This window comes from Nonomuraea sp. NPDC050394 (genome assembly GCF_044459065.1).
In the GTDB taxonomy this organism is placed as follows: Bacteria; Actinomycetota; Actinomycetes; order Streptosporangiales; family Streptosporangiaceae; genus Nonomuraea.
Genome location: NZ_JBITIO010000021.1, coordinates 1 through 56600 on the forward strand (window position 1 = coordinate 1; position 56600 = coordinate 56600).

The following is a 56600-nucleotide window of genomic DNA, read 5'->3' on the forward strand; positions in this document are numbered from 1 at the left end:
GGGGCGGCGGGGGCGGGGGCCCCCCCCCCCCCCCGGGGGGGGGGGCGCGCCCCCCCCCGGGGGGGGGGGGGCCCCGGCCCCCCGGGGGGGGGGGGCCCCCCCGGGCGCCCCCCCCCCCCCACGCCGGCGGCCAGTTGGGCCATCGCCTCGGTGAACTCGCTCAAGCTCAGCCGAACCCGTTGGCCGACAGCCACTCCTTGGCCACGGTGGCCGGCTCGTCCTTGTTGACGGAGATCTTCGTCATCATCTCGATCAGCGACTGCGTGCTGAGCTTGGCCGAGACCGCGTCGAGCGTGGTCTTGATGGTGTCGTTCGTGCCCGCCTTGTAGACCAGCGGGGTGACGTTCTGGGCGGGGAAGATGTTCTTCGGGTCCGCGAGCGGGACCAGCTTGTTGGCGATGATCTTGGGGTCGGTGGTGAAGACGTTGCCGACCTGGATCGTGCCGTCCTTGATGGCGTCGGCGGTGGTGGGGCCGGTGGGCTTCCACTCCTTGAACTCCAGGCCGTAGACCTCCTTGAAGCGGGCCTCCCAGCGCTTCTTGAACTCCGGCGGGCCGCCGACGACCATGGTCTTCGACACCTTGGCCAGGTCCTCGATCGACTTCAGGGAGTCCTTGGCCGCCGACGCCTCGGAGACCGACAGGCTGTCCTTGTCCTCGGCGGGCGAGGAGGTGAGGATCTCCAGCGTGTCGGGCAGCTTCTCCTTCAGCGCCGTGTCCACGTCGGCGGTGGTGCCGGCCGTGGTCTTGGGGTCGATGAAGGCCAGCAGGTTGCCGTTGTACTCGGGCACGATGGTCAGGCCGCCGGCCTTGACCTGGTCGTACACGACCTCACGGCTGCCGATGCGCGGCTTCTCCTCGACCTGGACGCCCTTGGCCTCAAGCGCCTGGGCGTAGATGGAGCCGAGCAGGACGCTCTCGTCGAAGTCGAACGAGCCGATGATGGCCTTGCCGCCGCCGGCGGGCGCGCTGCTGGCGGCACCGCTGGGCTGGGCGCTGGTGGTGTCGAGCGGGTTGCCTCCCGAGCCGGAGGATCCGCAGGCGGCCAGCGCGAGTCCGGCCGACAGCAGCATCGCAGCGGTGCTGAAGATGCGTTTCATCAATATTTCCCTTCTTAGCGGGGGGTTGAGTAGGAGACTAGCGAACTCTCTGACTAACCCCCGGAGAGACGCTCACCCGCTGGACGAGGGTGAACGCCAGCTGCACCACCAGAGCAAACAGCACAATCAGTACAGAACCACCGACCACGCTCGCATACTCCTTGGTGGCGAATCCGTCGATGACGAAGCGCCCGAGCCCGCCCAGGCCCACGTACGCGGCGACGGTCGTGGTGGCCACCACCTGGATGGCCGACAGCCGCAGGCCCAGCAGGATCAGCGGCAGCGCCACCGGGACCAGCACCCGTCCGAGCACCTGCCCGCCGCGCAGACCCATCCCGTACGCGGCGTCGCGCAACTCAGGATCCACACCCCGGATGCCTTCGAACGTGTTGACCAGGATCGGCGGGATCGACAGCAGCACCAGCGGAATGATCACCGGCAGGATCGAGGCGGTGCCCAGCAGCAGCACGAACAGCACGAGCATGCCCAGCGTCGGCAGCGCCCTGGCCAGGTTGGCGGAGATCACGACGATCACCCCGCCCTTGCCCGTGTGCCCGATCAGCAGGCCGAGCGGGATCGCGATCAGCACCGCGAGCACGAGGGCCAGCACCGAGTACTCCAGGTGCTCCAGCAGCCGCATGGGGATGCCGCCGGGCCCCGTCCAGTTCTCGGGGTTGCCGAAGAAGTCCGTCAGCCAGTTCACGACGCCCTCCTCGCCCGCACCCACGGCGTCAGCAGCCGCTGCGCCAGCACCAGCAGCCCGTCGGCGACCAGCGCCAGCAGCACGATGCCCACGATGCCGACGATGACCGGCGGCAGGAACGGGTTCTGGTAGGCCCGGGTGAACAGCATCCCGAGCCCGCCCTGGCCGATCAGCGCGCCGACACTGACCAGCGAGATGCTGGAGACCGCGACGACCCGCAGGCCCGCCAGCACGACCGGGGTGGCGATCGGCAGCTCGACCTGGACCAGCCGGCGTACCGGCGTGAAGCCCATGGCCACGGCCGACTGACGGACGTGGTCGGGCACCGCGCCCAGCCCGTCGACCACCGACGGGATCAGCACGGCCATGGCGTAGAACGTCAGCGGGATGATCACCGTGGTCTGCGACAGCCCGGTCACCGAGATCAGCAGCATGAAGATCGGCAGCGACGGCAGCGCGTAGAGGATGTTCATCAGCCCGGACGTGGGCTGGTACAGCCAGCGGAAGCGCACGCACGCCAGCCCGAGCGGCAGCGACAGCACGAGCGCCGCCACGATCGGCACCAGCGACATCACCAGGTGGTCGCTGAGCAGGTTGCTGATGCTGCCGACCCGCCCGGTGTCCCAGTTGCGGGCGAACCACTCCCAGAGTGTTGGCGGACCGTCAGACATCGGCCGCCTCCGCGAGCGCCTCGTCGAGGGCCTCGCGGGTGGCCACGCCGACCACCTTCCCGTCCTCGTCCACAGCCACCGCGCAGCCCGAAGGCGACAGCAGCGCCGCGTCGAGAGCCGACCGCATGTTGTCCTTGCCGTGCAGGAACGTCCCGTACGGCTCCCGCTCCTCCGGCCGCCGGGGCGTGACCCAGGCCACGGGCCGGCCGTCCGGGGTGACGATGAGCAGCCAGGGCTCCTCGGAGTCCGCGGGGAACTCGTCCTCGGGGACGGTCAGGTCGGTGCGCAGCCGTAGCCCCGCCGCCGAGATGAACTGCAGGCGCCGGATCCCCCGGTCGTGCCCCAGGAACTCGCGCACGAACTCGTCGGCGGGCTCCGACAGCAGCGTCTTGGGATCGGCCAGTTGCGCCAGCCGCCCGCCCACGCGCAGCACGGCCACGCGGTCGCCGAGCTTGATGGCCTCGTCGATGTCGTGGGTGACGAAGACGATGGTCTTGTTCAGCTCGGACTGCAGCTTGAGCAGCTCGTCCTGCAGGCTCGTACGCACGATCGGGTCGACCGCGCTGAACGGCTCGTCCATGAGCAGCACCGGCGGGTCGGCGGCCAGCGCCCTGGCCACCCCGACGCGCTGTTGCTGGCCTCCGGACAGCTGGAACGGGTAGCGCTGGGCCATCGCCGGGTCGAGCCCGACGACCTCCAGCAGCTCCATGGCCCGGTCGCGGGCCTTCTTCTTGTCCCAGCCGAGCAGGAACGGCACCGTGGCGACGTTGTCGACGATCTTCCGGTGCGGGAAGAGCCCGGCCTGCTGGATGACGTAGCCGATCCCCCGGCGCAGTGTCGGCGGGTCGATCGTCTGTACGGCGGTGCCGTCCAGCAGGATCTGCCCGTCCGACGCGTCGATCATGCGGTTGATCATCCGCAGTGAGGTGGTCTTGCCGCACCCCGACGGCCCGACGAACACGGTGATCTGGCCCGTGGGAGCCTCAAGGCTGAGGTTGTCCACGGCGACCGTTCCGTCTGGATAGCGTTTGGTGACAGAGTCGAACGTGATCACGCGTGACCTTCCGTTCGTGGCGAGACCGTAGCCCCCCTGCCACGTCCGCCGCATGATCTCTTGCGCCCCTCAGACTACGGCGATGAAGGTGCTTCTGTCCCATCGGCCTGTGCTTAAACGCTTCACCGACCTGGGAGGATTCATATCAAATGACGTTCTCATAGTGCGCAACACCTGTAGGAGTTGGCATGATTGCCAGCACAAACTCCGACGCCGCACCCCTCACCCCCAGCGTCCGTTTTCCATCAGAGGATCCGGCCCAGTGACTCAACCGCTCACCGATCAGCGCTCCCGCAACGACCTGATCGCCGAGCTCTACGACCGTCACGCCACCGGGCTGTTCGCGTACTGCGCGGACCAGCTCGGCGACCCAGCCTCCGCCGGGTACGCGCTGGTCGCCGTGCTCTCCAGCGTGCCCGCCCAAGCGCCGCCGCGCGCCGCCCTCTACGCCCTCGCCCGCCGCGAGATCCACCGGCGTGACATCGTCTACGCGCCCCCCGTCGTCGACCCGCTGGTCGACCCCGCCTCCGCCCTGGTCGAACGGACCCTGCGCGAGCTCCGCCCCCACCAGCGCGAGGTCCTCCTCCTGTGCGAGGTCTGCGGCCTGACCACGACCGAACTCGCCTGGGTACTCGACGTCGCCCCCGACACGGCGGAAGAGCTGGCCATCAGCGCCGCGCACCGCTTCCGCCAGACGCTCTCCACCGCACTGGCCTCCACGGGCGCGCGCGTCCCCGCCTCCGTCGCCGACGTCTACGGCGCCCTGTCGGTCGCGCCGCTGCGCGACATCCTCTGCCGCCTGCCGTGGCCCGCCCCGGCCGCCGTCCTGCGCGTGCACGTCGCAGGATCCCGTACGGCCGGCGCCGCCCCCCTCTTCGTCAAGCCCCTGTGGCCCGCGCCGCCCCGCTGGCCGCAGCCGCTCGCCGAAACAGACCCCAGGACGGCGACGGGCATCTTCCCCACGGAACTCCTCACTCCCCCGGCGGGCCGCGCCGACCACGAGGCCACCACGGCTCCCATGCCCCGCCTCCGCGACCCCCTGACCGGCCCCCCGCCGTTGCTGGGCACCACTTCCCCCCGCGACCGGCCGACCGGCTCCCCCACCCTCGGCAGGTGGGACTCCTCTCCCGCCGGCGACAGGTGGGGCCCTTCTCCCACCGGCGATGTGCTGGACGGACCTTCCCCCCGCGATCAGCCGGGCGTGTCCTCGGCCCGCGACCTACCGGGCGCGTCCTTCGCCCGTGACCTGCCGGGCGTGTTCCCTGCCCGTGACCTGCCGGGCGCGTCCGCTGCCCGCGACCTGCCTGGCGCGTCCTTCGCCCGTGACCTGCCGGGCGTGTCCCCCGCTCGTGATCTGCCGGGCGGCTCGCCCGCTCCAAACCCGCAGGCCGGATCGCCCGCCCGGCCCTTCACCGCGTATCCGGTCAGCGACCCGCCGGCGGGGACGCCGCTGGCCAGGAGCCCCAGGCAGGACCCGCGGGGCGAAACCCCCGTGCGCGGCCCGTTCACCGCGGCGCCCACCCGCGACCCCTCGGCCGGGGCGCCTCCGTCCGACGCGTTCACCTCCGAGCGGGACCCCTTCGCCCCCTTCACCGGCGCCTCCGCCCAAGAGGAGCCGTCCGGCGCCGATGGGGAGGAGCCGGGCTGGCGTGCGGGTCTGCCGCCCAGGCCCAGGGTCCGGGACGGGCTGCCGCCGAGGACCGGGTTCCTGCTGTCGGCTCCGGTACCCGCGGACATACTGGACGACCCGCCCACCGACATCATGCCGCCGCTGGACCTGCCCTCCCCCGGAGACGTACTGGTCCACAGCTCCCGAACAGACACCCCGCCTCCCGGCCGGCCACCAGCTCCCGACGTCCCGGAGACCAGCCGAAGGCCGGACGCCGGGATCCGAAAGCCGGATGCCGGGACTCGAAGGCCGGACGCCGGGACCACGGACGACCCCCAGGGGCCGGACAAGGGCAGGGGCGCGGGAGAGGCGTTCTCCGCATTCCAGCCATTCACCCGGGCCCGCCGCCCGGCCAACGAGCCCGTCTACCGGCTCCCCATGCCCTCAGACATCCTGGCCGCCAGCGACCCCGCCCGGCTGGACCAGCCCGACGAAGGCTCCGGCGTCCCGAGTGCCCCTTGGGTCTCCGACCCGGCCACCTCTCCTGAGCCGACGCCCGAGTTCTCCTGGGCACCGGGCGACCGCCCGACACGGACCGACCGCCCGACACGGGCCGACCGCGACCCGCTGGACGGCCGCGACCCGCTGGACGGCCGGAAGGCGCCAGGAGGCGACGGCCGCGTACAGGGCAGGCCCCGGCTCGCGGCCTCCCGGCAGAACATGGGCGCCAAGCAGCCCACCGGCCAGCGAAAGCCGTCGCGCACCGGCCCGGCGGCCAAGAAGCAGGCGAGGAAGCGCAAGCAGCGTAAGCACCGCGACTGGGCGTGGGAGGTGGCGGGCTTCCTGATCTGCGTGCTGATCGCCATGCTGGTGTTCTTCGCAGTCCCGGTAATCGGCTCCCCATAACCACGCCCCGCCCCCACCTGACCGAGCACCCTGTGCCCGCCTCCACCTGACCGAGCACCCTGTGCCCGCCTCTGCCTGGCCAAGTACCCGTGTCAGCCTCTCTGGTCGGACCTCCGGCCCGCCTCTCCCTGGCCGCACCGGTGCGTGGCTCCCGGACGCGGCCGGGCTCCGATGCTCGGTGTCCGGCTCGCTCCGCCCGCGCACTGATGCTCGGCTTTCGACGGGGCCCGACCGGACGGCGGCACCTCGATCGGCCTGTCCGGATCCGGCCCCGGGACTCCCATGGCATCGCCGAGCCGGCCCCTCCCCCGTCCGGTCGACCGGGCCCGGCGGGAGCTGGGCCGGCCGCGCGTCGGCGGGGGTGGGGGTCAGGGGGAGGAGAGGATGAGGCCGCTGGTCGGGACGCCGGTGCCGGCTGTGACCAGGACGTTCGACACGTCCCTGACCTGGTTGACCGAGGTGCCCCTTACCTGGCGGACGGCTTCGGCGATGCCGTTCATGCCATGAATGTACGCCTCACCCAACTGCCCTCCGTGCGGGTTGACCGGCAGGCGGCCGTCCAGTTCGATGCCGCCGTCCGCGACGTACCCGGCCGCCTCGCCACGACCGCAGAAGCCCAGCTCCTCAAGCTGTGTCAGCACGAACGGCGTGAAGTGGTCGTAGAGGATCGCGGTCTGCATGTCAGCGGGCCCCATGCCGGAAATTTCCCAGAGTTTGCGGCCGACGACGGACATCTCGGGAAGGCCGGTCATGTCGTCGCGGTAGTAGCTGGTCATCATCATCTGCCCGGCGCCCGCCCCCTGAGCGGCGGCCGTGATCACCGCGGGGGAACGGCGCAGGTCCCTGGCCCGGTCCTCCGAGGTGACGACCAGCGCCACCGCGCCGTCGCTCTCCTGGCAGCAGTCGAGCAGGTGCAACGGCTCCACGATCCACTTCGACGCCTGATGGTCGGCCAGCGTGATCGGCCGCCCGTGGAACCACGCCGCCGGGTTGGTGGCCGCGTGCCGCCGCATCGCGACGGCGACGCGGCCGAAGTCCTCCGACGTCACGCCGTAGACGTGCATGTACCGCCGCGCGAACATGGCCACCCAGGCCGCGGGCGTCATCAGCCCGTACGGCACGTGCCAGCTCATCTCCAGCCCCTGCGACGAAGGCTCCCCGCCGAGCCGGGCATCGGGCTGGCCGAAGCGGCGGCCGGATCGTTCGTTGAAGGCCCGGTAGCAGACGACGGTACGGGCCATGCCGGTCCGCACGGCCATCGCGGCGTGCATCACCGTGCCACAAGCGGCGCCACCGCCGTAGTGAACACGCGAGAAGAAGGTCAGGTCACCGATCCCGACCTCGCGTGCGACGGCGATCTCCTGGTTGGTGTCCTGGGTGTAGGTCACCAGGCCGTCGACGTCCCCGGGCAAGAGCCCGGCGTCGTCGAGCGCGGCGAAAACGGCCTCGGCGGCCAGTTGCAGCTCCGAACGCCCGGAATCCTTGCTGAACTCGGTGGCACCGATCCCGGCGATGGCGGCTTTCATACGGAAACCCTTCAGGTATTCACAACATCCCGGCCAGCGGGTCGACAGCGGACGGACAGATCTGGCCAGAAACCACGGAGCGGCCAGCGGGGAAACGGCCGAGTGGAAGGTGGCCAGAGGACCTTGCGGAGGGAGCCTGACAAGCAGGCGGCCGGCTGTGGCTGTGGCTGTGGCCGTTGGATAGGGGGGCGGTCGTCAGCTAGGGATGTGGCCGTGGGTCAGGGGTGCGGTCGTGGGTCAGAAGTGCGGTCGTGGGTCAGGAGTGTGGCCGTTGGTCAGGGGTGCGGCCGGTCGTCGGGGGTGTGGCCGGTCGTCGATGGGCCGCGGTTGTGGGTAAAGGGGGCCGTTGCGGTGGGGACCACGTCCGACGTGAGAAGCGATCCCCCCGACCTGGGCCCGCCCACGTCGGCGGGTGGCGTGGGGGTGGCTGTGCCGTAACTCCAAAAGCCCGTGACCTTGAAGGGCGGAACGTGGGGACAAGAGGGTCACGACGGGAGCGAGAGGACCACCGAACCGGTCGCGTGGCTGCCGAGGGAGACCTTGCCGCGGACCTCGACGGTGAACTCCTCGCCCTTACGCGCGATCACCGCCCCCGTGAACGCCAGCAGGTCCCCCGCGTAGGCAGGCACTCCGAGCTTCACGTTGATCCGGCGGATCACCGCCTCGGGGCCCGCCCAGTCGGTGACATACCGTTCGACCAGCCCCATCGTGGTCAGGATGTTGAGGAAGATGTCCTGCGAGCCCTGCGCGCGGGCGATCTCGACGTCGTGGTGGACCGGGGTGAAGTCCATGGTGGCGATCGCGGTCGAGACCACGAGGGTGGGCGTGATGCTGATGGACAGTTCTGGCAGAACCATGCCGATTTCGATCTGCTCTCCGGTCAACGTCCGCATCATGACTCCTGTGGCGTCCACATCGGAAGGATCAGTTCGTCATCCATTGCGCGAAACGTTGCCCGCACCGTCATACCGATACCCACCGCGTCCACGGGACAGTCCACTATGTTCCCCACAATCCTTACGCCTTCCGGAAGTTCCACCACCGCCACCACAAACGGGGTTTCGCGTCCGGGCACGGGCGGGTTGTGGTGGACGACGTAGCTGTAGACGGTTCCCTCGCCGCGCGCGACGACGTGGCCGCGGTTCGCCGAGCGGCAGGCGGGGCAGATCGGGCCTGGTGGATGGCGTAGTTCGCCGCAGTCGGCGCAGCTTTGGACGCGCAGTTCGCCGAGTTTCACGCCGTCCCAGAAGAACTGGGTGTCCCGGTTGACGGCAGGTTTCAGCGGGTACGGCTGACGCCTTTCCTTAACCCGCGGGCGAAATTTCAGGACCCGGAAGAGCATCTCCGCCACCGGCTCGTCGAACTGGTCGTACCAGGTGACATTCCAGGTGGCGAAATATCCTTCTCCGAGGGCGGTCGTCTTAGGCCCGGTAAGTCCGGAAAAGCGGGTGGCCGGAGTCAGCACGTCGCCCAGCCGGGCGTACCGGTGGTAGGTCTGCTCGCAGTTGGTCGCCACCACCCCCGTGTACCCCTGGGCGTTCAGCTCGGCCAGCATGTCGTCCACCGGCGAGCGGTCCCGTACGTCGCGCCGCACCCCGCCCATGGTCCACACCTGCGCCATGGCAGGAGGCGCCACCCCTTTGTCGAGATAAAGCGGGTTCTGGTCGCCCATGGCGTCGAGCCAGTGCCGGATCATCGGTTCGTTGACCGGATCGGCCGCGGGCAGGCCGCGCAGCTCGCCCATGGCCACCTGCCTGCGCGCCATCTCGTGCAGATCGGTCATCGCGGCGGCCTCGGCAGGCTCAGGCCGAGCATGGCGATCAGCTCCCGCTGCACCTCGTTCACCCCGCCGCCGAACGTCAGCACCACGGCACCCTTCACGCCGTGGTCCAGCCGGTCGAGCAGTTCGGCCGTCTCCGGGTCGGCCGGGTCGCCGAACCGCGCCAGGATGTCGCCCACGATCCGGCCGATCTCCTGCATGCGCTCAGAACCGTAGATCTTGGTGGCCGACGCGTCGGGCGCGCCCAGCCAGCCGAGGTCCATGTTGGCCGCGACCTGCCAGTTCAGCAGCTCGTTGGTGCGGAAGTAGGCGTAGACGCGACCCAGCGCGCGGCGTACGTCGGGATGCCCGTCGTTGCCCGTCCTGCGGGCCCAGGCCAGGAACCTGTCGTAGGTCTGGCCGAGGTTGCCCGCCGGGCCGAGCGTGACCCGCTCATGGTTGAGCTGGTTGACGATGAGGTCCCAGCCTTTGTCCACTTCGCCCACGACCATGTCCACCGGTACGCGGACGTCCTGGTAGTAGGTGGCGTTCGTGTGGTGGCGGCCGTCCATGGTGACGATCGGTGTCCAGGAGAAGCCGGGGTCGTCCGTCCCGGCGATCATCATGGTGATGCCCTTGTGCTTCTTGGCCCCGGGGTTCGTCCGCGCCGCCAGCCAGATGTACTGCGCGTAGTGGGCGCCGGAGGTGAACACCTTCTGCCCGTTCACGACATAGTGGTCGCCGTCGAGCACCGCGGTCGTCCGCAGCGAAGCGAGGTCCGTGCCCGCCTCCGGCTCGCTGTAGCCGATCGCGAAGTGACACTCCCCCGCCAGGATGCGCGGCAGGAAGAACTCCTTCTGCTCGGGCGTGCCGTACTGCATCAGCGTCGGCCCGACCGTCTGCACCGTGATGATCGGGTACGGCACCGCGGCCCGCGCGATCTCGTTGGCGAAGATCTGCTGTTCGAGTGGCCCGAAGCCGGCGCCGCCGTACTCCTTGGGCCAGCCGAGCCCCAGCTTGCCGTCGCGCCCGAGGCGGCGGCAATGCTCCATGTACGCCTCGCCGAACGGGTCCTCGGCGATCTTCTTGCGGTCGTCGCCGGTGAGGCAGGCGCGGAAGTACTCGCGCAGCTCCTCCCGCAGCCGCTTCTGCTCGGTGGTGAGGTCGATCAGCATCAGGCGAGCGCTCCGATCAGGTCGAGCTGGGCGTCGGCGCCACCGAGCAGGTGGGACAGGTGCTTGGCGTGCGCGAAGCTCTTGTGCAGGGGGTAGGTCACGTCCAGGCCGAGGCCGCCGTGCAGGTGCTGGCAGGTGAACAGCGCGCGGAAGGCCTCGCTCACGTGGTACGCGGCCACCGCGACGTCCCTGGCCTCCAACCCCCAGACGGCCGACCACATCGCCACGTCCAGCGCCCGCGAGGCCACGTAGACGTCGGCGATCTGCATCGTCACCGCCTGGAACTCCGCCAGCGCGCGGCCGAACTGCTTCCTGGTCTTGATGTACTCGGTGGTCAGCTCAAGCGCGCCCGCCAGGACGCCGCTCGCCTGCGCGGCGACCGCGGCCGTGTAGATCAGGCGGACGCCGTCGGCGTCGTCGGCGACCTTCTCCGCCGGGGTCCGGTCGAAGACCAGCGTGGCCAGCGGCTCACCGGTCGAGGCGAACTCCGGCACCACCTGGCCGGGACGGGCCAGGAACAGCCCCTCCGCCGCCGAGACCAGCGCCACGTCCGCCACCGCCCCGTACGGCACCGCGCACTTGCGGCCGGTCAGCGTCCAGCCGCCGGAGTAGTGGGCCCGCGTCTGCGGCGGGTCGGCCAGCGCCCTGCCCGCCTCCTTCAGCGCGACCGTGCTCACCCTGGCCTGGCCGAGGCGGGCCTGCTGCTCGCGCGAGCCGTACCGGCTGATCGCCAGTGAGCTGACCAGGACGGGCAGGGCCGGCAGCTCGCGCGCGCCCACCTCGCGCAGCACGACGGCCATCTCGACGCCGCCGAGGCCCGCGCCGCCCACGTCCTCCGGCAGGCAGACGCCGAGCAGGCCGGCCTCCCTGAGCTGGTCCTCGCCGGCCTGCTTGGCGAGCAGGTCCGCGGCAAGTTCGCGCAGCTCCCGCTGCGTTTCGTCCAATGCGAAGTCCACTAGCTCTCCAATAAGTGCTGCCGCCCGAAGCGGGCGAACTCGGTCTCGATCTCCACGACGTCGTCGCCGGTCAGCGGCCGGTAGCCGGTCGCCGTCCGGAGGTACACGGGGTCGGTGGCGCCGTGCCAGGCCTGCCGGGCGAGGACGCGCTTGAGTACCTTGTGGGAGGGGGTCTGCGGCAGTTCCCGACAGATCCGGATATATCGCGGTACGGCCTTCGCCCCGAGGTCGGCACGCGCGCCCAGAAACTCCGCGAAGGCCGCCACCTCGAACCGCCCGTCCGGCACCAGGGCCAGCATCACCTGGTCACCGGCGGCCGCGTCGGGAACCGGGTAGACGGCCGCCTCCACGATCCCCGGCGCCTCGCGGACCACCGCCTCGATGGGGGCGACGGCGAGGTTCTCCCCGTCCACGCGCAGGCGTTCCGTGCCCCGGCCGGCGAAGAAGACGTACCCCTCCTTGTCGGCATAGGCCAGGTCACCCGACCAGAAGGCGCCTTCCCTGATCCGCTCGGCGTCGGCCTCCGGGTCGTTGTAGTAGCCGTCGAACAGCCCGAGCCCCCGGACGTTGACCAGTTCCCCGACGGCTTCCTCGGCGTTCAGCAGACGGCCGCCCTCGACGACTGCGGGCGGACAGCGCTCGCCGGTCGCCGGGTCGCGGATCTCGACGCCGTCGGGCAGGCGGCCCAGGCATCCGGGCGGCCCCGACGGATCCGGCGTGATAGAGACCGCGGTCTCGGTGGACCCGAACGCGTCGATGACGAAGCACCCGAACCGCTCCCCGAAGCGGCGGGTCGCGGTGGCGCTGCCCTCGTTCCCGAAGGCGAGCTTGAGCGGGTTGTCGGCGTCGTCGGAGCGCTCCGGGGTGGCCAGGACATAGGAGAGGGCCTTGCCGACGTAGTGCAGATACGTGCAGCCATATTTCCGGACATCGGGAAGGACGCCGGAGGCCGAGAAGCGCTTCCTGAGCACCAGCGCGGCCCCCGAGGCGACGGCCGGAGCATACGCAGCCATGATCGCGCCGGAGTGGAAGAGGGGCATCGAGCAGTAGACGACGTCGTCGCGGGTGAGCATGCGGGCCAGTGACAGGCCGGGGACGGCGAGTTTGCGCTGGGTGATCCGCACCGCTCTTGGGCGGCCCGACGAGGTGCCGGAGGTGAAGACGAGCATGACCAGGTCGCCGGGGGGCGCGGGCTCACGGTCGTGGGTCGCCTGGAGTTCGTCCAGGGAGATCCGCCGGATGCCCAGGTCCCCGGAGATCGCTCGCGCCGCCTCGGCGTGGACGCCGTCGTACACGATGAGCTCGACGTCGGCGGCCCGCGCGTCGCGAACCAGCTCGACCGGCGACCGCGTGGGGTTGAGCGCGACCACCACCGGCCCGCCCAGCGCCGCCGCGCCGACCAGAAAGACCATTTCCGGCACGTTGTCCAGCAACACGCCCACATGACCGGCCCCGCGCAACCACCCCGCATAGGTACGGCAGAGCGCGACCTGCTCCCGCCACGACCAGACCCGGTCGGCATAGTGGAGCGACGGCCGGTCGTCGTCGGCGCGGGCCGCGAGCAGGGCGGCGAACGTGTCCGCGGTCATCCGGCCTCCACCAAGCGCTCGGTCACCAACTGTCCGCAAAACTAGAACAGATTCTAATATCTGTCCAGCAACCGCCTCCGTCCACGAAACACGACTTTTCCTCATAACCGGATGGACATGCGGCTATGCCCCTTCTTTGTGACTCGCGAGTAACAAGCCGAGTTACGGAGAAATCAGATAACGTGTTCTTATGCGCACCCCGCCTGCGACAGTCGCAGCGCCACCTCCCGACCCCGAGGCCCCCCTTCCGAGCGCCGGTGGGTCCGGCGTGCGCACCCGCAGCCAGCACCAGCGCCGCAAGCGCATCGTCCAGGCCGCCGCCGCCCTCGCCTCCCGAGGCGGCGTCGAGGCCATGCAGATGCGCACCGTCGCGGAACGCGCCGGTGTGGCCCTGGGGACGCTGTACCGATACTTCCCCTCGAAGATGGACCTCGTCGTGGCGGTCGTGGGCGAAGAGATCGACCTGCTGGAAAACAGCATCGAACGCCGCCCGCCCAGCGCCGGCACCCCCGCCGGCCGCGCGGTCGACGTCCTGATGCGCGCCACCCGCGGCCTCATGCGCGAGCCCGAACTGGCCGACGCGCTGATCCGATCGCTGATCATGGCCGAGGTGGAGACGCCGTTCGGCGACCGCATGACCGGCCTGATCCTGAGGGTGTCGGCGGGCGGGCTGACGCGCGACGAGGCGAGCGAGGAGCAACTGGCGCTGGCGGGGTCGCTGTCGAGCGTGTGGGTCCACGAACTCCTCGAAATGCTGCGCGGCCGCCGCACCTACGACCAGATCCAACGCCGCATCGAAATAGCCGCCGCCCGCCTGGTGTCCGACCTCTGACGCCCTCGCCGCCCGGTCGCTGCGGGCCGCCCCTGACGTCCTCGCCGCCCGGTCGCTACAGGCCACCCCCCTGACGTCCTCGCCGCTCGGTCGCTACAGGCCCCCTGACGTCCTCGCCGCTCGGTCGTTGCGGGCCGCTTTTCCGTTACGGCAAGCCGCCCCACCACCACCCGCCGTCGTGGGCGCGCGCCGATCGTGGGGATCGCTTCTCACGTCGCACGTGGTCCCCACCGCAACGGCCCCCCTTGACCAGCCACAGCGCGCAGAACCCCTCCGCCGGGCATGCGACACAGCAGTTGCCAGGAGGGGCCCCGGAAGCCCGGCGGGATGTCCTCGCGGACAGGAGGCTACCGACCGGGCGGTAGGGTGGGTTGGTGATCCAGAGTGACACCAAGGGACGGATCCTGGCGGCAGCCCTGGAGCTGTTCACCGCACGCGGCTACCGGACCACCTCCATGCGCGAGATCGCCGAACAGGTTGGGCTGACCAAACCCACCCTCTACCACTATTTCCGCTCCAAGTCGGAGATCATCCAGCAGCTCCTGGATCCCTTCCTCGACAACCTCGACGCCGCCCTCGAACACCCGGAGACCTTCCTGGAACGATGCGTCGACACGATGGTCGGCCATCGGCGCGTGCTCACGCTGCTCCTGCGCGACACCACCGTCTACTCCGAGGAAGAACACCTGGCGACCCGCGTCGTCACCTGGATGGACCGGGCCAACGGCCTCCTGGCGGGCCCCGCGCCGACCCGCCGCCGCAGCATCCGCGCCGCCCAGGCCCTCGCCGCCGTGGCCGACCCGATGGTCCTGTCCATGCCGATCCCCGACGCCGAACTCCGCTCCGAACTCCTCCGCGGCGCCCAGCTCCTCCTGGCCGACAGCGACTGACCACACATGGCGGGCCACCGGCCCCGCAAGGCCATCTGTCCCCGCAAGGCCATCTGTCCCCGCAAGGCCACCGGCCACCGTAAGGCCGCCGGTCCCCGCGAGGCCGCCGACGCACGACCGGCCGACGACGGGTGATTCGTACCTGCGAGACTGGCGGAATGATGATGCGGGCGGTCACGCAGGATGTACTCGGTGGTCCGGACGTCCTCAGGGTGACCGAGGTCGCCAGGCCGGAGCCGGGGCCGACCGAGGTGCTGGTGCGGGTGCGGGCGGCAGGTGTGAACCCCACCGACTGGAAGCACCGCGCCAACGGCGGGCTGATCGGCGCCCCGCCCTTCACCCTGGGCTGGGACGTCTCCGGCGTGGTCGAGGCGGTGGGGCCGGGGACCACGCTGTACCAGCCGGGCGACGAAGTGTTCGGCATGCTCCGGTACCCGCAGGCACACGGCGCCTATGCCGAGTATGTGACCGCGCCAGCCCGTACCTTTGCCCGCAAACCCTCAGAGATCGACCACATTCAGGCAGGCGCGCTGCCCCTCGCGGCGCTCACGGCGTGGCAGGCGCTGGTGGACACCGCGGGCGTCCGGGGCGGCCAGCGGGTGCTCGTGCACGCCGCGGCGGGCGGGGTGGGTCACCTCGCCGTGCAGATCGCCAAGGCGCGCGGCGCCTTCGTCATCGGTACGGCCAGCGCCGCCAAGCACGACTTCCTCCGCCGCCTGGGTGCCGACGAACTCGTCGACTACCGGAACACCGACTTCGCCAACGTGGTCCGGGACGTGGACATGGTCCTCGACACCATGGGCGGCGACTACGGCTCCCGCTCCCTGCGCACCCTGCGCGAGGGCGGCACGATCGTCTCCTTGGTCCTGTCCAAGCTCGACCCCGCCCTCGCCGAGGAGGCGTCGGCACGCGGCATCCGAACGGCCGCGATGCTGGTGGAACCGGACCTCGCCGCCATGAAGGCCATCGCCGCCCTGGCGACGGCGGGCCGCCTGCGCGCCGAGATCGCCGCGGTCCTCCCACTGGAAGAGGCCGCCAAGGCCCACGAACTCGGTGAAACCGGCCACACCACCGGCAAAATCATCCTCACCCCCTAGCCCCACCACCTGGGGCTCTGGCCCGCGCAGGAAGGGCCCCACGGCGGCTGTCGAGCGCGTGCGCGTGGGGCGGGTTAGGGCGCGTGCAGGGCAGGGCCCCTCGTTCCTGCCGCTGCACGCGCCAGAAGGACGAGCCCGAGCCCGGACCCGCCCGTCCTGCGGCCGCCGATCGAAAGCCTTGAAAGGCTCACCATCCGGTGCGGCCACAGGTGTAGACCTCGGGCAGGTTCACAGCTCATCGCCATGCCGACAGCTTTTTGTCACACGCATCCGCTAAACAGGGAACATGACAGTCAGCGATGACTTCGCTCAGCTGGCCGACCCATTGCGGCGGGAGCTGCTCGCACACTGCTATCGCATGCTCGGCTCGGTTCACGATGCCGAGGACACCGTCCAGGAGACCTACGTTCGGGCCTGGCGGGCCTACGACAAGTTCGAGGGCCGCTCCTCCGTACGCACCTGGCTCTACAAGATCGCCACCACGCGCTGCCTGACCGCGCTCGACAAGCAGGGCAGGCGGCCGATGCCCACCGGGCTCGGGGCGCCGAGTGCCCGGGGTGAGGGGCCGCTGGGCGAGACGATGGAGCTGGAGTGGCTGGAGCCCGTTCCCGACGAGGCCGTCGGGGCGGACGGGCGGGATCCGGCGACCGTGGTCACCTCGCGGGAGAGCATACGGCTGGCCCTCGTGGCGGCTCTGCAGTACTTGCCGGCTCGGCAGCGGGCGGTGCTCATCCTGCGTGACGTGCTTCAGTGGCGGGCGGCCGAGGTGGCCGACCTGCTCGACACGTCCACCGCCGCGGTCAACAGCAGCCTGCAGCGCGCGCGGGCACAGTTGGCCGAGGTCTCACCGGCCGAGGACCAGATGGGCGAGCCTGACGAGCGGGAGCAACGCGAGCTGCTCGACCGCTACATGCAGGCCTTCGAGAGCTACGACGTGGACGCGATCGTCAAGCTGTTCACCGAGGACGCGGTCTTCGAGATGCCGCCGTTCCCCGGGTGGTACCAGGGCGCGGAGAACATCGGGCGGCTCATCGCCACCCACTGCCCGGCCAAGCGGCCCGGCGACCTCAAGCTGGTGCCCTGCCAGGCCAACGGGCAGCCGGCGTTCGGCATGTACCTGCTGGGCGAGGACGGCCTCTACCACGCCTTCGGCCTCCCGGTGCTCACTCTGTCGACGGCCGGGGTCACCCACGTGTGCCAGTTCTTCGACCTCAAGCTCTTCGGCATCTTCGGCCTTCCCACCACCCTGCCCGCCTGACCCCACGTCAGCAGCCCCGAGGCCCCCAGGGCACGGGGCAGCCGGGTGCGCGCTGCGACACGACCTGTCGGGGGCGTCGGCCGGACCGACCGTCCGCGACCGAAGGGCAGGTAGGTGGTGCCCCGCCGGTCAAAGGGTGGTGGACACGCGCCGGCGACTGGGTGATCGCAGGGCCGGGTGCATTGCGGGTCGAAACTAGAACGCGTTACATTCGCCTCCAGAGCATCGTTCTGGAGGCGCTGTGGGCACACCTGTGATCGTAGAAGCCGTAAGGACTCCCATCGGCAAGCGCAACGGCTGGCTGGCCGAGCTCAAGCCGCAACAAGTTCTAGCCGCAGCGCTGACCGGCCTCGTCGAACGGTCGGGCATCGACCCGGCCACCGTCGAGCAGGTCTTCGCCGGGTGCGTCACCCAGGCGGGCGAGCAGGGCGGGCACGTGGGCCGCTACTCCTGGCTCTACGCGGGGCTGCCGCACCAGACCGGCGTGACCACGATCGACGCGCAGTGCGGGTCTTCGCAGCAGGCGGTTCACCTGGTGGCGGCGTTGATCCAGGCGGGCGTCATCGAGGTGGGCGTGGCGTGCGGGGTCGAGGTGATGAGCAGGGCGCCGCTGGGCAGCAACGTCCAGCCCGCGCGCCCGCGTCCCGACGACTGGTTGATCGATCTGCCCGATCAGTTCACCGCGGCCGAGCGGATCGCCACCCGGCGGAGCCTGACCCGGGAACGGCTCGACTGGTTCGGCGCCCGGTCTCAGCAGCTCGCGGCCAAGGCGTGGGCAGACGGCCGGTTCGACAGGGAGATCGTGCCCGTCCACGGCGTCACCAAGGACCAGGGCTTACGCGAGACCACCGCAGACGGCCTGGCCAAGCTGAAGCCGGTCGTGCCCGGAGCGCTACACACCGCGGGCACGTCGTCGCAGATCTCCGACGGCGCCGCCGCCGTCCTGCTGATGAGCGAGAAGGCAGCTCAGAGGTACGGCATGCGTCCCCGCGCCAGAATCCTGGCCCAGACGCTGGTCGGGGCGGAGCCGTACTATCACCTGGATGGGCCGGTGGACGCCACGGCGAGGGTGCTGGCCAGGACGGGGATGGCGATGAGCGACATCGAGAGGTTCGAGGTGAACGAGGCGTTCGCCGCGGTCGTCCTGTCCTGGGCGAGCGTGCACGAGCCCGACTTCGACCGGGTCAACGTCAACGGCGGCGCCATCGCGCTGGGCCATCCGGTGGGCGCGACCGGCGCCCGGCTGATCACCACGGCCCTGCACGAGCTCGAACGCTCCGACTCGGCCACCGCCCTGGTCAGTATGTGCGCCGGCGGCGCCCTGGCCACGGCCACCGTTCTCGAGCGCCTCACGTGACAACCCGACCCGACGGCCGGCCTCCGGTAACCGCACCACCCGACGACGAGCCGAGCGAGAGCTCGCAACGCGAGAAGCAGCTTCCGGCAGCCATGCGGCCCGACGACCTGCCGAGCGGAAACACGACACGCGGCGACGACCCACCGGGCGGAAACACGACACGCCGCGACGACTTGCCGGGCGGGAACACGCGACGTGCGGAACAGCCCTCGGTGGCGGCGCGGCGCGATGAGCCGCCTCGTGTCATGACGCGACGCGATGGCCGGCCGAGCGGGCGGACACCGCGGGCACCGCAGACACCGCAGGCGCCGAAGGCAGAGCGGGCGCGGGGGAGGACGCGGCGGCAGCCGTACAGCAGTCAGAAGCCGCAGGATCTGGGTGGCGGGGTGTGGAGTGTGCCGGTGCCGATTCCCGGCAATCCGCTCGGCTACACGCTGGTCTACGCGATCGAGTCGCCGCGTGGGCCGGTGCTCATAGACGCGGGGTGGAATCATCCGGACGCCTGGGAGGCGCTGAGCGGCGGGTTCGCGGCGCTGGGGATCGACGTGGCCGACGTGTACGGGGTCGTGGTCACGCACTTCCATCCCGATCACGCGGGGCTGGCGGGGCAGGTGCGGGAGGTGTCCGGGGCGTGGATCGCGATGCACGAGGCGGACGCGGCCATCGTCACGCTCATGCGGGGCCTGGCCGACGACGAGCACCGGGACTTCCAGACCGAGATGCTCCGGCGGGCCGGCGCCGAGGGACTGGATGTGAGCGTGCCGGTGGCCGAGCGGCCGGTGCCGCCCGCGCAGCCGGACCGGACGCTTCGTGACGGGGACATCGTGGACGTGCCGGGCCGTGAGCTGCGGGCGATTCACACCCCGGGTCACACACCTGGACATCTGTGCCTGCGGCTGGAGGACCGGCTGTTCACGGGCGACCACGTGCTGCCGGACATCACCCCGCACGTCGGCATCTATCCCTACGACCGCGTCGACGTGGACCCGCTCGGCGATTTCCTGAAGTCTCTGGAGAAGGTGGCCGAGCAGGGCCCCCTCACCGCCCTACCCGCCCATGAGTGGATATTTCCGGATGTGGCGGCACGCGCCGCCCAGATCCGCCACCATCACGAGGAGAGACTCCACACGCTCGCCACACTGCTGACCAGCATGGGCGAGCCGCTGACCATCTGGGAGATCGCCGCGATGATGACGTGGAACCGAGCATGGGATGACCTGTCCCCTATGCTCCGAGGACTGGCGGCCGGAGAAGCCGCCGCCCACCTTCGCACCCTGGAGGCACGCGGCGAGATCCGCCGCGTGTCCGGGGTCGATCCCGTACGCTTCCAGGCCCTAGACTCGTAGACATCCGATGTCTAGGGAGAGAAGCGTGGCGGTCACCGACGCTGCGATCGACAAGATCAAGCAGATGATCCTCTCGGGCGAGCTCGCCCCCGGCGACCGGCTCCCCAAAGAGGCCGATCTCGCCGAACGGCTGGGCCTGTCCCGCAACTCGCTGCGCGAGGCCGTACGCGCGCTGGCGCTCATCAACGTCCTGGACGTACGGCAGGGCGACGGCACCTACGTCACCAGCCTGGAGCCCCGGCTCCTGCTGGACACCATGTCGTTCGTGCTCGACCTGCACCGCGACGACACCGTCATCCAGTTCTTCGAGGTACGCCGCATCCTGGAACCCGCCGCCACAGCCATGGCCGCGGTCCAGATGAGCGACGCCGACGTCGAGGAACTGGGCGAGGTACTCCGCTCGCTGCCCAAGGACCCCACGATCGAGGAACTGGTCGACAACGACCTGACCTTCCACCAGCGCATCGCCCGGGGTTCCGGCAACAACGTGCTGTGCTCGTTCATCGAGAGCCTGGCCGGCCCGACCCACCGCGCGCGCATCTGGCGCGGCCTCACCCAGGAGGGGGCGCTGGAGAAGACGATGGAGCAGCACACCGCCATCTACGACGCCATCGCCGCCCGCCAGCCGGATGTGGCACGTTCCTGGGCCACGGTCCACGTGGCCGGCGTCGAGGCGTGGCTGCGCAAGGCACTCGACTGAAGAATCGGGGGACGAGCGCCGGGTAGGTACGGTGCGTGGCCGACAAACTCGCGAAATATCGGAGTAAGCGGGACGCCAGCCGTACCCCCGAGCCCGTCCCCCGGCGACAACCCGAGCCGGGAGACGACCGCGCGTTCGTGATCCAGGAGCACCACGCGCGGTCACTGCACTGGGACCTGCGCCTGGAGCGCGACGGCGTGCTCGTCTCCTGGGCGGTCCCGAAGGGGCTGCCCGCCGACCCGCGGGTCAACCACCTGGCCGTGCACACCGAGGACCACCCGATGGAGTACCTCGGCTTCCACGGCGAGATCCCCACCGGCGAGTACGGCGCGGGCAGCATGACGATCTGGGACACCGGCACCTACGACACGGAGAAATGGTCGGAGCGCGAGGTCAAGGTGGTGCTGCACGGCGAGCGCGCCCAGGGCCGGTACGTGCTGTTCAGGACCGGCGGCAAGAACTGGATGATCCACCGCATGGACCCGCCGGCCGTGGACCCGCTGCCGCCGCTGGAGCCTATGCTGCCGGTCAGACGCGCCAAACTCCCCCGCGACCAGGACGCCTACGCCTTCGAGTTCGCCTGGGGCGGCCGCCGCGTGCTGGTCCACGTGGACGGCGGGCGCACCGACCTGGCCCGCGAGTTCCCCTGGCTGCGCCCGATGGCCGAGGCGTTCGGCAGCAGGAGCGCGGTCCTCGACGGCGAGATCGTCCGGCTGGGCGGCACGGAGATCCTGGTCTGCACCGATCTGCTCTACGACGACGGCCACTCCCTGGTGGCCGGGCCGTTCACCGAGCGCCGCGCGGCCCTGGACGCTCTGGACATCTCGGGCGCGCGCTGGCAGACCGCCCCATCCTGGCCCGCCCCGGCCCAGCCGATACGGCAGGCCGCCCGCGAACAGAGCCTGCCCGGAGTCGTCGGCAAGCGCCTGGACTCCCCCTACGAGCCGGGTCCCTCAAAATGGTGGGCGTTCATCCCCACATGACAGACATAATCGGCACGTGCACCTCACCAGCATCACGCCCGACCAGCGGCTCCTCGACCTCCAGCACGCCGCCTACGCCATCGAGGCCGAGATCATCGGCGACGACCGCATCCCGCCGCTCCACGAGGACCTCGCGGGCCTCCAGGGCGAGCCGCTCAGCTGGCTGGGCGCCTTCGACGACGAGGGAACGCTGACCGGAGCGGTCGCCTGGGAGGAGAGCGCCGGCCTGGTCGACATCAACCGGCTGGTCGTGGACCCCGGCGCGCTGCGGCAGGGCATCGGCCGCACGCTGGTCAAGGAGGTGCTGGCCCGAGCCGGCGGCCGCAAGGTGATCGTCTCCACCGGCCGGGACAACACGCCCGCGCGCACCCTGTACGAGCGCCTCGGGTTCACGAACACCGGTGACGCCGAGGTGATCCCGGGCCTGTGGATCACCTCATACGAGCTCTAGCTCCGCCCACAGTTCCTCCGGCACCGGCTCGGCCCACAGAGCGGCGTTGCGGCGTACCTCATCGGCCGAGCGGGCGCCGAGCACGACGGTCGCGACGGCCGGGTGCCGCGCCGGGAAGGCCATCGCGGCCTGGGGCAGCGTGACGCCGTGCCGCGCGCAGACAGCGGCCAGCCGTCGGGCCCGCTCCAGGAGCGGCGCGGCGGCCGGCCGGTAGTCGAAGGTGCCGCCGGGCTCGTCGGTGGCCAGCATGCCGCTGTTGAAGACGCCCGCGGCCAGCACCTTGACGCCCTTGGCCGCGCAGGCCTCCAGCAGCGGCAGGCCGGAGCGGTCGAGCAGGGTGTAGCGGCCGGCCAGCATGACCACGTCGATGTCGGTGTCGCGGACGAACCTGGCGGGCACCTGCCACTGGTTCATGCCGAGGCCGATGGCCTTGACCACGCCCTGGGCGCGCAGTTCCTCCAGCGCCGGGTACGCCTCGGCCAGCGCCTGGCCGGTGTGGGCGTCGGGGTCGTGGATCAGGGCCACGTCCACGTGGTCGAGGCCGAGCCGTACCAAGGACTCGTCGAGGGAACGGCGCACGCCGTCGCGCGAGAAGTCCCACACGCGGCGCTCGGCGGCGACGACGTCGAAGCCCTCGTCGTCCCTGGCCGGGTCGGCGGGCACCAGGCGGCGGCCGACCTTGGTGGACAGCACGTACCCGTCGCGTCCGGCCAGGGCGGCGCCCAGGCGGCGCTCGGACAGGCCCAGGCCGTAGTGGGGCGCGGTGTCGAACAGCCGCACGCCCGCCTCCCACGCGGCGTCGACCGTGGCGCGGGCCTGCTCGTCCGTGACGGCGGTGAACAGGTTGCCGAGCGGCGCGCCGCCAAGCCCGAAGTCAGGAAGTTTCATGTCATCTCCCAGACCAGGCGCAGGCCGCCGGAGTCCTTGTCGAAGTCGCCGTCGAGCAGCCTGTTCATCTTCGCCTGCCAGGCCCGGTCGGCGGGATGGTCCTTCATCGCCGCCTGGAACGCGGCGTAGTCCTCGACCTCGACCAGGTGGAACAGGTCAAGTCCCTCGCGCCAGATGCGCCAGGACCGCACGCCGTGCTCGCGCATCGCCGCCTCCAGCTCGGCCGGGATGGCCGCGTGCTCGCGGTCGTAAAGCTCCTCGGCGCCGGGTTTGAGCCGGGAGCGCAGCGCGAGCCGTTCCATCAGTCCTGAGCCTTTCCGCCGGCGATGCGGCTGATCATGAGTGCGATGAGGATGATCGCGCCGTAGACGACCGGCTGCCAGAAGCCGGAGACGCCCTTGAGCGTGAGGATGTTCTGCACCAGGCCGATCACCAGCACGCCGGTGAGCGCGCCGAGGATCGTGCCCTTGCCGCCGTCCATGCTGACGCCGCCGATGACGGCGGCGGCGAAGACCATGAAGATCCAGCCGACGCCCATGTTGCTGCCGATGGCGCCCAGCCGGCCCGTCTCCAGGATGCCCGCCAGCGCCGCCAGCATGCCGCCGGCGACGAAGACGCCGAACAGGACCCTGTGCACCCGGATGCCCGCGGCGCGGGCGGCGTCGGCGTTGCCGCCGATCGCGTACAGCGAACGGCCGACGCGGGTGTAGCCCAGGACGAAGATGCCCGCGGCGAACAGCACCCCGGCGATCCAGATCGCCGCCGGGAACCCCAGCCACGTGACGCTGCCCAGGTAGAGGATGGAGTCGGGCAGCTGGAAGAGCGTCTTGCCCTCGGTCGGGCCGAGCAGCAGGCCGTGCACGATGATCAGCATGGCCAGCGTGACGATGAACGCCGACAACTGGAACCTGATGATCAGGAATCCGTTGAAGGCCCCGATGGCCGCGCCCACGAGCAACGCCAGCGGGATCACCAGCGCGCCCGGCACCCCGAGCCCGAATCCGCCCGCCGCCGCGGGGATGACCAGCATCACCGCGATCGCCGGCGCGGTGCCGACCGTCGACTCCAGCGACAGGTCGAACTTCCCGGCGATCAGGATCATCGCCTCGGCCAGCACCAGCAGCGAGATCGAGGCCTGCTGCTGCAGGATGTTGCTGATGTTGCCGCCGGTCAGGAAGACCGGGTCGGTGAACGCGCCCACGACGAGCAGGAGCACGATCACCGGCACGAGGGTCAGGTCGCGGAAGCGGGCCAGCCGCGGCTTCGGCGCCCGAGCGGTCACAACGGTCACTCTTCGATGCCTTCCATGACGGCCACGAGCTCGTGGTCGGTCCAGCCGCGCGCCACGTCCTTGACGATCCTGCCGTGGAACATCACCAGCACCCGGTCGCAGATCCGCAGGTCGTCGAGCTCGTCGGAGACCAGCACCGCCCCCGCGCCCCGCTCGACCGCGTCCTCGACCGCGCCCAGCAGTGCCTGCCTGGACTTCACGTCGACCCCCGCGGTGGGGTTCATGACGACCAGCGCGGTGGGGTCGTCCACGAGTGCGCGGGCGAAGACGACCTTCTGCGCGTTCCCGCCCGACAGCTCGGCGACGGGTTGCTCGGGCCCGCCGGTCTTGATGTCGAGATCCCTGATCATCTGCTTCGCCCGGGTACGGCGCCGCCCTGGCGAGACCATGCCGAACCTGCCCAGCCTGCGCATGACCGGCATCGTGCTGTTCTCGCCCACCGACAGCTGGGGGACGAACCCTTCGTGGTGCCGGTCCTCCGGCACGCATCCGAGCCCGGCGGCCAGGAACGCGGGGACGTCGCCGGGCTTGGGCCGCCTGCCGTTGACCGTGATCCGGCCGGTGTCGGGCCTGCGCAGCCCGGCCAGCGTCTCGGCCAGGCCGATCTTGCCGCTGCTCGCCGAGCCGGCCAGGCCGACCACCTCTCCCGCGCGCACGCTCAGGCCGACGCCTTCGTAGCGTCCGCGCAGGGACAGGCCCGTCGCCTCCAGGACCACCAGGTCGCCGGGCGCACGCCGCCCGGTCCGGTGGGCGACGGCCGCGGCATCGCCGGTCATCGCCGAGACCAGTTCGTCGTGCGGCAGGTCGGCGACCGGCCTGGTCATGACGTGCCGGGCGTCGCGGAAGACGGTGACGCTCTGGCAGATCTCGTAGACCTCGTCGAGGTGGTGGGAGATGTACATCATCGTCACGCCCTGCTCGCGCAGCGTCCGCATGCGGGTGAACAGCCGCTCGATGGCCGGGCCGTCCAGGCGGGCGGTGGGTTCGTCGAGGATGATGAACGTGGCCCCGAACGACAGCGCGCGGGCGATCTCCACGAGCTGGCGCTGCTCGACGCCGAGGTCGCCGGCCAGCGCCTCGGCGTCGACGTCCACCTCGTAGGTGGCCAGCAGGTCGCGGGCCTTGGAGCGCAGTTCGCGCCACTTGACGTAGCGGCCCTGGCGGTTGAGGAAGAGGTTCTCCGCGACGGTCAAGGCAGGGATGATCGTGGACTTCTGGTAGACGCAGGCCACCCGCCGCCGCCAGGCGTCCCGGTCGGCGAGCGCGGGGGCGGCCTCGCCGGCGAACAGCACCTCGCCCTGGTCGGGGCGCTGGAGCCCGGTCAGGATCGACACGAGCGTGGACTTGCCCGCGCCGTTCCTGCCGACGAGCGCGTGGGTCTGGCCCGGGGCGATCTCGATGCCCGCGTTGTTCAGCGCGGTCGTGGGTCCGAAACGCTTCGTGATATTTCGGGCTTCAGCGTGAAATTTCATTACTTGACCTGGTTACCCCAAAGCTTCTGATCATCCACGTTCTCCTTGGTGACAAGCGGGGCGGGAAGCTGGTCCTCCAGGCCGTTCGGCAGCTCGATGATCGTGCTGTCGTGGTCGGTCGGTCCAGGCTTGAACGTCTTGCCCTCGGTCGCCGCCTTGGCGTAGAACAGCGCGTACTTGGCGTAGAGGTCGGCCGGCTGTGAGACCGTCGCGTCGATGTCGCCCTTGCGGATCGCCTCGAACTCCTGCGGGATGCCGTCGTTGGAGACGACGAAGACGTGCTTGGGGTCGTCCGGCGGGACGAGCAGGCCCTTGGTCTTCAGCACCTGCAGCGTCGGGGCCAGGTGGACGCCGCCCGCGTGCATGTAGATGCCCTTGACATCCGGATTCTGCTCCAGGCGGGTCTGCAGCATGGACGCGGCCTTGCTGCCCTCCCACTCCGTCGGCTCGCTGAATACCGTGATGCCGGGGAACTTGCTCTTCATGCACTCCGCGAACGCCTCGGAGCGGTCGCGGCCGTTGATCGAGCCGAGGGCGCCCTGGAGCTGGACGACCTTGCCCTTGCCGCCCAGCTTCCCGCCCAGGAACTCGCAGGCCTTGGTGCCGTACGCGCGGTTGTCTGCGCGTACCACCATGAAGACCTTGCCCTTGTCGGGGCGGGTGTCCACGGAGACGACCGGGATCTTCTTGTTCTCCAGTTGCTGGAGCGTGGTGGCGATGGCGCCGGTGTCCTGGGGGGCCATCACGATCGCCTTGGCGCCCTGGCCGGTCAGCGCCTGGACGTTGCTTACCAGCTTGGAGACGTCGTTCTGGGAGTTGGTCGGGTTCAGCTTGTCGACCTTGAGCTCGGTGGCCATCTGGTCGACGTACTTCATGTAGGAGTTCCAGAAGTCGGAGTCGGCCCGCGGGTGGTCGATGCCGACCTTGCCGCCGGCTCCGCCCGCGGCCGGGGCGCCGGTCGAGCCGCAGGCCGTAACGATCGTGAGAAGAGCCGCCGAGGCGACCACGGATCCGATCTTCATGTGCCAGAGATCCTGTTCGTTGGGGGGTGTTCCTTGGCTAGGTGGCCGGGCGCAACCTCAATCCGTGCATGCCGCCGTCGACCGCGAGCACCGTGCCCGTAGTCGCGGCGGCCTCGGGACCGGCCAGGTAGGCGATGGCCGCGGCGACCTCCTCGGCGCTGACCAGGCGGCCCATCGGCTGCCTGGCGTTGAGCGCGCGGCGCTCGGCCTCGGGGTCGTCGGCGGCGTCGAGCAGCCTGGCCACCCAGGGGGTGTCCGCGGTGCCCGGGTTGACGCAGTTGACGCGGATGCCCTCGCGGACGTGGTCGGCGGCCATCGCCAGCGTCAGCGACATGACCGCGCCCTTGGTGGCGCTGTAGAGCGCGCGGTTGGGCAGGCCAGCGGTGGCCGCGATCGAGCACGTGTTGACGATCGCGGCGTTCTCGCTCCTCCTGAGGTACGGCAGCGCCGCCCTGGCCACCCTGACCATGCCGAGGACGTTGACGTCGAAGACCTTCCGCCACTCCTCGTCAGGGTTGTCCTCGATGGTGCCCTGGGCCCCGATTCCGGCGTTGTTGATCAGGACGTCGATGCCGCCGAGCCAGTCGGCCGCTTCGGCGATGGCCGCGCGTACCTGGGCATCATCCGTCACATCCGCCTTTATCCCGATAAAGGGCTCGCCGGGCGGATTGATGTCCAGGCAGGCGACGGTCATCCCCTTCGCGGCCAGCGCGGTCGCCGCGGCCAGGCCGATGCCGGAGCCGCCGCCGGTGACGATGGCCTTGAGGCTCACTGGTCCCTCCATACTTCGCCGCCCGGATAGACGTGGGCGGCGATCGACTCGGGGTGCATCTCCGCGCTGAATCCCGGCATGGACGGCGCCACGTAGTTGCCGTTCTCGATCACGACGGGGTCGGCGAAGTGCTCGTGAAGGTGGTCCACGTACTCGATGACCCGGCCGTCCAGCGAGCCGCTCACCGCGACGTAGTCGAACATCGCCAGGTGCTGCACCAGCTCGCACAGCCCCACCCCGCCCGCGTGCGGGCAGACCGGCACCCCGAACTTGGCCGCGAGCAGCAGGATCGCGATGTTCTCGTTCACCCCGCCCACCCTGGCCGAGTCGAGCTGCAGGTAGGAGATGGCGCCGGCCTGAAGGAGTTGCTTGAAGACGATGCGGTTCTGCACGTGCTCGCCGGTGGCGACCGGGATCGGGCGGATGCCCTGGGCGATCGCCGCGTGGCCGAGCACGTCGTCGGGGCTGGTGGGCTCCTCGACCCAGTGGGGCGTGAACTCGCGCAGCTCGTTCACCCACGCGATGGCCGAGGCGACGTCCCAGCGCTGGTTGGCGTCGATGGCGATGGGGAAGTCGGGGCCGCAGACCTCGCGGGCGGTGCGGAAACGGCGGATGTCGTCTTCGAGGTCGGCGCCGACCTTGAGCTTGATCTGCTTGAAGCCCTGGTCGAGCGCCTCCTTGCAGAGGCGGCGGAGCTTGTCGTCGTCGTAGCCGAGCCAGCCGGGCGAGGTGGTGTAGGCGGGGTAGCCGTCGGCCTGCAGCTTGGCGGCGTGGGCAGAACGGGCCGGCTCCGCCTTCTTCAGGATCTGGAGGGCTTCGTCCGGGGTGAGGGCGTCGCTCAGGTAGCGGAAGTCGACCAGGTCCACGATCTCCTCGGGGGACATCTCGGACAACAGTCGCCAGAGCGGCTTGCCGTACCTCTTGGCCTTGAGGTCCCACAGCGCGTTGACGACGGCGGAGATCGCCATGTGCATGACGCCCTTCTCGGGCCCCAGCCACCGCAGCTGCGAGTCGTTGACCAGCTCCTTGTACAACGTCCCGAGGTCCTCGGCGTCCCTGCCGATCACGTACGGCTTCAGCGCGCCGATGGCCGCCGTCTGGACGTCGTTGCCCCGCCCGATCGTGAACGCGAACCCGTGCCCCTCGAACCCGTCATCGGTCTTGAGCACCACATAGGCGGCGGAGTAGTCCGGGTCCGGATTCATCGCGTCAGACCCATCCAGCTCCCGCGAGGTCGGGAAGCGGATGTCGTGGGTCTCCATCTCCACGATCCGGTACGGCGCCGCCGTCATGCCTGGCCCACCCTCTGGCGCTGGCGGCCGAGACCGGCGATCTCCAGCTCCATGACGTCACCGGCCCGCAGGTACGGCTGGCCGGGCAGCCCCAGCGCCACCCCGGCCGGAGTGCCCGTGTTGACCACGTCACCCGCCTCCAGCACCATGAACTGGCTCAGGTACCGCACGACCTCCGCCACGTCGAAGATCATGTTCTTGGTGTTGCCGTCCTGGCGCCGCTCGCCGTTGATCCACAGGCGCATGGCCAGGTTCTGCGGGTCGCCCACCTCGTCCGCGGTGACCAGCCAGGGGCCGAGCGGGTTGAACGTCTCACACGACTTGCCCTTGTCCCACTGGCCGCCGCGCTCCAGCTGGAACTCCCGCTCGGACACGTCATTGGAGATCGCGTAGCCGGCGATCACGTCGAGCGCGGCCTCGCGGCCGTCCAGGTAGCGCGCCGTCTTGCCGATGACCACGGCGAGCTCGACCTCCCAGTCGGTCTTGACGGACCCGCGCGGCACCAGCACCTCGTCGTCGGGGCCGACCACGGTGTTGGGCGCCTTCATGAAGACGACCGGCTCCTCCGGCTCCTGGGCGCCGGACTCGGCGGCGTGGTCGCGGTAGTTCAGCCCGATGCAGACGATCTTCCCGGGCCGGGCGACGGGCGCCCCGATCCGCAGGCCCTTCCCCTCGAACAGCGGCAGCCGGCCGCCGTCCAGCGCGTCGCGGACGCGCGCCACTCCCCCGGAAGCGAAGAAAGCCCCGTCGATCTCGGGCTCTCCTATGTCGCGCAGGTCACCGGCGGCGTCCATCACCACCGGGCGCTCCTGGCCGACAGGTCCAACTCGCAGCAGCTTCACACCGCATCCCTTAGCTATACATCGGATGTCTCGACCTCTGATGCTCGTACCAGGGTGAGGACCTGTCAAGTCGGCGGCTGCGTATACATCCGATCCGTGACCTCGGGATTTCTCGCGTTCGTGTGCAACCGGTTGCACTGTCGTGCACGGTGCGTCACTCGTGCCGCAGCCGCCCCTGATGCACCCGGAAACATCGGAGGTGGCCCGTTCTTGGGCTTGAGGCAGACCTCCTACCTTGCCGGGCGTTTCGGCGGGCCGTACCCGATGAGGGTGGGTTGACGTGGCGGGCGTCGCGTAATAGAACACGTTTCAGTGCGGTGACTGACCAAGCGCTAGATCAAAGGGGTGGAGCGGGTGCTCATTGACCTCGTTGACCAGGACCGGTACGCCGATTCTGGACCGCCACACGAGCAGCTCCGGTGGCTGCGTGAACATGATCCCGTTCACTGGCATCCCGGCGAACCCGGCTTCTGGGCGGTCACCCGGTACGACGACGTCGTGCACGTCTCGCGGCACTCCGAGTTGTTCTCCTCCTCGCGGCGGCTGGCGCTGTTCAACGAGATGCCGGAAGAGCAGCGGGCCATGCAGCGCCTGATGATGCTCAACCAGGACCCGCCCGAGCACACGCGGCGCCGTTCGCTGGTCAACCGGGGATTCACGCCGCGTACCATGAACGCCCTCGAACCCCACATCCGCGACATCTGCGACGACCTCCTCGACAAGTGCTCCGGCGAGGTCGACTTCGTCACCGAGCTCGCCGCGCCCCTGCCCCTGTACGTGATCTGCGAGCTGCTCGGCGCGCCGGTGGCCGACCGGGACAAGGTGTTCACCTGGTCCAACAAGATGATCGGCGCCCAGGACCCCGACTACGCCGCCTCCCCCGAGGAGGGCGGCGCGGCGGCCATGGAGGTCTACGCCTACGCCAACCAGCTCGCCGCCCAGCGCCGCGGCGCGCCGCGCAACGACATCGTCACCAAGCTCATCCAGCCCGACGAGAACGGCGAGACGCTCGACGAGAACGAGTTCGACCTGTTCGTGTTGTTGCTGGTGGTGGCCGGGAACGAGACCACACGCAACGCGGCGTCCGGCGGCATGCTCGCCCTCTTCGACCACCCGGAACAGTGGTCCCGCCTGGTGGCCGACCCCGCGCTGTCCCGCACCGCCGCCGACGAGATCGTGCGCTGGGTCTCGCCCGTGAACCTCTTCCGCCGCACGGCCACCGCGGATGTGCTGCTGTCCGGGCAGCAGATCCGCGAGGACGACAAGGTCGTCGTGTTCTATTCGTCGGCCAACCGGGACTCTTCGGCGTTCGCGCAGCCCCACACCTTCGACATCGGGCGCGACCCCAATCCGCACATCGGATTCGGGGGCGGCGGGGCGCACTTCTGCCTGGGGAACCATCTGGCGAAGCTGGAGCTGCGGGTGCTGTTCGAGCAACTGGCGGTGCGGTTTCCGCGGCTGCGGCGGACGGGGGAGGTGCGGCGCTTGCGCTCGAACTTCATCAACGGCATCAAGGAACTCCCCGTACGACTCAACTAGCGCTCCTTCACCTCGCCCCGAAGGGCCCTCCCCGCGCCCCCATCCCGCTTTCGCAAAGGCGCCCCTACCCCGCCCACGCCCCTGCAGCGAGCCCCGGACCCGCCTCGCAGAGGCGCGCCCATCCCACCTCACAGAGACACGCCCCACACCGCCACTTGGCCGACCTCAACGCGCCCATCCACCGCACGCGGCGCCCGAGCGGCGAAACCACCTCGGGGGTGCCGTGCCGCCCTCCGGGTCGCGACAGCGGGTTCCTCAGCGTCGGGGATCGTCCGGCATGGTGGCCGAGTCTCACTGCCTTAGGCGAAACCGTGCCGGATCCGACCGTGGGGCTGTGGAAACCCGCTCGCCCTCCACAGAACCCCGTTCGCCCCCACCACACCCGGCCCCCACAAGCCACCCTGAACCCGTGACCGACACCCTCACCACGGGTTCCCTCCTCAACCGCACCCGCCTGCTCACCCAGCTGGTCCCAAGCGCAGTGGCCTGCCGCCGCACTGCCGCGCACGTCTGGGGCCTGCAAGCCATGCCCGACGGCACACGCGAGCAGGACTGGCCGGTAGAACTGGCCATCCCGATCCACGTGGACATCCCCGGCTGTCAGTCGTACGAGCTGTCGCTCCCGCCGGCCGACACCACCACCATCAAGGGCATCCGCCTGACCACCCCGGAACGCACCGCCCTGGACTGCGCCCGAACCCTCCCCAGAATCGACGGCATCACCATCGTCGACCAGTTTCTGAGGCGAGGCGTGAACATCGCCGACCTCCGCACCCAGGCGACCGCCTTCATCCACCTGCTGGAAACCCTGAGCATGGCCGACAGCGGAGCCGCGTCCCCCAGAGAAAGCCGCCTGAGAGTGGCCTTCGTCGAGGCCGGCCTCCCCCGCCCCACCACCCAGATACCCGTGATCCTCCCCGGCTCCCGCCACGCCTACCTGGACCTCGGCTGGCCCGACTACCACCTGGCAGTCGAATACGACGGCCGCGACCACCATTCGTCCCCCGAAGACCGCACCAGAGACGCCACCCGCCGAGCAAGCTTGGAATCCCTGGGCTGGCGCATCATCCCCGTCCGCCGCGACGTGGTCCCCGTCCGCATGGGCGACCTCCTGGAGCAGGTGGCCAACTCCCTCATCGAACGCGGCTGGCGTCCCCACCCCGACGAGACCACCCGCATCCTGTCCCACATCCGCACCGCCCGCCGCCACCCCAACGGCCCCCGCCCCCGCCTCCGCCGGAAACCGTGATGCCCCAGCCCCCCGTTTCCGCCTCAGACCGTGACCACGCGCCTCCACCACCACCGCAAACCCCCGACGCTCCGGACCTCCACAGGCAGGGTCTTTCACATGGGCGCGCTTCGCGCGTTCGGGATGTCAGGCGTTTCTCCAGTCGAGCTGAAAGTCCGCCCTCCGGTCGGGCGTTCTTCTGGGGCCCCACTCGTTGCCCGGCTGGGTGGTTGGGCCGTTGAAGCCCGCCCTGGTCAAGGGTCCTCGCTTCGCTCGGGCGCTTAACAGTGCGCCTGCGGCGCGTAGCTCGCGCGCTTGAGTGACCTGGAGGACCCGGCCTACCTGTGGCCCGCCATCAAGCGAGGGCAACACCGTCACCGGCTCGACAGCGAGCCCGCGGCCGCCCAGCCGACCAGATCAGGGGTCGTTCGACCCGTGACAGACGTTGATCGAAAAGACGGAAAGCCAAACCGGTACCGCTCGCCAGGCCGGGCTTCGCACGGACGCTCAAGGTGAGCCGGCACGTGCTGCACAAGTACCTGCCGGAGTCGGGCGTGTCATGAGGATGGCCAAGAGATAATCGAAGGGGAACCATACGGGAGGCGAACATGGGGACGATTCAGGCGGTACCGGGGTTCGACCGGCTGACCGTCGAGCCAGGCAAGATGGGTGGCCAGCCCTGCATTCGCGGCTACCGCTTTACCGCCGAGCACCTGGTTGAGCTGCACGTCAACGGCTGGACCGATGAGCAGATCATCGCAGAGTACCCGTTCATCGAGCCGGAGGACATTCAGCAGGCACTACGGTTCGCCCTGTCTCTCATGCAGCGCGAGTTCTACCTGCCGATGGCGGAGTCCGCGTGAGGCGGCTCCTCGACCAGAACGTCCAGCAGATGCTGCTGGGTTTGTTGAAGGGCGCAGGGATCGACGCGATGCACACCGACGCGCTTGGCATGGCCAGATGGGGCGATGAAGAGATCTTCGCGTGGTGCTGCGCGGAAGGCCGGGTGCTGGTGACGTCGGACAAGCGGTTGACCAAGTACTTGGCGGTGTCGCGAGCCACCTGCCCTTCTGTGATTGTCCTGCGGGATTTCCGCACCCTCACCAGCAAGCAGGTGGCGAGATAGTCATCCCTAACCTGCCTGCCATCGGTGAGGCGATCGACAAGCACGGCAACACGGTGTTCACCGTCTCCCCTGACAAGCCGATACGCGGGGCGATTCTGCCGCTCGGACTCCAGGCCAGCTGACTGGATCTCAGTCACCCCTTGCGGGGCCACTTGTTGGTTGGCCTTACCGTGGGTAGCCCTCCGTGCTCGGCGATCTCTTCGGTGAACATGCGCCGCACACGGATGATCTCCTCTCAACCGGGACCTGTGAGCGCATACGCGTCAACCGGGGAGAGCAGGCCGGCTGTCGGGTCAATCAGTGGCGCTTCCAGCTCTGTCACTTCTTCGTGCCATTCCTGATCGCCTGCGTTGGAGCCGTCCGCCGCGGGCCTGAGTCCGGATGATGACAGATGCTGGAAGGCGGTCCCGAAGTTTTGATCATGTGATGTCGCCCGCCACCCCGCGTCCCCATCTGCGCAAACACCCCTACAAGCGCGCCAGCCACCGCGCCGAAGGCGCACGATCAATGAGCCGAGCGCAGCGAGGACCGACACGGGGTCGGGCGCCAGCCCGACTGGAAGCACACGCGAAGCGGAGCACCACTGGCCAGGGCGGGATCCAACTGCCCGACCACCCAACCGGGCAACGGGCGGCCCCAGAAGACAGCCCGGCCGAAGGGATGCCCGTTGGTTACGGCCAGGAGGAGTCCTGGTCGGGGTCGCCGCCGTTGGACAGGAGGCGGATGTCGGATTCGACCATCATGGCGACCAGGTCGTCGAAGGAGACGGTGGGTTCCCAGCCGAGCTGTACCCGGGCCTTTTTCGGGTCGGCGCACAGCAGGTCCACCTCGGCGGGGCGGTGGAGGGTCTGGTCGCGGATGACGTACTGCTCCCAGTCCAGGCCGGCGGCGGTGAAGGCGGCCTCGACCAGTTCGCGTACCGACTTCATCCGGCCTGTGCCGATCACGTAGTCCTCTGGGGCGGCGGCCTGGAGCATGAGGTGCATGGCGCGGACGTAGTCGCCGGCGAAGCCCCAGTCGCGGCGGGCCTCCAGGTTGCCCAGCCGCAGCTCGGAGGCCAGGCCCAGTTTGATGCGGGCCACCCCCAGGGTGACCTTTCTGGTGACGAACTCGGCGCCCCGGCGCGGGGACTCGTGGTTGAACAGGATGCCGGAGACGGCGTACATGCCGTAGGACTCGCGGTAGTTCTGGGTGAGGAAGTGCCCGTAGGCCTTGGCCACGCCGTACGGCGAGCGGGGGTGGAAGCCGGTGCGCTCGGTCTGGGGCGTCTCGGTGACCTGGCCGAACATTTCGGAGGACGAAGCCTGATAAAAGCGCATCTGCCCGGAGCGGGTGCTTGAACCTCGGGAAATACCTGAACACACGCGGATGGCCTCCAGCATGCGCAGCACGCCCATGCCGGTGACCTCGGCGGTCAGCTCGGCCTGCTCCCAGGACATGGGCACGAAGGAGATGGCGCCCAGATTGTAGACCTCGTCGGGCTGAACGCGTTCCACCGCCGAGATCAGCGATCCCTGGTCGAGCAGATCGCCCCGCACCACCTGGACGTCCGCGAGGAGCTTACGCATGCGCGACACCCGCGGGTTGGCCTGACCTCGGGCCAGACCCCAGACCTCGTACCCCTGGGCGAGCAGGTGCTCCGCCAGATAGGAACCGTCTTGGCCGGTGATGCCGGTGATCAGAGCGCGCCTGGCCAACGGGTCCTCCAACTATCGCAACCACGTCCGTTGGGACGGGAATGTACAGCTACGCGTCTCGAACGGCACCAAGCCAGCTAGAACAGGTTCCACCGAACTACGTTCGGTCACGCCAACGTCGCAGTTCGCGAGGGCTGCGAGCCGGGGTAGGAACAATTCCAGCTGACCTACCGAATGGTAGCCTTTTCCAACTAAGGTCATCTTTCACGGTACACGCCCGTCTCAGGTGTCTACCGGCGGAGAAAGGGGTGTCCGTGAATGACACGCTGCGGATCGCGCTGTTGTCCTACCGCAGCAAGCCGACCTGTGGCGGTCAAGGTGTCTACCTTCGGCACCTGAGCCGCGAACTCGTCGCCCTCGGACACCATGTCGAGGTCTTCTCCGGCCAGCCGTACCCCGAGCTCGATGAGGGTGTGATCCTCAACAAGGTCCCGAGCCTCGACCTCTACCGCGACGAAGACCCGTTCCGGACCCCCAAACTGCACGAATACCGCGACTGGATCGACTGGCTCGAAGTCGGGACCATGTGGACCGCGGGCTTCCCCGAACCGCTGACCTTCACGTTGCGCGCCTACCGCGAGCTGAAGAAGCGCGTAGGCGACTTCGACGTCGTCCAGGACAACCAGACGCTCGGGTACGGCCTGCTCGGCATCCAGAAGCTCTTCCCGGTCGTCGGCACCATCCACCACCCGATCAGCGTGGATCGCCGCATCGAACTGGAGGCGGCCAAGGGCGGCAAGAAGCTGAGCATGCGCCGCTGGTACGGGTTCGTGAAGATGCAGGCCAAGGTCGCACCGCGACTGAGCCCGATCCTGACGGTGAGCGAGTCGAGCCTGGCCGACATCCACCGCGACTTCAACGTCCCGCAGGCCAACATGCGCCTGATCCCCCTCGGCGTCGACACCCGATATTTCCACCCGAGGCCCGAAAAACCCCGGAAAAAGGGTTCGATCGTCGCCGTAGCCAGCGCCGACTCGCCCATGAAGGGCGTGTCCACCCTGCTCCGAGCCGTGGCCAAGCTGGCGACCGAACGCGACGTCACCCTGACCGTCGTCAGCAAGCCCACGCCCGGCGGCCCCACCGAGCAGCTCGTGCAGGAGCTCAGCCTCCAGGACCGCGTCACGTTCGTGCACGGCATCTCCGACGACGAGCTGGGCGAGCTGATCGCCACCTCGGAGATCTCGGTCGTCCCCTCGCTGTACGAGGGCTTCTCGCTGCCGGCCGTGGAGCACATGGCCTGCGCGACGCCGCTGGTGGCCAGCCGTACCGGAGCATTGCCAGAGGTCGTGGGCGACGCGGCCATCCAGGTGGCGCCCGGTGACCCGGAGGAGCTGGCCTCGGTGCTGCGCCGCCTGCACGACTCCCCCGAGGAGCGCGAGGCGGTGGGCAGGCGCGGTTACGACCGCGTCATGGAGCGCTACACGTGGCACGTCGTCGCCAAGCGGACCGTCGAGGCCTACCGAGAGGCCATCCAGAACAGAGGAGCACGCTGACTTGCTGACCGTCGACTTCGCCAAGCTGCCCGTCGGCCCCGGAGTACGGGTTCTCGATCTCGGCTGCGGCGGCGGCCGGCACGCCTTCGAGGTGCTGCGCAGGGGCGCCGACGTGGTCGCCTTCGACATGGACCAGGCCGAGCTCGACAACGTGGCCGCCATGTTCGTGGCGATGGACAAGGCCGGCGAGGTGCCGGTCGGTGCCGGCGGCGAGACCGTGCGGGGCACCGCGCTGGACATGCCGTTCGAGGAGGCCAGCTTCGACCGGGTGATCGCGGCCGAGGTGCTGGAGCACATCCCGGACGACATGAGCGCGATGGCGGAGATCTTCCGGGTGCTCAAGCCCGGCGGCACGGCGGCCATCACGGTGCCGAGCTTCCTGCCCGAGCGGATCTGCTGGGCGCTGGACGAGGACTACCACACGGCGCCCGGCGGACATGTCCGGATCTACACCCTGGCCGAGCTGAGCGCCAAGCTGAAGTCCACCGGGTTCGAGATCGGACCCCATCACCATGCCCACGGGCTGCACGCGCCGTACTGGTGGATCAAGTGCGCCGTCGGCGTCAACAACGACGAGCACCCTCTCGCGAAGGCCTACCACGAGCTGCTCGTATGGGACATCATGAAGCGCCCCGCCGCCACCCGCGTCGCCGAGGCCCTGCTCAACCCGCTGATCGGCAAGAGCGTCGTCCTCTACGTGCGGAAGCCCTGAGCGTGATCAGCTGGGAGCAGACCGTCCAGACCGCCCAGAGCATCGCCGCCATCCAGCAGGACGACGGCGGCGTGCCCTGGCCGGAAGGGCACGTCGACGCGTGGAACCACGTCGAATGCCTGATGGCGATGGCCGTCGCGGGCCTGTCGGAGCCCGTCGACCGCGGCTACGACTGGCTGATGCGCCACCAGCGCCCCGACGGCTCCTGGGCGATGAAGATCCAGGACGGCATGGCGGTCGAGCGCGGCGGCGAGTCCAACCACGCGGCGTACGTGGCCGTCGGCGCCTGGCACAACTACCTGGTCACCGGCAAGGACCCCAGCCCTCTCTGGCCGATGGTCAAGCGCGCACTCGACTACGTGGTGGGCCTGCAGACCGCGCGCGGCGAGATCGTCTGGGAACGTGACGCCCGGGGCCGGGCCTCCACCTACGCGCTGCTGACCGGCTGCTCCTCCATCCACCAGGGGCTGCGCTGCGGCGTCCTGCTCGCCGACCACCTCGGCGACCCGCAGCCCCACTGGGAGCTGGCCGCCGACCGCCTCGCCCACGTGCTCGCCTTCCACCCTGAGGCGTTCACCGACAAAAGCCGCTTCTCCATGGACTGGTACTACCCGGTCCTCGGCGGCGCCGTCCGCGGCCGCCCGGCCGCCGAGCTGATCGACCGCGAATGGTCCACGTTCGTGGTGCCGGGCCTCGGCATCCGCTGCGTCTCCGACCAGCCGTGGGTGACCGGTGCGGAGACCTGCGAACTCGTGCTCGCCCTCGACGCCCTGGGCCGGCGCGAGCGCGCCGTCCGCCTCTTCACCGACATGCAGCACCTGCGCCACGACGACGGCTCCTACTGGACCGGCTGGCAGTTCGTCAACCGCAAGCACTTCCCCCACGAGCGCAGCGGCTACACGGCCGCCGCCACCATCCTCGCCGCCGACGCCCTGTCCGGTCTCAGCGGCGGTTCCGGCATCTTCCGCGACATCCACGCCCCCGCCTCACACACCTGCGACTGCACGCTTTCCTCGGGTTAGGACACTTTTCTCCAGTACGGCGAAGCCGCCACGAGCGCAATCGGTTTTGCCGGTTCTTTGCCCCGCGAGGCGGAGCGGCGGCGGGGAATGCCGCAATGGGCTCACTAGCTTCGTGAGTGGCCGTACGAGGCGTCTTCGGGGGAAGCGTGGGCGACACGGGCACAACATCGTTCTTGGATCAGGTCACGATTGAACAGACACTGGCCCCAGCGCGTGGCCTGTGGAGGTTCCTGGAGAAAGATCCGGTCGAGTCTGACTTGGGGCGGCGACGGTTCCGGCTCAGGGCGGGAGCGGCTCCGGGAGTGCTCACGGCGGCCGAGGAAACCTATGTGTACGGCTACAACGCGGTCATCGCCCGGGAGATCCACAAGGTCGGGCGGGTAGCGCGGGAGCGGCAGCCGTTCGCCTGGGAGGGCGCGGCGGCGGCCGCGACCATGCTCGACCTGATCACCATGACTCGGGGCCGGCGCCTGAACGAGCTACTTGCCGGCCCCGCCCAGCTTCACCCGCATGCCGCCCACCTGGGCGCGGGCCGCGCACACGCGTTGCTGCGCCTGCCGCCCACGTGGGGCATGCGGCGGGCCCACCCGCTGCTGCGCTGGCTGGCCATCGACGGCTACGGTTTCCAGCGCAGCATGTCCAAGGCCGACCTCATGGTGGGCGAGCGGGCCATGCCGGAGCTGGCCGTACGCGCGCACTGTGCCATCTTCGACCAGGGCCTCGGGCGGCTCCTCTGGTACCACGACTGCGCCGAGCCCCACGACCTCGCCGCGCACATCCACGCGTACCCGGCATCCCGCCGGGCGGATCTGTGGAGCGGCGTGGCCTTCGCGGCCGTGTACACCGGCGGCGCCGACCTCGACGAACTCGAGCAGCTCGCCGTCTACGCCGGCGCCGACGGCTTCCGCCAGCACGTGGCGCAAGGCGCCGCCTTCGCCTGCGCCGCCTGGCTCACCGCCGGCAGCCTGCCCGGCCACGCCGCCGAGGCCGCCCCGGTCCTCACCGGCGCCCCGGCCGAGGAGGCTGCCGCCTGGACCGACGCCGCGCTCGCCTCCCTCGGCCACGACCCGCACACGCACGACGACTTCCTGACCTGGCGCGCCCAGACCCGCCGCGCGTGGGCCCGCCGCCACCGCACCGACTGACCCTCGCGGAATATACCCCCCGAGGGTAGTCGTTGCGATGGGTGAGGAGGTTGAGCAGATGTTCGACGTGCACGTGATCGAGACGTCCACCCTCGGCGACCGCAGTTACCTGGTCACCGACGGGAAAACGGCCGCGGTGGTGGACCCCCAGCGGGACGTGGACCGGATCCTGGCCCTGGCGGGCAGATTGGGCGTCCGGATCACCACCGTCGCCGAGACCCACCTCCACAACGACTACGTCTCCGGCGGCCTGGAACTGTCCCGGCTGACCGGCGCGGTCTACGCGCTGGCCGACACGGCGGACTTCCCGCACCGGGCACTGCGCGACGGCGACATCCTGGACATCTCTCCCACGCTGCGCCTCAGGGCGTTGCACACCCCCGGCCACACCTTCCACCACCTGTCGTACATCCTCGACCACCACGGCACCCCCGAGGGCGTCTTCACCGGCGGTTCGCTGCTGTTCGGCACCACCGGCCGCCCGGACCTGCTCGGCCACGAGCACACCGAGACCCTCGCGCGCCACCAGCACGCCTCCGCGCGCAGACTCGCCGACGCCCTGCCCGACGGCGCGCGCATCTGGCCGACACACGGGTTCGGCAGCTTCTGCGCGGTCGGTACGGCCGGCGGCGACGCCTCAACCCTCGGCCAGGAGAAACTGGCAAACCCCGCCCTACGGCTCGCCGAGGACACCTTCGTCACCGAAGTCCTGTCCGGCCTGGACGCCTACCCCGCCTACTACGCCCACATGGGCGCGATCAACGCCGCCGGCCCCGCCCCCGTGGACCTGCGCCTGCCCGAACCCGCCACCCCCAAGGACCTGGCCCGGCGCATCGACGCCGGCGAGTGGGTCGTGGACCTGCGCTCCCGCACCGCCTACACGGCCTCGCACCTGATCGGCACCGTGAGCCTGGGCCTGGACGGCAGCATGGCCACCTGGCTCGGCTGGCTGACCACCCGCGGCGCCCCCATCACCCTGATCGGCGCCACCCGCGACTCGGTCGCCGAGGCCCGGCGCGAACTGGTCCGCATCGGCATCGACCACCCGGCCGCCGTGGCCATAGGCACCCCAGAAGCCTTGACCACATCGACCACCCGCCTGGGCTCCCTACGCCGAGCCACCTTCACCGACCTGGCCGACGCCCTGACGACCAACCACCGAACCTCAAGCGACAACGTGGCCGGAGCGAGCGGCGCAGACGCGGCGGCGGATGGCGTGAGCTATGCGGGCAGCACAGGCGGCCCCGACCAAGCGGGCAGCACAAGCAGCGCGGTGGACGAGGCGAGCAGTGCGGGCGCGGCGGCGGGCACCGCAACCGGGGTGAGCGGCGCAGACGCGGCGGCGGATGGCGTGAGCTATGCGGGCGGCACAGGCGGTCACCACGGAGCGGGCGACGTGAGCGGAGTGGCCGGTGGTGGGGATGGCGTGGGTGGAGGGGGTGGAAGGCTGGTTGTGGTGGATGTGCGGTTGGCGGGGGAATGGCGGGATGGGCATGTGACCGGTTCGCTCAACATCCCGCTCCCCCAGCTCACCGCAAGGCTGGCCGAGATCCCGCCGGGTGAGATCTGGGTGCACTGCGGCAGTGGCTACCGTGCCACCGCCGCCGCGTCCCTCCTGGCGAGGGCGGGACGCGAGGTCGTGGTCATCGACGACGCGTTCGCCCACGCCGCCGACCAAGGCGTCCCGGTGTCCGCCTAAAGCCCCGTGCCCGCCTAAGCCCCGAGTCCCCGTGCCCGCCTAAGCCCTGAGTCCCCCGTGTCCGCCTAAAGCCCTGTGCCCACCCGAAGCCCTATGCCCGTCTGGAAGCCCATACATGGTCGCCCAAAAGGCTCCTACGGCCGCGTGAAGCCCGCCCAACAGGGCCGCCCAACAGAGCCTGCCCCGCAGTATGAAAGCCGCTGGGCCGGCCACGTGGGCGACCCGTCCGGGTAAGAGCATGGCCTAGATGCCGGGGCCGACGCGCTCCAGTACCCGTAGCGACCCCTCACTCCCCACTTCCTTGAACGCCCCGGACGACAGCGCGCGCCGATACACCCGGTACGGCGCCTGCCCGCCCTCGGCAGGGTCGGGGTAGATGTCGTGGAACACCAGCGCCCCACCCTCCATCACATGCGGCGCCCACCCCTCATAGTCCGCGGTCACCGGCTCCTCGGAGTGCCCTCCGTCGATGAACAGCAGGGCCAGCGGCGTGTTCCACAACCCGGCCACCTTCCCCGACTGCCCCACCACGGCGATCACCTCGTCCTCCAGCCCGGCCGCGGCGATGGCGGTGCGGAAGGCGGGCAGCGAGTCCATCTTGCCGAAGCGCGGGTCGACCAGCGTCGGGTCGTGGTGGGCCCAGCCGGGCTGGATCTCCTCCGACCCCCGGTGGTGGTCGACGGTGATCACGACGCTGCCGACCTGGCGGGCCGCCGCGCCGAGGTAGATCGCGGACTTGCCGCAGTAGGTGCCGATCTCGCAGATGGGGCCCCGCCCTCCGTACTTCAGGGCGGTGTCGAAGAGGGCGAGCCCTTCACCGGCCGGCATGAATCCTTTGGCATGCTCGGCTGCGTAACGCAAGTCAGGCGGCATCGTCATGGAGAAGCACCCTAGTGGAACCGAACAACATTCCATTGCCCTCTTGTCGGCGATTCTGGAACCTGTTCTACTGGGCAACGTGAATCAGCGCGCGCGCATCGCGATGCCGGAAGCGGACGTCACAGCCCTCATCGAGGGCTCGCGCAAGCTCCAGCTGGCGACCATCAATCCCGATGGCACCCCGCACCTGGTGACCATGTTCTACGGCCTCGACGAGGGCCGGATCGCCTTCTGGACCTACGGCAAAGCCCAGAAGGCCGTCAACCTCGCCCGCGACCCCAGGGTCAGCTGCCTGATCGAGACCGGTGACGACTACGCGGAACTGCGCGGGGTCCTCCTGTACGGCGTGGCCAAGCAGGTCGGCGAGCGCGAGCGCGTGCTGGAGATCGGCATGGAGATCGCCCGCCGGATGACGCCCGGAGTGCCCGACGCGGACCTGCGCCCGTACGTGGAACTGACCGGAAGAAAACGCATCGCATATGTGGTCGAGCGCACCAGGGTGGTCTCATGGGATCACAGGAGGCTCACATGAAGATCAAGGTCGACTACCTGGTATGCGAGGCGAACGCCGTATGCATGGGGCTCGCCCCTGAAGTGTTCGACGTGGACGAGGAGGACAACCTGCACGTCCTTCTCCCCGAGCCGCCAGCCGACATGCAGGACCGGGTACGGCACGCCGTACGTTCCTGCCCGAAAGCCGCCCTCTCCCTAGAGGAGTAACAGGAGGAACCCCCCATGCGCGCCGCCATTCTGCACGCTGTAGGCGACGACAAGCTCGACCTCCGCGATGACGTCACACTGGCCCCGGTCGGGCCGGCGGACGTACGCGTCCGGATCCGGGCGACCGGTGTCTGCCATTCCGACCTGTCGGCCATGTCCGGCGTGCTGCCCCAGCCGGTGCCGCTCATCCCGGGCCACGAGGGCGCGGGCGAGGTGGTCGAGGTGGGTGAGCACGTCACCTCGCTCCAGCCGGGCGACCACGTGATCATCAACTGGCGCCCGTCGTGCCAGGAATGCGCCCTGTGCCTGGGCGGCCAGCCGTACCTGTGCATGAAGTATGTGATCGAGTCGTTCTCCAAGGGCAACTTCCGCATCGGCGGCGACTCCACCGTCTTCGGCATGGCGGGCTGCGGCACCTGGGCCGAGGAGTGCGTGGTGCCGTGGCAGGGCGCGATCAAGATCGACCCGGAGGTGCCGTGGGAGGCGGCCGCGCTGATCGGGTGCGGCATCACCACGGGCGTCGGCGCGGCGCTCAACACCGCCAAGGTGCGTCCGGGCTCCACGGTCGCGGTGATCGGCTGCGGCGGCGTGGGACTGTCGGTGATCCAGGGCGCTCGGGTCTCCGGCGCCCGCGTGATCCTGGCCGTCGACCCGCTGACGTCGAAGCACGAACTGGCCAGGAAGGTCGGCGCCACGCACGCGGTCACCCCCGACGACCTGCCCGGCGCCCTGGCCGAGCTGACCGGCGGCAACGGCTTCGACTACGGCTTCGAGGTCGTCGGCAAGTCCGCGACCATCACCAGCGCGTGGCAGACGACCCGCGCGGGCGGCGACGTGATCGTCGTGGGCGCCGGCGCCATGGACGACATGGTGCAGATCTCCGCGTTCAGCCTGCTGTTCGAGGGCAAGAACCTGCTGTCCAGCATGTACGGCGAGGCCGACGTGCGGCACGATTTCCCCTACTTCGCCGCCCTGTACAAGGCCGGCCAGCTCGACCTGGAGTCGATGATCAGCGCCAGGATCAAGCTGGCCGACCTCAACGACGCCGTGGCCGCGCTGAAGGGCGGCGAGGTACTGCGCCAGATCGTGGTGATGGACTAACGACGGCAGGAAGGGCCGGGGCCGATACCCCGGCCCTTTCGCATGTCAGTTGACGCGCGCCCTCCTATAGTGCAAATTGCCATATAGGAGGTAGCCATATAATGAGGATCTTGGTTGTCGGCGCGGCCGGCCGTACCGGAAAGCATGTGCTCACCCAAGGTGTACGGCGGGGCCACGAGGTCACCGCCTTCGCCCGGACCCCCGAGACGCTGAAAGGGCACGAAGGACTCACCGCCGTGCACCAGGGCGATGCCCGCGACCTGGACGCGGTCCGCACGGCGGTTCAGGGGCAGGACGCGGTGATCGCCGCGGTCGGCGGGAGCGCAATCGCGATCACCCTGATCACCGCGATGCGCGAGAGCGGCCCGCGCCGGCTGGTCATGACCAGCAGCCGGTCGGTCCCGGCGACCAGGCCGCGGCTGCCGGTCGCCCTGGCCTGGCTGTTCCTCCGCGCCGCCTACGTCGACCTGGCCCGCGCGGAGGGCATGCTGCAGGCCAGCGACCTCGACTGGAGCGTGGTGCGCGGGACCATGCTCAACGACAAGCCGGCGGCCGGGCGGGTGCACGTCGACTTCGCGGCCAACGCGACGGGCGGCGCGATGCAACTGTCGCGCGCCGACTACGCGATGGCGCTGCTCGACACGGCCGAGGACGCGGAGCTGATCGGGAAGGCGCTGGGCGTCTGCGGCCCGAAGTGAGGGCTACTCGACCACCAGGTTGACGGGGATGTTGCCGCGGGTGGCGTTGGAGTAGGGGCAGACCTGGTGGGTGGCCTCCAGCAGGGCGTGGCCGGCCTCGGCGGAGATCTCGTCGGGCAGCTCCACGCGCAGCGTGACTTCGAGGCCGAAGCCGCCGGCGCCGTTGGGCACCAGGCCCACCTCGGCGGTCACGGCCACATCGGTGACGTCGAGGTTCTGCTTCTTGCCGACGAGCTGCATGGCGCTGGCGAAGCACGCGGCGTATCCGACCGCGAACAGCTGCTCGGGGTTGGTGCCCGCGCCGGCGCCACCGAGCTCGGCGGGTGGGGACAGCTTGACGTCGAGCTTGCCGTCCGTGGTGACGCCGCGGCCGTCGCGGCCGGAGGCGGTGCCGACCGCGGTGTACAGGGCCTTGCTCATCAGAATGCTCCTCGCAGCAGTTGGAGACAGACAGGTCTGTCTAGATACAGCTGACACTAGACAGACCTGTCTGGTAATGTCAAGGCATGACGAGTCCTGCCCGCCAGCGCATCCTGGATACCGCGACGCGGTTGTTCTATGCCGAAGGCGTACGCGCGGTGGGCATCGACCGGATCATCGCCGAGGCGGGAGTGGCCAAGGCGACCTTCTACCACCACTTCCCGGCCAAGGACGAGCTGGTCACCGCCTACGTGGAGGACCAGGGTCAGCGGCAGCGGGCGATGGCCGACGAGCTGCCGGACGGGTCCGGGCGGGAGCGGCTGCTGGCCATGTTCGAGCGGATGGGCGAGCTCGGGAGCCTGCCCGGCTACCGGGGGTGCCCGTTCATCAACGCCGCGGCGGAGTACCCCGATCGCGCGCACCCGGTGCGCAGGGCCGTCGCCGCCTACCGGGAGTGGTTCCGCGACCTGATGCTCGGCCTGCTCAAGGAGGCGCGACACCCCACGCCGGACACCACCGCCGACATCCTCATGATCGTGCGCGACGGCGTGGCCGTGGGCTTCGACCTCGACGACCCGGCCGTGGTACGCGCCTCGATCCGGGAGACCGCGGAGCGCGTCCTGGGCCCTTCGGGCGGGTGAGAGGCCCTGTGAGAAGGCGAGTGAGAGGCGCTGCGCGAAGCGAGTGAGAGGCCCTGCGAGAAGGTGAGTGAGGCTGGCCGGCCTCGCGAGAAGGCCGGCCGGGTCTCACGTGGTGGAGAAGGCGGCGTCGAAGGCCGTTGCGGGCGGGGTGATGGAGTTCAGGGTGCGAATGAAGCCCAGGGCCTCGCGGGCGCCGTCGAGGCGGTCCATGCCCGCGTCCTCCCACTCGATCGAGATCGGGCCCGTGTAGCCGATGGAGTTCAGCGCCCTGAAGCAGTCCTCCCACGGCACGTCCCCACGCCCGGTCGAGACGAAGTCCCAGCCGCGCCGCAGATCCGCCCACGGCAGGTGTGAGGACAGGCGGCCCCGGCGGCCGTCGCCCACGCGCATCCGGGTGTCCTTGCAGTCCACGTGGTAGATGCGGTCGGCGAAGTCGAGGATGAAGTTCACCGGGTCGATGTCCTGCCACACCATGTGCGAGGGGTCCCAGTTCAGGCCGAAGGCGGGGCGGTGGCCGATCGCCTCCAGTGTCTTCTGGGTCGTCACGTAGTCGTAGGCGATCTCCGACGGGTGCACCTCGTGCGCGAAGCGGACGCCCACCTCGTCGAAGACGTCCAGGATCGGGTTCCAGCGGTCGGCGAAGTCCCGGTAGCCGGCCTCCACCATCGAGGCCGGCACCGGCGGGAACATCGCCACGGTGTGCCAGATCGACGAGCCGGTGAACCCCACCACGGTGTCCACGCCGAGCGCGGCGGCGGCCCTGGCGGTGTTCTTCATGTCCTCGGCCGCGGCCTGGCGCACCGACTCCGGGTCACCGTCGCCCCAGATCCGCGCGGGCAGGATGGCCTGGTGCCGCTCGTCGATGGGGTGGTCGCAGATGGCCTGGCCGACGAGGTGGTTGGAGATCGTCCAGACCTTGAGGCCGTGCTTGTCGAGCTGTTCGAGCTTGCGGGTGACGTACCCGGAGTCCTCCAGGGCCGCGGCCACGTCGAAGTGGTCGCCGGAGCAGGCGATCTCCAGCCCGTCGTAGCCCCACTCCGCCGCCAGCCCGCACACCTCCTCGAAGGGCAGGTCGGCCCACTGTCCGGTGAAGAGCGTGACCGGTCTGGTCATGGGATCTCCTTGTACGCGCCGTTGCTCTGCTCGACCGCCTCCAGCACCCGCTGCACCCGCAGCCCGTCGGCGAACGACGGCGAGGGGTCGGCGCCGGCGGCGATCGCCTCCAGGAAGTCCTTGATCTCGTGGGTGAACGTGTGCTCGTAGCCGAGCCCGTGCCCCGGCGGCCACCACGCCCCGGCGTAGGGGTGGCCGGGCTCGGTGACGAGGATCCGGGTGAAGCCCGCGCCGCCGTCGCTGACCCACAGCTCGTTCATCGCCTCGAAGTCGAAGAACAGGCTGCCCAGCGCGCCGTTCAGCTCGATGCGCAGCGCGTTCTTGCGCCCGGTGGCGAAGCGCGTGGCCTCGAACGAGGCCAGCGCGCCGCCCGACATCCGGCCGACGAACAGCGCCGCGTCGTCCACGGTGACCATGCCCTTGTCCGTACGGCTGCCGCCCTCGAGCGGCCGTTCCTTGACGAAGGTCTCGGTCAGCCCGGTGACGCCCACGACGCGCTGGCCGGTGACGAACTCGGCGGTGTCGATGATGTGCGCCCCGATGTCGCCGAGCGCACCCGAGCCCGCCTTGTCCTTCCGCAGCCGCCACACCAGCGGGAAGTCCGGATCCACGATCCAGTCCTGCAGGTACTGCGCCCGTACGTGCCTGATCTCGCCCAGCCTGCCCTCGGCGACCAGCTGCCTGGCCAGGGCGACGGCGGGCACCCGCCGGTAGTTGAAGGCGACCATACTCCTGCCCGGCCCGCGCGCGGCGGCCTCGGCCATCCGCGTGGCCTCCTCCACCGTGTTGGCCAGCGGCTTCTCACAGATGACGTGCTTGCCCGCGGCCAGCGCGGCGATGGCGATCTCGGCGTGCGAGTCGCCGGGCGTGCAGATGTCGATGATGTCGATGTCGTCGCGGGCGACCACCTCGCGCCAGTCGGTCACCGCCTCCGCCCAGCCCATCTGGGCGGCCGCCGCCTCGGTCGCCTCCTTCGAGCGCCCGCAGATCACCCGCATCTCGGGTTTCGCGGGCAGCTCGAAGAAGGCGGAGACGTTCCGCCACGCCTGGGAGTGGACGCGTCCCATGAAGGCATAACCGATCATGCCTACGCCGTTAATCAAGATTCAAACCCCAATGGCAGGTACTTCTCGACGTTCTCCTTGGTGATGGTCTCCGACGCGAGGGTGATCGACTGGGGCACTTGGTTCTCCACGAGATCGCTCATGCCCTTACCCTGGGCGATCAGTCGAGCGAGCTTGATGGCCGAGGAGGCCATCGTGGGGCTGTAGGTGACCGTGGCCTCAAGGACCGAGGTGCCCGACTGGATCTCCTTCATGGCGTTGAGCGAACCGGCGCCGCCGACCATGAAGAACTCGCTGCGGCCCGCCTCCTTGATCGCGGCGAGCACGCCGACGCCCTGGTCGTCGTCGTGGTTCCACAGCGCGTCGATCTTCTTGTGCGCCTGCAGGAGGCTGGCGGCGACCTGGTTGCCGGTCTCCACGGTGAACTTGGCGTCCTGCTTGGCGGTGACGCTGAAGCCGTACGTCTTGAGCGCGTCGGCGAAGCCCTTGCTGCGGTCCTGTGTGAGCGGGAGCGTCGCGATGCCCTGGATCTCCACGATCACCGGGTTGGCGACGCCCTTGTCCTTGAGCTTCTTGCCGACGTGGTGGCCGGCCGCCACGCCCATGCCGTAGTTGTCGCCGCCGACCCAGGTGCGGTAGGCGAGCTTGTCGGGGAAGACGCGGTCGAGGTTGACGACGGGGATGCCCGCCGCGGTGGCCTGCAGGGCGACCTGGTTGAGCTGCTGGCCGTCGTTGGGCAGGATCACCAGCGCGGCGACCTTGGCCGCGATCAGCGACTCGACCGCGGAGATCTGGGCGTTGATGTCGTTGGTCGGCTCGACCGGCTTGAACTCGATGTCGGTGTACTGCTTCGCGGTCGCCTCGGCGTTCTTGGCGATGGCCGCGATCCAGCCGTGGTCGGCGGCCGGCGCGGAGAAGCCGATGACGACCTTCTCCCCCGGCTGGTCGTTGCCGCTGGCGGCGGGGGCGGGTGCCGGGGCCGCGCTGGTGGGCGCCGCCGCCGGCTGGTTGGAGGTGCAGCCCGTGGCCAGTAATGCGGCACCGCCCAGGCCGCCGATGAGGAATCCCCGGCGCGCGACGTTTTCGGTCATGGTGCTCTCTCCTTGAGGTTGCGCCGCTGGAGAAGGACGGCGACGACGATGATCAGGCCCTTGGCGATCAGCTGGTCGCTGGTGTTGAGGCCGTTGAGGATGAACAGGTTCGTGATGACCGTGAAGATGAGCAGGCCGAGGATCGAACCGACGATGGTGCCCCGGCCGCCGGTCAGCAGGGTGCCGCCGATGATCACGGCGGCGATGGCGTCGAGCTCGTACAGGTCGCCGTGGGTGGACGACCCGGTGGTGGTGCGGGCCATGATCAGGATCGCGGCGATGCCGCAGCACAGGCCGGACAGCGCGTACAGCAGCATCGTGTGCCTGCGTACGTTGATCCCGGCGAGCCTGGCCGCCTCGGGGTTGCCGCCGACCGCGTACGTGCGGCGGCCGAACGTGGTGCGGTTGAGCAGGACCCATCCGAGCACCACGACCAGCGCGAAGATGTAGACCAGCAGCGGGATGCCGAGCACCCGCGTGGTCGACAGCTCCACGATGGCGGTGTTGCCGCTCTGGATGAGCTGGGTCTTGCGGTCGGACATGCGCTGGGCCAGGCCGCGCGCGGCCACCAGCATGGCCAGCGTGGCGATGAACGGCACCAGCCGCCCGTAGGAGATCAGTAACCCGTTGACCAGCCCGGCCCCGGTGCCGACCAGGATCGCGCAGACCGCCATGACGAACGGCCCGTACGACTGCGTGGCAAGCGTGGTCGCCCACACCGAGGCGAGCGCCATGATCGCGCCCACGGACAGGTCGATGCCGCCGCCGATGATGACGAACGTCATGCCGACCGTGATGACGCCGATGGTGGCGGCCAGTGACAGGATGCTGACCAGGTTCGACGCGGTGGCGAAGTTGTCGGGCTTGGTGATCAGGCCGACGATCGCGAGCAGCGCCAGCGCCGCCACCAGCCCGAGGTGGCGGGCCTCGCCGACCCTCCCCCACCAGGCCTCGCGTACGGCGACGCCGCGGGTGTCCACCTTCACGCCGCACTCCCTTCCATGATCATGTCGAGTACCCGGTGCTCGTCGAGACCTTCGGCCGCGCTCTCGTGGATGACCCGGCCCTCGCGCAGCACCAGCACCCGGTCGGCCAGGCCGAGCACCTCGGGCACCTCGCTGGAGACCAGCAGCACGCCGATCCCCTGCTCGGCCAGCTTGCGGATGACCGCGTACAGCTCGGCGCGGGCGCCGACGTCCACGCCGCGGGTGGGCTCGTCGAGCAGGAGCAGCTTGCGCTCGTCGAGCAGCCAGCGGGCCAGCACGGCCTTCTGCTGGTTGCCGCCGGACAGCGTCTTGATCGGGCGTTCCGGGTCGTGGGGGCGGATGTCGAGGGTGTCCACCAGGCGTCTGGCCTCGGCTCTTTCGCGGGCGCGGTCGAGCCAGCCGAACCTGGAGAAGCCGGGCAGCGTGCCGAGGGTGATGTTGGCGGTGACGCTCTGGTCGAGCAGGAGCGCCTGGGCCTTGCGCTCTTCGGGGGCCAGGCCCATGCCCTGCCTGACCGCGGCGACCGCGCTCCTGATCTGCTTGCCCTCCAGCAGGACCCGGCCTGAGCTGGGGCGGGAGCCGTACACCGCCTCCAGGATCTCTGAGCGGCCGGAGCCGACGAGGCCGGCCAGGCCGACGATCTCGCCCGCGTGCACGGAGAAGGAGACGCCGGCGAAGGCGCCCGGCGAGCTGAGGCCCTCCACGCGCAGCACCTCGCGGCCGCGGCCGGAGCCGCGCGGCGGGAAGACGTACTCGACGTTGCGGCCGGTCATCAGGGAGACGATCTGCGAGGTGGGGGTCTCGTGGGCGGGCAGGCCGACGGCGACCGTGCGGCCGTCCTTCAGGACGGTGACGCGGTCGCCGATCTCGCGGATCTCCTCCAGGCGGTGGGAGATGTAGACGACGGCGACGCCCTGGGCGGTCAGCTCGCGGATGATGCGGAAGAGGTTGCCGACCTCGTCGTGGGCGAGGGCGGCGGAGGGCTCGTCCATGATGATCAGGCGGGCGTCGTGGGAGAGCGCCCTGGCCATGGACACGACCTGCTTGGCGGCCGGGGACAGGCGCCCGACCTCGGTGGACGGGCGGATCTCCGGATGGCCGAGCCGGGCGAGCACCGCGGAGGCGGCCCGGTTGGTGGCGGAGCGGTGGACGAAACCCAGGGACGACTTCTCGTGGCCGAGCAGGATGTTCTCCGCCACGCTGAGCCCGTCGACGAGGTCGAGCTCCTGGTAGATGGTGGCGATGCCGAGCCTGATGGCGTCGATGGGGCTGCTCGGGCGTACCTGGCTGCCGCCGAACTCGATCGTGCCCTGGTCGGGCTGGTGCACGCCGGCCAGCACTTTGATCAGCGTGGACTTGCCCGCGCCGTTCTGGCCGAGCAGGCAGTGCACCTCGCCCGCCCGCACGTCGAGATCGACCCCGTCGAGCGCGCGCACGCCGGGGAACTGCTTGACGACTCCCCTGATGACCAGCATGGGCCCTCTCAGGCGTTGATGATCCGGTTGATGTTCTCGGGTGAGAGGTAGTGCTCGATCGCGAGGATGCCCGCGCCCAGAGCGGCCGCGTTCACCCCCGTACGGCTCGGCACGATCGTCAGATGGTGGGTGGCCAGCGGCAGCGACCGGCGGTAGACGGTCTCGCGGATCCCGGCCAGCAGGTGCTCGTGCACGCGTGACAGGGCGCCGCCGATGACGATGACCTCGGGGTTGAAGAAGTTGACCAGGCCGGCCAGGACCTCGCCGATGAGCCGCCCGGCCTCCCTGACCAGCCGCAGCGCCTGGGTGTTGCCGCTCTGCACGAGCCGCACCACGTCGGCGCCGGACTCGGCGGGGAAGCCGAGTTCGGTGAGCCTGCGGGCCAGCGCGGCGCCGCCGGCGACCGCCTCCAGGCAGGCGCTGTTGCCGCAGCGGCAGCCCGCCTCCTCGTGCCCGCTGACCCTGATGTGGCCGATGTCGCCGGCCGAGCCGCTGGCCCCGCGGTGCAGGGCGCCCTCGGTCACGATGCCGCAGCCGATGCCGGTGCCGACCTTCACGAACAGCAGGTGGCCGGTGGCGGCGAAGGCGTTGCGGTGCTCGCCCAGCGCCATCACGTTGACGTCGTTGTCGACCAGGACCGTGGGGCCGTGGAAGTAGTCGGGGATGGGGTAGTCGTTCCAGCCGGGCATGATCGGCGGGTTGTTCGGCCGGCCGGTGGCGAACTCGACCGGTCCCGGCACCCCGATGCCCAGCGACCTGAGCCCGGCGCGCGGCCGGCCCACCTCGGCGAGCAGTTGGTCGACCAGCCGGTCGACCTGCGGCAGCACGGCTTCCGGGCCTTCGGCGATGTGCAGCGGCTCCTCGGACTCGCCCAGGACGGCGCCGGTGAGGTCCATGAGCGCGACGCGGCAGTGGGTGGCGCCGAGGTCGACGCCGGCGACGCTGTGTTCGTCGGTGTGCAGGCGCAGCTGGCGCGGCGGGCGTCCGCCGGTGGATTCGCCGCTGTCGCTCTCCTCCACCAGGCCGCGCTCGATGAGCGCGTCGACCCGCTGGGAGATGGTGGATCTGGCCAGGCCGGTGACCCGCGCGAGGTCGGAGCGGGTCGTGGCCGACCCGGCGCTGATCAGGGTCAGCACGTCGCCCGGAGAGCCGGGAGGTGAGCTCATGCGCCGACCATAGGAGCACTCGTCGGTCAGAAGCAAGACCCTGATCCAACAAACCTGGCGGACTTACGCCGATGATCGAACAAAGTCCCGGCCAGGACCCAAAGGCGCAAAAGAGAATGAGAATCTGGTTTCACAGATGCGGAGAGCACGCATAGTAAATGGCGATGCACCCGTAAGGAGCGTCGGTTCACCAGGCGGGTTCTGACCTCACCGAAATGCACACTTAAAAGCGTCAGTAAGCCGAAAAAACAAACAAACACCTAATAGTTAAGCTATACCTCTGCAACGTCCTGGCTTTTCGACCCCTAAGCCATTAGTCAGGATGTAGTCGTACATCACGCTGTGTTCCGAAAGGATGCCGGTGATCCGTACTTTGCTCGCTGAGGACATGGAGCTCGTCCGCGGGGCGATCGTGGCCCTCCTCGCCTACGAGGAGGACATCGAGGTCGTCGCCGAAGTGGACCGAGGTGACCACATCCTCGAAGCCGCGCGGGCCACCAACCCCGATGTGGCCGTGATCGACCTGGTGATGCCAGGAGCGGACGGGTTGGAGGCGGCACGCGAGCTGCGCGAGGCCCTGCCCGGCTGCGGGGTGCTGATCCTCACCGCGGTCGGCACGCCCGCCATGCTGAAACGGGCTTTAGACGCGCGGGTGCGCGGGTTCCTGGCCAAGGACGCGCCACCCGCGCAGCTGGCCGACGCCATCAGAAAGGTGGCGGCCGGCGGGAGCGTGGTGGACTCCTCACTGGCCATCGCCGCCATGACCACCCCGGACACGCCGCTGACCTCCCGCGAACTCGACGTGCTGACCGCCGCGGCCGACGGCTCGTCCGTCTCGGAGATCGCCGGTTCGCTCTTCCTCGCGGAGGGCACCGTGCGCAACTACCTCAGCCGCACGCGCTCCAAGCTGAGCGCGCGCAGCAGCATCGACGCCATCCGCATCGCCCGCGAATCAGGCTGGATCTGACGGCAGCGGAAGACCGGTGTGCTCGGCGAGGAAGGCCAGCGCGTCCGCCGCCAGCGCCACCGAACGGCTGACGGCCCTCGCGCCGTGGCCGACGTCGCCCTCGTGGCGCAGCAGCAGCGGCCGGCCCCCCGCGTCCGCCCGCTGCATCGCCGCGCACATCTTGCGCGCGTGCGCGGGATCGACGCGAGTGTCCTCGCCGAAGACCGTGAACAGCGTCGCCGGGTAGGCCGTGCCCTCGGCCACCCGGTGGTACGGGGAGTAGGCCAGCAGCCAGGCCAGCTCCTCCGGGCGCTCGGCGGTGCCGTACTCCTGCTTCCAGGACGCGCCGAGGCCCGAGCGCTCGTAGCGCGTCATGTCGAGGATCGGCGCCGAGCAGACCGCGGCGGTGAACAGCCCGGGGTATTGCGTCAGCATGCCGCCGATGAGCAGCCCGCCGTTCGACTCGCCCCAGATGCCCAGCTGGGCGGGGGTGGTCCAGCCGTCGGCGACCAGCTTCTCGGCCGCGGCGGCGAAGTCGTCGAAGACGTTCTGCTTGTGCTCGCGCATGCCCGCGCGGTGCCAGGCCTCGCCCTCCTCACCGCCGCCCCTGATGCCGGCGACCGCCAGCACGCCACCCGCCTCGATCCAGGCCACCGAGTCGGCGGCGTAGCCGGGCGTCAGCGACATCCCGAAACCGCCGTAACCGGTCAGGATCGCCGGGCGCGGCCGGCCGTCGCCCGGCATGGCGACCACGGTCATGCGCACCTCGGTGCCGTCACGCGAAGTGAACGTCACCTGCCTGCTCACCACGCCCGGCACCGGCAGGCTCGCCTCCCACGCGGTGAGCGAGCCGTCCTTCGCGTCATAGCGCCACACACCCGCGGGCGTGACGGCGTCGGTGTAGAGGAACCACGCCTCGTGCCCGCCCTCGGGCCGCGCGGTGAGCGGGCCGACCGTCCCCGCGCCCGGCAGCTTCACCGGTACGGCCGGCCGCCCCGTGTCCAGTTCGTGCACGACGACCTCGGCGACCGCGTGCCGTACGCGGGAGACCAGCAGCCGGTTGCCCTCCAGGATCGTGAACGCGGCCAGCACCGACTCCGGGTCCTCTGCCACCAGGTCCTTCCACGCGTCGGGACGCTCCGGGTCGGCCACGCACAACCGCCGGCGCGGCGCGTCGCGGTCGGTCAGGATGTAGAGCCGCCCGTCCGCGCCGACCGCCGCCACGCTCCTGGCCGATCCGGCGGGCTGCACCCGCCGCCGCTCACCACTGGCCAGATCGGTCAGCCACAGCTCGTTCGGGGTGCTCGGGCCGGGAGCGGCCGACAGCGTGAGCCAGCGGCCGTCCGCGCTGAGCGTCAGCCCGTAGGAGCCGGCGCCGTCGGCGGTGAAGACCTCTTCGTCGGGCTCCCGTGAACCGATCCGGTGCAGGAAGACGCCGGTGCGGGCGCGGACGTAGTAGAAGGCCGCGCCGTCGGGCAGCCAGGCGACCGGCGAGTACCGGCAGTCGCCGATCGGTCCGTCCACGTCCGCGCCGGTCCTGACGTCCATGACGCGCAGCTCGGCCCGTTCCTCGCCGCGCCGCGACAACTGGTAGGCCAGCAGGGTGCCGTCCGGTCCTGGCTGCCATTCGTCGAGAGTGGTCAGGCCGGTGGGGTCCAGGCGCATCGGGTCGAGCAGGACCTCGTCGTCGCGGTAGAGGACGGGGTGTTCCTGGTCGGCCGCGCGGCGCTCCACGAAGCGGTGCTCGCCGCGCCAGACGGGCGGGGTCGCGATGCCGGTACGGCTCAGCTCGCCCAGCCGGGTCAGCATGCGCTCGCGCCAGGGGAGGGCGGCGGCGTGCTCGCGCCAGAGAGCCTCCTGGGCGTCGAGCCAGGTGACGGTGGCGGGGTCGGCCGGGTCTTCGAGCCACCGGTAGGGGTCGGGGATCCGGTGGCCGTGGAGCTCGTCGACCAGCGGCAGCCGGGATGCGTCCGGATATTTCATGAAAGCTGGGCCTCCTCGCGGGTGGTCTCCCAGTGACCGACCAGGTCGGCGTAGAGCGGTGCCGCCGCGACGAGCTCCTCGTGGGTGCCCATGCTCGCCCGGGAGCCGTCGAGCAGGAGAACCCGTCCCGCCCTGCGGGCCGAGGTGAGCCGGTGGGCCACGACGATCAGCGTGCCGCCCCGCCGTACGAACGCCTGCTCGGCCCGCTCCTCCGCGGCCGGGTCGAGATGGCAGGTGGCCTCGTCGAGCATCACCAGGCGGGCCTCGGCCAGATGGGCTCTGACCAGGGCGATGAGCTGCCGCTCCCCCGCGGACAGGCCGCCCGGGTCCAGGTCGGCTTCCAGGCCGCCCAGGCGCTCGATCAGCTCGTCGGCGCCCACCTCGCAGGCGGCGGCCAGGATGCGCTCCGGCGGGGCGTCGGACAGGTAGGCCAGGTTCTCGCGCAGCGAGCCCCGGAAGGCGTAGGCCTCCTGGGGGATGAGAACCCTGGTGCCCGGGTCGGCCAGGTGGGCGGGGACTCCGGCCACGGTGACCGTTCCGGCGCCGGGGTGCAGCAATCCCGCGGCCAGGGCGGCCAGCGTGGACTTGCCCGCGCCGCTCGGGCCGACGATCGCCAGGTGCTCGCCGTCCCGGACCTCCAGGTCGAGGTCCTGGACGACGGGGTCGGCGTGCTCGCCGTACGAGAAGACCACGCCCTTGAACGCGAGCGCGGGCGGGTCGTCCGCGGCGGGCGGGGCGATTTCGGGGGAGGTGGTGCGTTCTGGGGAAGTCGTGTGGAGGATGCGGCCGAGGGAGGCGAACAGGCGTACGCCGCTGACGCCGACGCCTTCCACGAGGCCGCCGAGGGCCGGGGCGAGCGACTGGGTGACGTAGGCGAGCGCGCCCACGATCACGCCGGCGCCGAGCGTGCCGCCCGCCACCCACGGCCCGCCGACCAGGATCAGGACGACCGGAGCCCACGCGCCGACGCCCAGGGCGGCGGTGCGCAGCGCGGTCATCCCGGCCAGGCGCCCGGCCGAGCGGGCCTGGGCTGCTATGCGGCGGCCGACGAGAGCCTCGACGCGTGCCTCCGCGCCGCAGGCGGTGACGTCGCGCAGGCCGCCGGTCACCGAGACG

At 70.1% G+C, this 56600-nt stretch carries 54 protein-coding genes (1 of these 54 running past the window's edge); 25 read left to right on the forward strand and 29 right to left on the reverse strand.

Annotated features, from left to right (window positions below):
* Window positions 1–166 precede the first annotated feature (166 nt).
* The 4 genes from ACIBKY_RS48300 to ACIBKY_RS48315 are packed head-to-tail and all read right to left on the reverse strand — an operon-like array spanning window position 167 to window position 3527.
* Entirely contained in the window at window positions 167–1099 is a 933-nt protein-coding gene (locus tag ACIBKY_RS48300; RefSeq protein ID WP_397108250.1) for an ABC transporter substrate-binding protein, read from the reverse strand.
* A gap of 37 nt (window positions 1100–1136) precedes the next feature.
* A complete protein-coding gene (locus ACIBKY_RS48305; protein ID WP_379612103.1) occupies window positions 1137–1802 on the reverse strand; it encodes an ABC transporter permease in 666 nt (221 codons plus the stop codon).
* On the reverse strand, window positions 1799–2473 hold the full coding sequence (locus ACIBKY_RS48310) for an ABC transporter permease (RefSeq protein ID WP_184972667.1): 675 nt from the start codon (window positions 2471–2473) through the stop codon (window positions 1799–1801). The genes ACIBKY_RS48305 and ACIBKY_RS48310 overlap by 4 nt, the downstream gene beginning before the upstream one ends.
* Window positions 2466–3527: an ABC transporter ATP-binding protein gene (locus ACIBKY_RS48315; RefSeq protein ID WP_397108253.1), complete on the reverse strand. Its 1062-nt coding sequence runs from the start codon at window positions 3525–3527 to the stop codon at window positions 2466–2468. The genes ACIBKY_RS48310 and ACIBKY_RS48315 overlap by 8 nt, the downstream gene beginning before the upstream one ends.
* A gap of 262 nt (window positions 3528–3789) precedes the next feature.
* Here ACIBKY_RS48315 and ACIBKY_RS48320 point away from each other — a divergent pair, with 262 nt between their 5' ends.
* Entirely contained in the window at window positions 3790–6042 is a 2253-nt protein-coding gene (locus ACIBKY_RS48320) for a hypothetical protein (protein ID WP_397108254.1), read from the forward strand.
* 368 nt (window positions 6043–6410) lie between these two features.
* Here the strand turns inward: ACIBKY_RS48320 and ACIBKY_RS48325 are convergent, their stop codons facing one another.
* The 6 genes from ACIBKY_RS48325 to ACIBKY_RS48350 all read right to left on the reverse strand — a co-directional run bounded on the left by ACIBKY_RS48325 (window position 6411) and on the right by ACIBKY_RS48350 (window position 13047).
* Window positions 6411–7568: a lipid-transfer protein gene (locus ACIBKY_RS48325; RefSeq protein WP_397108256.1), complete on the reverse strand. Its 1158-nt coding sequence runs from the start codon at window positions 7566–7568 to the stop codon at window positions 6411–6413.
* 485 nt (window positions 7569–8053) lie between these two features.
* The gene (locus ACIBKY_RS48330) at window positions 8054–8464 is read right to left on the reverse strand and encodes a MaoC/PaaZ C-terminal domain-containing protein (RefSeq protein WP_397108258.1); all 411 of its coding nucleotides are present in this window, start codon (window positions 8462–8464) and stop codon (window positions 8054–8056) included.
* Window positions 8461–9351 (reverse strand): bifunctional MaoC family dehydratase N-terminal/OB-fold nucleic acid binding domain-containing protein, encoded by an 891-nt coding sequence (locus tag ACIBKY_RS48335; RefSeq protein WP_397108260.1) that lies wholly within the window; start codon window positions 9349–9351, stop codon window positions 8461–8463. Before ACIBKY_RS48335 ends, ACIBKY_RS48330 begins: the two co-directional genes overlap by 4 nt.
* A complete protein-coding gene (locus tag ACIBKY_RS48340) occupies window positions 9348–10502 on the reverse strand; it encodes an acyl-CoA dehydrogenase family protein (RefSeq protein ID WP_397108262.1) in 1155 nt (384 codons plus the stop codon). Before ACIBKY_RS48340 ends, ACIBKY_RS48335 begins: the two co-directional genes overlap by 4 nt.
* On the reverse strand, window positions 10502–11458 hold the full coding sequence (locus ACIBKY_RS48345; RefSeq protein WP_397108264.1) for an acyl-CoA dehydrogenase family protein: 957 nt from the start codon (window positions 11456–11458) through the stop codon (window positions 10502–10504). The genes ACIBKY_RS48340 and ACIBKY_RS48345 overlap by 1 nt, the downstream gene beginning before the upstream one ends.
* Window positions 11458–13047, reverse strand: a complete 1590-nt coding sequence (locus ACIBKY_RS48350) for an AMP-binding protein (protein WP_397108266.1) — start codon at window positions 13045–13047, stop codon at window positions 11458–11460. The genes ACIBKY_RS48345 and ACIBKY_RS48350 overlap by 1 nt, the downstream gene beginning before the upstream one ends.
* Window positions 13048–13315: 268 nt before the next feature.
* Here ACIBKY_RS48350 and ACIBKY_RS48355 point away from each other — a divergent pair, with 268 nt between their 5' ends.
* The 9 genes from ACIBKY_RS48355 to ACIBKY_RS48395 all read left to right on the forward strand — a co-directional run bounded on the left by ACIBKY_RS48355 (window position 13316) and on the right by ACIBKY_RS48395 (window position 21961).
* Window positions 13316–13879 carry a TetR family transcriptional regulator gene (locus tag ACIBKY_RS48355; protein WP_379612114.1) on the forward strand — a complete coding sequence of 188 codons (564 nt, stop codon included), beginning with the start codon at window positions 13316–13318 and terminating at the stop codon, window positions 13877–13879.
* Window positions 13880–14253: 374 nt separating this feature from the next.
* Window positions 14254–14769, forward strand: coding sequence for a TetR/AcrR family transcriptional regulator (locus ACIBKY_RS48360; protein ID WP_397108268.1), 516 nt, complete (start codon window positions 14254–14256; stop codon window positions 14767–14769).
* A 164-nt stretch (window positions 14770–14933) separates the two neighbouring features.
* Window positions 14934–15866 carry an NADP-dependent oxidoreductase gene (locus tag ACIBKY_RS48365; RefSeq protein WP_397108488.1) on the forward strand — a complete coding sequence of 311 codons (933 nt, stop codon included), beginning with the start codon at window positions 14934–14936 and terminating at the stop codon, window positions 15864–15866.
* A gap of 286 nt (window positions 15867–16152) precedes the next feature.
* Window positions 16153–17124, forward strand: coding sequence for a sigma-70 family RNA polymerase sigma factor (locus ACIBKY_RS48370; RefSeq protein WP_397108270.1), 972 nt, complete (start codon window positions 16153–16155; stop codon window positions 17122–17124).
* A 241-nt stretch (window positions 17125–17365) separates the two neighbouring features.
* Entirely contained in the window at window positions 17366–18481 is a 1116-nt protein-coding gene (locus ACIBKY_RS48375; protein WP_397108272.1) for a steroid 3-ketoacyl-CoA thiolase, read from the forward strand.
* Window positions 18482–18876: 395 nt separating this feature from the next.
* Complete coding sequence (locus tag ACIBKY_RS48380; RefSeq protein ID WP_397108274.1) at window positions 18877–19827, forward strand: MBL fold metallo-hydrolase; 951 nt, start codon at window positions 18877–18879, stop codon at window positions 19825–19827.
* A gap of 25 nt (window positions 19828–19852) precedes the next feature.
* Complete coding sequence (locus ACIBKY_RS48385; RefSeq protein WP_397108276.1) at window positions 19853–20527, forward strand: FadR/GntR family transcriptional regulator; 675 nt, start codon at window positions 19853–19855, stop codon at window positions 20525–20527.
* Window positions 20528–20562: 35 nt separating this feature from the next.
* Complete coding sequence (locus ACIBKY_RS48390) at window positions 20563–21510, forward strand: DNA polymerase ligase N-terminal domain-containing protein (RefSeq protein ID WP_397108278.1); 948 nt, start codon at window positions 20563–20565, stop codon at window positions 21508–21510.
* Between the two features lie 16 nt (window positions 21511–21526).
* Complete coding sequence (locus ACIBKY_RS48395) at window positions 21527–21961, forward strand: GNAT family N-acetyltransferase (protein ID WP_397108280.1); 435 nt, start codon at window positions 21527–21529, stop codon at window positions 21959–21961.
* Here the strand turns inward: ACIBKY_RS48395 and ACIBKY_RS48400 are convergent.
* From ACIBKY_RS48400 to ACIBKY_RS48435, 8 genes are read right to left on the reverse strand one after another with little or no spacing between them, the layout of a single operon-like run.
* Window positions 21947–22849 carry an aldo/keto reductase gene (locus ACIBKY_RS48400; RefSeq protein WP_397108282.1) on the reverse strand — a complete coding sequence of 301 codons (903 nt, stop codon included), beginning with the start codon at window positions 22847–22849 and terminating at the stop codon, window positions 21947–21949. The two genes, ACIBKY_RS48395 and ACIBKY_RS48400, sit on opposite strands and share 15 nt — an antisense overlap.
* A complete protein-coding gene (locus ACIBKY_RS48405) occupies window positions 22846–23151 on the reverse strand; it encodes an L-rhamnose mutarotase (protein ID WP_397108284.1) in 306 nt (101 codons plus the stop codon). Before ACIBKY_RS48405 ends, ACIBKY_RS48400 begins: the two co-directional genes overlap by 4 nt.
* Window positions 23151–24131 (reverse strand): ABC transporter permease, encoded by a 981-nt coding sequence (locus ACIBKY_RS48410; protein WP_397108286.1) that lies wholly within the window; start codon window positions 24129–24131, stop codon window positions 23151–23153. The genes ACIBKY_RS48405 and ACIBKY_RS48410 overlap by 1 nt, the downstream gene beginning before the upstream one ends.
* 5 nt (window positions 24132–24136) lie before the next feature.
* On the reverse strand, window positions 24137–25612 hold the full coding sequence (locus tag ACIBKY_RS48415) for a sugar ABC transporter ATP-binding protein (RefSeq protein WP_397108288.1): 1476 nt from the start codon (window positions 25610–25612) through the stop codon (window positions 24137–24139).
* A complete protein-coding gene (locus tag ACIBKY_RS48420) occupies window positions 25612–26634 on the reverse strand; it encodes a sugar ABC transporter substrate-binding protein (protein ID WP_397108290.1) in 1023 nt (340 codons plus the stop codon). Before ACIBKY_RS48420 ends, ACIBKY_RS48415 begins: the two co-directional genes overlap by 1 nt.
* 37 nt (window positions 26635–26671) lie before the next feature.
* Window positions 26672–27406, reverse strand: a complete 735-nt coding sequence (locus tag ACIBKY_RS48425) for an SDR family NAD(P)-dependent oxidoreductase (RefSeq protein ID WP_397108292.1) — start codon at window positions 27404–27406, stop codon at window positions 26672–26674.
* On the reverse strand, window positions 27403–28698 hold the full coding sequence (locus ACIBKY_RS48430) for an L-fuconate dehydratase (protein WP_397108294.1): 1296 nt from the start codon (window positions 28696–28698) through the stop codon (window positions 27403–27405). The genes ACIBKY_RS48425 and ACIBKY_RS48430 overlap by 4 nt, the downstream gene beginning before the upstream one ends.
* Window positions 28695–29540, reverse strand: coding sequence for a fumarylacetoacetate hydrolase family protein (locus tag ACIBKY_RS48435; RefSeq protein ID WP_397108296.1), 846 nt, complete (start codon window positions 29538–29540; stop codon window positions 28695–28697). Before ACIBKY_RS48435 ends, ACIBKY_RS48430 begins: the two co-directional genes overlap by 4 nt.
* A gap of 354 nt (window positions 29541–29894) precedes the next feature.
* On the opposite strand from ACIBKY_RS48435, the gene ACIBKY_RS48440 reads away from it, so the two are divergent.
* From ACIBKY_RS48440 to ACIBKY_RS48455, 4 genes are all read left to right on the forward strand, one after another.
* A complete protein-coding gene (locus ACIBKY_RS48440; protein ID WP_397108298.1) occupies window positions 29895–31079 on the forward strand; it encodes a cytochrome P450 in 1185 nt (394 codons plus the stop codon).
* A gap of 409 nt (window positions 31080–31488) precedes the next feature.
* Complete coding sequence (locus ACIBKY_RS48445; RefSeq protein ID WP_397108300.1) at window positions 31489–32328, forward strand: DUF559 domain-containing protein; 840 nt, start codon at window positions 31489–31491, stop codon at window positions 32326–32328.
* 587 nt (window positions 32329–32915) lie between these two features.
* A complete protein-coding gene (locus ACIBKY_RS48450; protein ID WP_397108302.1) occupies window positions 32916–33170 on the forward strand; it encodes a DUF433 domain-containing protein in 255 nt (84 codons plus the stop codon).
* Window positions 33167–33433: a DUF5615 family PIN-like protein gene (locus tag ACIBKY_RS48455; protein WP_397108304.1), complete on the forward strand. Its 267-nt coding sequence runs from the start codon at window positions 33167–33169 to the stop codon at window positions 33431–33433. The genes ACIBKY_RS48450 and ACIBKY_RS48455 overlap by 4 nt, the downstream gene beginning before the upstream one ends.
* Before the next feature lie 671 nt (window positions 33434–34104).
* Here ACIBKY_RS48455 and ACIBKY_RS48460 read toward each other — a convergent pair.
* Window positions 34105–35130, reverse strand: a complete 1026-nt coding sequence (locus tag ACIBKY_RS48460) for a GDP-mannose 4,6-dehydratase (protein ID WP_397108306.1) — start codon at window positions 35128–35130, stop codon at window positions 34105–34107.
* Between the two features lie 248 nt (window positions 35131–35378).
* Here ACIBKY_RS48460 and ACIBKY_RS48465 point away from each other — a divergent pair, with 248 nt between their 5' ends.
* From ACIBKY_RS48465 to ACIBKY_RS48485, 5 genes are all read left to right on the forward strand, one after another.
* Window positions 35379–36623: a glycosyltransferase family 4 protein gene (locus ACIBKY_RS48465; protein ID WP_397108308.1), complete on the forward strand. Its 1245-nt coding sequence runs from the start codon at window positions 35379–35381 to the stop codon at window positions 36621–36623.
* Window position 36624: 1 nt separating this feature from the next.
* A complete protein-coding gene (locus tag ACIBKY_RS48470) occupies window positions 36625–37335 on the forward strand; it encodes a class I SAM-dependent methyltransferase (RefSeq protein WP_397108310.1) in 711 nt (236 codons plus the stop codon).
* A gap of 2 nt (window positions 37336–37337) precedes the next feature.
* Window positions 37338–38357 (forward strand): prenyltransferase, encoded by a 1020-nt coding sequence (locus tag ACIBKY_RS48475; protein ID WP_397108312.1) that lies wholly within the window; start codon window positions 37338–37340, stop codon window positions 38355–38357.
* A gap of 146 nt (window positions 38358–38503) precedes the next feature.
* Complete coding sequence (locus ACIBKY_RS48480) at window positions 38504–39502, forward strand: DUF1702 family protein (RefSeq protein WP_397108314.1); 999 nt, start codon at window positions 38504–38506, stop codon at window positions 39500–39502.
* A 37-nt stretch (window positions 39503–39539) separates the two neighbouring features.
* Window positions 39540–41201 (forward strand): rhodanese-like domain-containing protein, encoded by a 1662-nt coding sequence (locus tag ACIBKY_RS48485; RefSeq protein WP_397108316.1) that lies wholly within the window; start codon window positions 39540–39542, stop codon window positions 41199–41201.
* Window positions 41202–41444: 243 nt separating this feature from the next.
* Here the strand turns inward: ACIBKY_RS48485 and ACIBKY_RS48490 are convergent, their stop codons facing one another.
* The gene (locus ACIBKY_RS48490) at window positions 41445–42074 is read right to left on the reverse strand and encodes a class I SAM-dependent methyltransferase (protein WP_397108490.1); all 630 of its coding nucleotides are present in this window, start codon (window positions 42072–42074) and stop codon (window positions 41445–41447) included.
* 85 nt (window positions 42075–42159) lie between these two features.
* On the opposite strand from ACIBKY_RS48490, the gene ACIBKY_RS48495 reads away from it, so the two are divergent.
* From ACIBKY_RS48495 to ACIBKY_RS48510, 4 genes are all read left to right on the forward strand, one after another.
* Window positions 42160–42612 carry a pyridoxamine 5'-phosphate oxidase family protein gene (locus ACIBKY_RS48495; RefSeq protein WP_397108318.1) on the forward strand — a complete coding sequence of 151 codons (453 nt, stop codon included), beginning with the start codon at window positions 42160–42162 and terminating at the stop codon, window positions 42610–42612.
* Window positions 42609–42800 (forward strand): ferredoxin, encoded by a 192-nt coding sequence (locus ACIBKY_RS48500; RefSeq protein WP_184972597.1) that lies wholly within the window; start codon window positions 42609–42611, stop codon window positions 42798–42800. The genes ACIBKY_RS48495 and ACIBKY_RS48500 overlap by 4 nt, the downstream gene beginning before the upstream one ends.
* A gap of 15 nt (window positions 42801–42815) precedes the next feature.
* Entirely contained in the window at window positions 42816–43901 is a 1086-nt protein-coding gene (locus ACIBKY_RS48505; protein ID WP_397108320.1) for a Zn-dependent alcohol dehydrogenase, read from the forward strand.
* A gap of 101 nt (window positions 43902–44002) precedes the next feature.
* Window positions 44003–44599 carry an NAD(P)-dependent oxidoreductase gene (locus ACIBKY_RS48510; RefSeq protein WP_397108322.1) on the forward strand — a complete coding sequence of 199 codons (597 nt, stop codon included), beginning with the start codon at window positions 44003–44005 and terminating at the stop codon, window positions 44597–44599.
* 3 nt (window positions 44600–44602) lie between these two features.
* On the opposite strand, the gene ACIBKY_RS48515 is transcribed toward ACIBKY_RS48510, so the two are convergent.
* Window positions 44603–45019 carry an organic hydroperoxide resistance protein gene (locus ACIBKY_RS48515; RefSeq protein ID WP_397108324.1) on the reverse strand — a complete coding sequence of 139 codons (417 nt, stop codon included), beginning with the start codon at window positions 45017–45019 and terminating at the stop codon, window positions 44603–44605.
* 86 nt (window positions 45020–45105) lie between these two features.
* Here ACIBKY_RS48515 and ACIBKY_RS48520 point away from each other — a divergent pair, with 86 nt between their 5' ends.
* The gene (locus ACIBKY_RS48520; protein ID WP_397108326.1) at window positions 45106–45660 is read left to right on the forward strand and encodes a TetR/AcrR family transcriptional regulator; all 555 of its coding nucleotides are present in this window, start codon (window positions 45106–45108) and stop codon (window positions 45658–45660) included.
* 105 nt (window positions 45661–45765) lie between these two features.
* Here the strand turns inward: ACIBKY_RS48520 and ACIBKY_RS48525 are convergent, their stop codons facing one another.
* From ACIBKY_RS48525 to ACIBKY_RS48550, 6 genes are read right to left on the reverse strand one after another with little or no spacing between them, the layout of a single operon-like run.
* Window positions 45766–46773 carry a sugar phosphate isomerase/epimerase family protein gene (locus ACIBKY_RS48525; protein ID WP_397108328.1) on the reverse strand — a complete coding sequence of 336 codons (1008 nt, stop codon included), beginning with the start codon at window positions 46771–46773 and terminating at the stop codon, window positions 45766–45768.
* Window positions 46770–47858 carry a Gfo/Idh/MocA family protein gene (locus ACIBKY_RS48530; protein ID WP_397108330.1) on the reverse strand — a complete coding sequence of 363 codons (1089 nt, stop codon included), beginning with the start codon at window positions 47856–47858 and terminating at the stop codon, window positions 46770–46772. Before ACIBKY_RS48530 ends, ACIBKY_RS48525 begins: the two co-directional genes overlap by 4 nt.
* Window positions 47859–47872: 14 nt before the next feature.
* Complete coding sequence (locus tag ACIBKY_RS48535; protein WP_397108332.1) at window positions 47873–48928, reverse strand: ABC transporter substrate-binding protein; 1056 nt, start codon at window positions 48926–48928, stop codon at window positions 47873–47875.
* The gene (locus ACIBKY_RS48540) at window positions 48925–49914 is read right to left on the reverse strand and encodes an ABC transporter permease (protein WP_397108334.1); all 990 of its coding nucleotides are present in this window, start codon (window positions 49912–49914) and stop codon (window positions 48925–48927) included. The genes ACIBKY_RS48535 and ACIBKY_RS48540 overlap by 4 nt, the downstream gene beginning before the upstream one ends.
* Entirely contained in the window at window positions 49911–51389 is a 1479-nt protein-coding gene (locus tag ACIBKY_RS48545; RefSeq protein WP_397108336.1) for a sugar ABC transporter ATP-binding protein, read from the reverse strand. The genes ACIBKY_RS48540 and ACIBKY_RS48545 overlap by 4 nt, the downstream gene beginning before the upstream one ends.
* Before the next feature lie 8 nt (window positions 51390–51397).
* A complete protein-coding gene (locus ACIBKY_RS48550; protein ID WP_397108338.1) occupies window positions 51398–52555 on the reverse strand; it encodes an ROK family protein in 1158 nt (385 codons plus the stop codon).
* Between the two features lie 361 nt (window positions 52556–52916).
* Between ACIBKY_RS48550 and ACIBKY_RS48555 the strand changes: the two genes are divergently transcribed.
* Complete coding sequence (locus ACIBKY_RS48555; protein WP_397108340.1) at window positions 52917–53522, forward strand: DNA-binding response regulator; 606 nt, start codon at window positions 52917–52919, stop codon at window positions 53520–53522.
* On the opposite strand, the gene ACIBKY_RS48560 is transcribed toward ACIBKY_RS48555, so the two are convergent.
* A complete protein-coding gene (locus ACIBKY_RS48560) occupies window positions 53508–55484 on the reverse strand; it encodes a prolyl oligopeptidase family protein (RefSeq protein ID WP_397108342.1) in 1977 nt (658 codons plus the stop codon). The two genes, ACIBKY_RS48555 and ACIBKY_RS48560, sit on opposite strands and share 15 nt — an antisense overlap.
* Window positions 55481–56600: the 3' portion of an ATP-binding cassette domain-containing protein gene (locus ACIBKY_RS48565; RefSeq protein ID WP_397108344.1), read on the reverse strand. Its footprint extends 581 nt past the window's final position; only the last 1120 of its 1701 coding nucleotides appear in the window; its start codon lies off the right edge, out of view; the stop codon is at window positions 55481–55483. The genes ACIBKY_RS48560 and ACIBKY_RS48565 overlap by 4 nt, the downstream gene beginning before the upstream one ends.

What these genes read in the sequence shown, in the direction of transcription:
- ACIBKY_RS48365 (WP_397108488.1), top strand. Translation starts at nt 14,934, where the DNA reads ATGCGGGCGGTCACGCAGGATGTACTCGGTGGTCCGGACGTCCTCAGG.
- ACIBKY_RS48300 (WP_397108250.1), bottom strand. Translation starts at nt 1,099, where the DNA reads ATGAAACGCATCTTCAGCACCGCTGCGATGCTGCTGTCGGCCGGACTC.
- ACIBKY_RS48420 (WP_397108290.1), bottom strand. Translation starts at nt 26,634, where the DNA reads ATGAAGATCGGATCCGTGGTCGCCTCGGCGGCTCTTCTCACGATCGTT.
- ACIBKY_RS48515 (WP_397108324.1), bottom strand. Translation starts at nt 45,019, where the DNA reads ATGAGCAAGGCCCTGTACACCGCGGTCGGCACCGCCTCCGGCCGCGAC.
- ACIBKY_RS48510 (WP_397108322.1), top strand. Translation starts at nt 44,003, where the DNA reads ATGAGGATCTTGGTTGTCGGCGCGGCCGGCCGTACCGGAAAGCATGTG.
- ACIBKY_RS48525 (WP_397108328.1), bottom strand. Translation starts at nt 46,773, where the DNA reads ATGACCAGACCGGTCACGCTCTTCACCGGACAGTGGGCCGACCTGCCC.
- ACIBKY_RS48505 (WP_397108320.1), top strand. Translation starts at nt 42,816, where the DNA reads ATGCGCGCCGCCATTCTGCACGCTGTAGGCGACGACAAGCTCGACCTC.
- ACIBKY_RS48530 (WP_397108330.1), bottom strand. Translation starts at nt 47,858, where the DNA reads ATGATCGGTTATGCCTTCATGGGACGCGTCCACTCCCAGGCGTGGCGG.
- ACIBKY_RS48330 (WP_397108258.1), bottom strand. Translation starts at nt 8,464, where the DNA reads ATGATGCGGACGTTGACCGGAGAGCAGATCGAAATCGGCATGGTTCTG.
- ACIBKY_RS48560 (WP_397108342.1), bottom strand. Translation starts at nt 55,484, where the DNA reads ATGAAATATCCGGACGCATCCCGGCTGCCGCTGGTCGACGAGCTCCAC.
- ACIBKY_RS48450 (WP_397108302.1), top strand. Translation starts at nt 32,916, where the DNA reads ATGGGGACGATTCAGGCGGTACCGGGGTTCGACCGGCTGACCGTCGAG.
- ACIBKY_RS48545 (WP_397108336.1), bottom strand. Translation starts at nt 51,389, where the DNA reads ATGCTGGTCATCAGGGGAGTCGTCAAGCAGTTCCCCGGCGTGCGCGCG.
- ACIBKY_RS48535 (WP_397108332.1), bottom strand. Translation starts at nt 48,928, where the DNA reads ATGACCGAAAACGTCGCGCGCCGGGGATTCCTCATCGGCGGCCTGGGC.
- ACIBKY_RS48370 (WP_397108270.1), top strand. Translation starts at nt 16,153, where the DNA reads ATGACAGTCAGCGATGACTTCGCTCAGCTGGCCGACCCATTGCGGCGG.
- ACIBKY_RS48500 (WP_184972597.1), top strand. Translation starts at nt 42,609, where the DNA reads ATGAAGATCAAGGTCGACTACCTGGTATGCGAGGCGAACGCCGTATGC.
- ACIBKY_RS48335 (WP_397108260.1), bottom strand. Translation starts at nt 9,351, where the DNA reads ATGACCGATCTGCACGAGATGGCGCGCAGGCAGGTGGCCATGGGCGAG.
- ACIBKY_RS48350 (WP_397108266.1), bottom strand. Translation starts at nt 13,047, where the DNA reads ATGACCGCGGACACGTTCGCCGCCCTGCTCGCGGCCCGCGCCGACGAC.
- ACIBKY_RS48485 (WP_397108316.1), top strand. Translation starts at nt 39,540, where the DNA reads ATGGGTGAGGAGGTTGAGCAGATGTTCGACGTGCACGTGATCGAGACG.
- ACIBKY_RS48405 (WP_397108284.1), bottom strand. Translation starts at nt 23,151, where the DNA reads ATGGAACGGCTCGCGCTGCGCTCCCGGCTCAAACCCGGCGCCGAGGAG.
- ACIBKY_RS48325 (WP_397108256.1), bottom strand. Translation starts at nt 7,568, where the DNA reads ATGAAAGCCGCCATCGCCGGGATCGGTGCCACCGAGTTCAGCAAGGAT.
- ACIBKY_RS48400 (WP_397108282.1), bottom strand. Translation starts at nt 22,849, where the DNA reads ATGAAACTTCCTGACTTCGGGCTTGGCGGCGCGCCGCTCGGCAACCTG.
- ACIBKY_RS48415 (WP_397108288.1), bottom strand. Translation starts at nt 25,612, where the DNA reads ATGAAATTTCACGCTGAAGCCCGAAATATCACGAAGCGTTTCGGACCC.
- ACIBKY_RS48550 (WP_397108338.1), bottom strand. Translation starts at nt 52,555, where the DNA reads ATGAGCTCACCTCCCGGCTCTCCGGGCGACGTGCTGACCCTGATCAGC.
- ACIBKY_RS48340 (WP_397108262.1), bottom strand. Translation starts at nt 10,502, where the DNA reads ATGCTGATCGACCTCACCACCGAGCAGAAGCGGCTGCGGGAGGAGCTG.
- ACIBKY_RS48520 (WP_397108326.1), top strand. Translation starts at nt 45,106, where the DNA reads ATGACGAGTCCTGCCCGCCAGCGCATCCTGGATACCGCGACGCGGTTG.
- ACIBKY_RS48490 (WP_397108490.1), bottom strand. Translation starts at nt 42,074, where the DNA reads ATGCCGCCTGACTTGCGTTACGCAGCCGAGCATGCCAAAGGATTCATG.
- ACIBKY_RS48310 (WP_184972667.1), bottom strand. Translation starts at nt 2,473, where the DNA reads ATGTCTGACGGTCCGCCAACACTCTGGGAGTGGTTCGCCCGCAACTGG.
- ACIBKY_RS48430 (WP_397108294.1), bottom strand. Translation starts at nt 28,698, where the DNA reads ATGACGGCGGCGCCGTACCGGATCGTGGAGATGGAGACCCACGACATC.